Below are 57,671 nucleotides of genomic sequence, written 5' to 3' on the forward strand. Positions count from 1 at the left end.
ATCGAGACCGAACCAGCGTGCTCGCCCAGGCAACACACCTTCAGGATCAAGCGCCACGATCTCCAGATAGATCCGGCCCCCAAGCTGAAGCCTGTGGTTATGCGTGCCCATGTATTCGTGGCGGGTTCCGAACGGAACGTCGAGATCGAGGCACTCCCGAACATGCGAAACACCTTCGTTCAGCGTTGGTGCGATAACGGTGATGTGGTCGAGCTTGAGCACTTGCTGCGGTCTCCGGATGATGTCGAAACGCCGATTTGAGCCGACATCTTGTAAGAATCAACGATAGCTGCGGCTCGCAACGTACAACCGGCGAACGGTACAACCAAGCGGTCTTCAAAGGGAATGGGCTTCACGCATATTTGCCTTGCAGGTCACCGGCGCGCTGCAAATGATCTTCTCCCGCAATCCAAGAGGCTGACCGATGCGTGCGATCATTCTTTCGCTGTTTCTTTTCTTCATTCCCTTTGCAGCCGCAGCCTGCGGCACAAATACAAAGTGCGAAGTGGATGGCGGGTACTATCTGGCCGCGGAACCGGCAGATTGGGACCGCAAAACCCCGCTTCGTCTGGTTGTTTATTTTCACGGCTGGAACGGATCCCCTGAAGGCACATTCCGCAACCGGGCGATGGTCAATGGCGCAACGCAACGGGGAGCGCTCTTCGTGGCTCCATATGCCCAAACTGGCTACTGGCGCCAGATCGGTTCCGGTCGGGCCGAGCGCGGGCGCGATGAAGCGGCCTATATTCGCGCCATTCTGAAGGACGTTCGCCGGCGCTGGCCCATTGACGAGCAACAAACGCTCGCCTCTGGCTTTTCCCGCGGGGCGTCGATGGTGTGGAATGTCGCCTGCTATACAGGCGATCTGTTCAGAGCCTATGCTCCAATCGCAGGCGGTTTCTGGCGATCAAATCCGGAAACTTGCCCGGCCGGCCCGGTCAACCTGCGCCATATCCATGGACTGGAAGATCGTGTCGTCGCTTTTGACGAAATCGGCATCTACAATTCCATGCCGATCCCCGAGGGATTTGACATCCTCTCGCAGACAAACGGCGTTTCGGGACAAAGTCGAGAGGTGGAAAGCGGTGACCAGCGCCTCTCCTGCACACGATGGGACAAAAGCAATAGCGGACGCGTCCTCGAGCTTTGCCTGCACGAACACGGCCATTCCATTCCCGCCGAATGGGTTGGCCACGGGCTGGACTGGCTCGCGGAATTACCTGAAGGATCTTAGTGCATCCGTAAGTGATCAAACGACTGACGACCGCGCTGAACAAAGGAGTACTCCTACGTAGGTTACTCGAAAGTTCAGAAGCTCACGTAGCATCAATGCGTCAGCGTTTTTCGCAAATCTTTGCCGACGATAAAGACTACCGATGCGCACAACAAATGGCGACGCAGCCCGGAACTGCCGTTGTCTGCGCATCAAGGAAAGAGGACCTTTGCATTACATGAAACTGGCACAAATTTCGTTGTCTAGGGATTGTTGCTGCAAGCGTTCTACTCGATCCGTACGGAACGTCAGTTGATGGAACAACTGGATTCAACCTACTGTTCCGTTGGTTTGCCGGTCTCGGAATTCATAAACAGACCTGGAATGCGACAGTTTCCGAAAAGGGCCTGTTTTTCTGTTGTGCAGCTTATCCATGTCAAAGAATGATAATTCTTCAAACAATACTTGTTGTTGGTGCCTGCAACACGAAATAATATTATCTGTTTGTGAAGTGGGTCACAAAAGGTCAGAAACTGCCGGTCACGCAGCTCGCGACTTTCGCTGCAGCACCGCGCAAAGAACCGCGCCAATGGCCGATGTGAAGGCCAGGATGGTGACAACGCCTTCAAAACCGTGTTCAAGCGCCCGGCCCAATGCAGCCCTGAGCTGTGCGGCGTCATTATCGGTAAAGGCCTGCAACACCTTGGCGACGGCCGAGTTCGATCCGTGCACCAGATCATGGATGGCGCCGGTGCGGTCCACGGGCCCTGAAGACAGACCGGCGATTGTCGTCGTGACGGCAGTGTGCCGGATCGCCGCGACCGCGACGCCGCAGGCGGCGATGCCGAAGGTGAAGCCGACATAGAGGCAGACATTGATGACGCCGGAACCCTGCCCGGTATCACTGTCCGGGAGATCGCGCATGCCGACTCTCGGCAGCAACCCGAAGGTCAGACCGAGGCCGAGACCGATCAGGCCGAGTTTCCACCACATGTCGGCATAGGACACATCTGCTGACAAATCGCGCAGCAGCCAGAAACCGGCGGCCATCAGCACCATGCCCAGGGTTGTCGGCCAGCGCAGATCGGCGTCGGCGAGAAGGCGTGGCAGAGCGATCGAACCGACGAAGAACAGCATCGTGCAGGGCAGCAGTGCGGCACCGCTGGCCAGGGCGGAGTAGCGCAGCCCCTCGGGAGATTGCACGAACTGGTTGAAATAGTAGATCAGCCCGAACATGGCGAATCCGGAGATGAAGGTCCCCACCGCTGCTGCCACATAGCTCGACCGGCGAAAGAAGCGCAGGGCGAACATCGGTTTTTCGATTCGCATTTCGCGCCAGAAGAAGCCGGCGCCGGCAACCGCGGAGCCGATCAGCAGAGACACGATTTCCGGCGAACCCCAGCCGCTTTCCGTGCCGCGGCTGAGTGCCAGGGTGAGAGCGCCCAACGACGCCATCATGAACGCGGCGCCAGCATAGTCGGTTTCCGTTCGGGCCGCCGTTTCCTCGGATACAAGATGCGACCGGGCGACCACCAGGCAGGCGAGGAACCCCGCAGCCAACAGCACGATGTCGAAAGCGAAGATCGCCCGCCAGTCGAACAAATCGGTCAGCATGCCGCCGATCAACGGCCCTATTCCCAGGCCCAGCGCCACGGCCGCCGACCAGAGGCCGAGGGCAAGCGTCCGCAACCGCTCGGGCGTGGCCACCGTGAGTACCGCGACGCCGGTGCCGAAGATACCGGCACCGCCCACTGCCTGCACCGATCTGCCGGCGATGACCATGGCGCCGCTATCTGCAAACAGGCAGATTGCGGACCCGAGCGAAAACATGACCGCACCGATCATCAGCAGTCTGAGTCGTCCGAAGATGTCGGAGAAACCGCCCATCACCCCGACCAGCACGGTGGCGACCAGCATGTAGGAGATCATCACCCATTGCAGGGTGTTGCTGTCCAGATCGAGATCGATCTTCATGAACGGGGCCGCAGCCATTAAGGCACCGCTGTTATAGGCAGTTGCCAGACCGCACAGCAGCGTGGCGGTCCACGCCAGCACGGGCACGTGGCCGCCGTCCTCCCCGTCCTCCGTCATGAGTCACCTCCAGGCGCAAACCGTCCAAATAGGGCGGCACCTATCACGGGTTGAAACTGATTCCCCAACATCTCAGAATCATTGCAGGGATGGGGGCGATTGCCAACCTCATTCCGATGCCGCCGGTTAATTCCCAGATGCGAGCTTTCAGCAGGTTGTCCATTCGGCGAGCAAAAAGAGGGTAGAGGGGCAGTATGATGAACCGGAGACCCGCGGTTGCCTCCACATCTTCTAGCGGTTGGAAGAGGGTGAAAAAAGCGATCAGCCCGGAAAGAATAAAGCCTGACACCATCCACCAACCCAAGGCAAGTCCGCCGACCTGCGCGGTGACAGGAAGTAACAGCAGAGCAGCAGCAATACCCGCGGGCCAGGAATTCACGAAGATTGCCATTGCAGTGGAATTTCTTTTCCGGAAAACCAGTCGACCAGCATTTTGGTCATGACGACGTTGAAAATGACATCACCGGCACACGCCAACAGCCTGGACGCAACCAGTATCATGATCATGCCGAGTGCAACGACGCGCTTGTCACCCAAGCGGACAGCGATCGCTCCGCCGGGAATGGCAATGAACACTCCAGGTGCCAGATACAGTCCAACCAGCAGACCGATATCCGCAAGACTGGCCGAACAGGCGATTGCCTAACCTGACAGGGAATCCGTTGCCAAAAACTCATGCACGTCTCGACTGACGGTCAACACCGGCAGTCCAGGACATCGTCAGCCTCATTCGGGCAAACGAGTTCCTGGCGAGGAAATCCCATTCTATGCTGGCCAAGCTCAGCGAAAAATCCGCCATTGGCCCAGCACCATTTGCCTTCACCCAAAACGGTGTTCGACGCATCGCAGGATCGGCCCAGATAGAGCGTTTCCCTTTCGCGCGTTACCGAGGACCCAGCCCCTGCTTCATGGAAGCGGGTCACTGGATATTGTGACTGCAAGACGTAGCCGGACTTGTTGCAGCTCAGCGACCAGCTGTGATTGTCGCTGACGTAACCGTAGTCTTGCGCCACCACGACCGAGGAAATCATAGCCACTGAAACGATTGATGTTGCGAGGACTTTAAGTTCTGACACCATTTCGGAATCCTCGTTCTGAATTTCCGGTTGGAACGCTGATTCAATAATTCTGCCTGACGGTAGCGACAAACGCCAGTTCTCAGCACTCAGGCCGACATGGATCAGATGATCAGCGTTGCTCACCAAGCCTGGGTAAATGCAGTCAGGTTCTGTCACTCCCGGCTTGTCATACATGGATCGGCTGGGAACAGGCGCATGCGACCGCAAGCTATCCACTTGGCGGCTCCCTTCGGCTCAGCGTTCCAGTCTCGTCGCGTTGGCGACCTACAGCCCAGACGCCTGCTTGCGCTTCTTGGCAAAAGCTTCGCGCCGCTCACGGTCCTCGCCGACACGGAACGACATCTCAACGAAATCGAGATGATCACGCGCTGCAGCTTCGGCCTCCGCGGGGTTGCCTGCAAGGACGGCGGCAGCAATACGCAGGTGCTGTTCAAGCAGGCGTTCGCCGGATCCGTCAATCGTGCGCAGGTACCGGCGATTGTAAAAGACCCCTCGGCGCGTGAGGTCGTAGATCGAGCGCATCATGTGAATGAGCATGGCGTTGTGGCTGGCATTGACGATGACGCTGTGGAACCTGACGTCCGCCTCTTCCGACGCCTCAAGGTCGCCCTCTTCCTGAGCCCGTTGCAGCTCGGCAACAACGTCCTCGATCGCAGCCCGATCCGATGAAGTCGCCCGTTCGGCTGCCAGTCGTGCCGCAAAGGCTTCCTGTTCCTTGCGGTATTCCAGGTAATCGTAGAAGGCAACGCCGTGGCGGGCGTAAAGATCGATGAGAGCCGGGGTCATCGCCTGACCGGAGAGCTGGGCGACAAATGTCCCCTCCCCGTGGCGGACATGGAGCAGCCCCAGATCCTCCAACCGCTTGAGCGCATCGCGCACCTTCGGGCGAGATACGTCAAAACGTTCCGACAATTCTCTTTCGGATGGCAGGCGCGCTCCCTCAGGCAGGATACCCTGAACAATGAGGCTCTCCACCTGGTTGGCGACGAGATCCACCACCGACTCCGCGGCGATAGGTTCGAACAGGTTGTTCAGATCACTCATGCTGCACCTCCTCATTCAGTGGTAATCTTGCTTTACCTCATGAGCAAGTATTTTCCCTCATTATCGGCGATTTTCTTCCAGTTTCCCAATTTCTTAGCCTCCAAAATGCAGTCACTAGATTGTCCAAATTTCAACAAGAGGTAAACAAAATTGTTGACTGGCTATGGAGGTTAATTTTATTTACCTCTGGTTTTTCGTTGCTCAACGTCCCGCTCCGGGTCGCTGGCAACCACCCCTGGAGGAGAAGACATGACCAAATTTCTGACCGGCCTCGTGCTTGCCGCGGGCCTTGCCGCACAACCGGCTCTTGCCGCCGACAAGCTGATGCTGAAAGTGCCCGTTGCGTTCTCGACCGAACTGCCGAGCCTCGGCACGCCGATCCCGCGCGTTGCCGAGGAAGTCGAAGTGATGTCCGGCGGCACGCTTCGCATGAAGGTTTACGAGCCCGGCAAGCTGGTTCCGGCGTTCGAGATCCTCGACGCTGTGTCGTCGGGCAAGATCAATGCGGGCTACACCACTGCGGGTTACTGGGCCGGCAAGATCCCGGCCGCTCCGCTGTTTTCTGCAATTCCCTTTGGTCCGGAAGCCGGCGAGTACATGGCATGGATCTATTATGGCAACGGTCTTGAGCTGTACCAGCGCATGTATGATGAAGCCGGATACAACGTGAAAGTTCTGCCGTGTGCGGTGATAGCACCGGAAACCTCCGGCTGGTTTTCAAAGGAGATCAACACTGCCGATGATCTCAAGGGCCTGAAAATGCGTTTCTTCGGCCTTGGCGGAAAGGTCATGGAAAAGCTGGGCGTTGCAACGTCCCTTCTCCCTGGTGGTGAAATCTTCCCGGCCCTTGAAAAAGGCGCCATTGACGCAACCGAGTTCTCCATGCCGGCGATCGACCAGCGTCTGGGTTTCCACAAGGTAGCGAAATACAACTACTTCCCCGGCTGGCATCAGCAAGCCACGGTTTTCGAACTCCTGGTCAACAAGGACGTCTGGAACGAGGCTTCCGAGCAGCACCAGCACATCCTGGCCGAAGCCTGCAAGGCCTCGATGGCTGACAGCTTTGCGGAAGGTGAAGCCCTGCAGTTCGATGCGCTGAAGCGCAATGTTGAGGAAAACGGCGTCGAGATCCGCAAGTGGAGCCCTGAGATGCTGCAGCTCTTCCGGGATACCTGGGAGGAAGTTGCCGCGGAAGAAAGCGCCAATGATGCTTACTTCGCCGAAGTCTATGCAGACCTGAGCCAGTTCCGCTCCAACTACGACCTTTGGGAAGAAAACGCATTCCTGCCGCGCTTCTGACCCCAATGGAAACTGCCGTGTCCGCCCCCCCGGGCACGGCTTCCCGACTTTGTCAGCGCATCAGCGGCAGCCCTCGACGGGACCGCCGACAGGTGAGCTGCGGCCGTACTGAGGAGGACCGGCGCGATGACCATGAACACGGACTACGAAGGCGATCTGGCCGAGACCTATGAGGCGATCACCGAACACAAGGACCCGGACCGCTTCGGCGTCGCGGTCGCCATCGACAATGCAGTCAAGTTCACCGGCCATGCCGTCATGCTGGCCAATCTCGCGCTTATTGCGGCCATCGTAATCCAGGTCGTCCTGCGTTACGTTTTCAATATCAATTTTCCGAAGCTCGACGAGCTGCAGTGGCACATCTATGGCCTCGTCACCATGATCGGCGTTTCCTACGCGCTGACAACGGACAGCCATGTTCGCGTCGACCTGTTGCACATGCAATTGTCACGGCGTGCGCAGAGGGTCATTGAAATCCTCGGCATCCTATTCCTGCTTGCTCCTTTCATCTGGCTGATGATCGATCAGGGCTTCGACTACTTCCAGGAAAGCTATCGCGTGGACGAGCGCTCCTCCTCCGCAACGGGCCTGCCTTATCGTTGGGCCTTCAAGGCGATTATTCCGATCAGCTTCGTTCTTCTGGGCATCGCGGCACTTGCACGACTTCTGCATGACGTTCACGCGCTTGTCGTTGCCGACCCTTCGGAGCGCGAAGGCCGGGGTTTTGCGCGTCTGCTCGTTCTCATCGGTATCTTCGTGCTGGTGACAGCCGGACTTTCGACCCTGGTCGAAACGACCGAGGAAATGCTCGTCATCGCCATGTTCATGAGCTTCGTCGGCATGCTCTTCACAGGTTTCCCGGTGGCCTGGACGCTGGCTGGTACGGGCATGATCTTCTGTGGGCTCGCTTACCAGTTCGATATGGGCAACATGGCCTGGACCGGACTTGAAGACACGTTCACCGGCCTTGATTATCTGACGCTCGGAGCCGTTGTGAACCGGGTTTATGCCGTCATGTCCAATGCCGTCCTGGTGGCATTGCCGATGTTCATTTTCATGGGCCTGATGCTGGACGAAAGTGGTGTCGCCGAACGACTGATGACTTCGATGACCCGGCTGTTCGGCACCGTGCGTGGCGGCCTTGCCATCACCGTCACTCTGATCGGCATCATCCTCGCCGCCTCGACCGGTATCGTCGGCGCCTCCGTCGTGCTCCTCGGCGTGCTTTCCCTGCCGGCCATGATGCAGCACCGCTATTCCAAGACGCTGTCGACCGGTGTCGTTGCCGCTTCAGGCACGCTCGGCATCCTCATTCCGCCGTCGATCATGCTGGTGATCATGGCGGACCAGATGGCGCTTTCCGTCGGTGACCTGTTCATGGCGGCGGCCATTCCGGGAATGCTGCTGGGGGCGATCTATCTGCTCTATATCTTCGGTCTGGCGCTTCTCAATCCGAAAGCAGCTCCGGCCCCAGAAGGCGCCCGCGCACCGGACTGGGCAGCCATCAAGGATATCTTTGTCGCCCTGCTGCCTCCGCTGGCCCTGATCTTTGCGGTCCTCGGCTCGATCTTTGCGGGTATCTGTACTCCCACCGAGGCCTCGGGCATTGGCGCCATCGGTGCGACACTGCTGGCGCTCGCCTATCGCAAGCTGACTTTCACGAAGACATGGAACGTTCTGAAGGCCACCTTCAACACAACCGCCTACATCTTTGCCATTTTCCTGGGTGCGACGGTGTTCTCTTTTGTGCTTCGTGAACTCGGCGGCGACGAACTCATTGAAAATATGGTCATGTCGACCGGGCTTGGCCCGAGCGGAACCGTGATCTTCATCCTCGGCATCGTTTTCCTGCTCGGTTTTGTACTTGATTGGATCGAAATCACGCTGATCGTGCTGCCGCTGATGCGCCCGATCGTCAACGGGCTTGGTCTCGACATTCCAGGCTTCGGCGCAATGGATGAACCAGCCCTGGTGTGGTTCGTGATCCTGGTGGCGGTGACTTTGCAGACCTCGTTCCTGACGCCTCCCGTTGGCTTCTCGCTGTTCTACCTGAAAGGGGTTTGCCCCGACGGCGTCAAGTTGACGGACATCTACAAAGGGATCATTCCGTTCGTGCTGCTGCAGCTGCTTGGCCTGTCCCTGGTGTTCCTGTGGCCTGCGCTCGCCACCTGGCTGCCTTCGGTCGCATACTGAACCAACCAGCGGGCCGCTCGCTGCGGCCCGCCGTTCCTTCCAGGTACGAGGCCTGCCATGACCCGCGACATTCTCATCCGGAACCTGACAAAGATTGTCGGCAACCGTCATTGCCTGACGGATAAAGGCAAGACCGAACGCTACCGCAAAGGCTTCCGATCCGGAGAAGGCGAAGCGGTTGCGGTGGTTGTGCCAGGTACACTTGTCGAGATGTGGCGCGTTCTTGAAGCCGTTGTTGCGGCCGATTGCATCACCATCATGCAGGCAGCAAACACCGGACTGACGGAAGGCTCCACACCGAAAGGCAGCTATGATCGGGACGTGGTCATCATCTCAACGCTGCGCCTCGACAAACTCCATGTGCTCGACGAAGGCCACCAGATCGTCAGCCAACCAGGCGGAACGCTGTTCACCCTTGAGAAGCTCTTGAAACCTTACGGCCGTCAACCTCATTCGGTCATCGGCTCATCCTGCATCGGCGCGTCCATCATCGGCGGAGTGTGCAACAATTCAGGCGGCGCGCTCGTGCGACGTGGACCGGTCTACACCGAGCTGTCGCTTTTCGCGCAGATCAATGCCGCGGGCGAACTTGAACTCATCAACCACCTGGGAATCGACCTCGGGCAATCACCGGAAGAGATTCTCGGAAAACTCGACCGCAATGAAATCGATCCGACTCGCGTGATTGGTGACGCAGGCCGTGGCTCCGACGACAGCTACAGCGACCGCGTTCGAGATGTCGACGCCGCAACCCCTGCCCGGTTCAATGCCGATCCACGCGGGCTTCACGAGGCATCCGGCTCAGCTGGAAAAATCGCTGTCTTTGCCGTGCGCCTCGATACATTTCCCATCGAAACCGGTGAAAAGGTCTATTACATCGGCACCAATTCCCCAGCCGACCTGACGGCCTTGCGCCGACGACTGTTGACGGAACTGCCGGAACTACCCGTCAGCGGCGAATACCTGCACCGTGAGTGTTTCGACGTCGCGCACAAGTATGGCAAGGACACGGTGTTGATGATCGACTGGTTCGGCACTGACAGACTGCCATTGTTCTTCGCACTGAAAGGCGCCATGGACGCCCGGCTGAACAAAATCCCGTTCCTCCCGAAAAACCTGACCGACAGAGCGATGCAGTTCCTGTCCCGCCTGGCTCCCGAAGCACTGCCGCGCCGGATGCGAGATTTTCGCGACAGGTTCGAACATCATCTGATCCTGAAGGTTTCGGGTCCGAGCGCAGCGCAGACAGAAAGCATACTTGCCGACACGCTTGGCACCGACGGATGGTATCGCTGTGATGACAAAGAGGCCGGCAAAGCAATGTTGCATCGGTTTGCCGCCGCGGGAGCCGCGGTGCGCTACGGCGCTGTCCATGCCAACGAATGCGAGGACATTCTTGCGCTCGACATAGCCTTGCGCCGCAACGATGCCGACTGGTTTGAGAAACTGCCGGCAGACCTCGAAGAGCATATTGAGGCAAAGCTCTACTACGGCCACTTCCTCTGTCATGTCCTGCATCAGGACTATGTCGTGAAGAAAGGTTCAGATCCCAAGGCCCTGAAGGCCAGAATGCTGGAGCTCCTGGACAAGCGTGGAGCCGAATACCCGGCGGAGCACAATGTCGGACATCTTTATGAGGCCAAACCGGCACTCGCCGACCACTACAGGTCACTTGACCCGACCAACAGCTTCAATCCCGGCATCGGCAAGATGTCGCGTGAAAGGAACTACGGTCATTCCTGCTGCGCCAAGCACCACGAAAACGCGGCGGAGTAACCAATCTCGACGCCATCTGTTCAGCGTTTCAGGGGGGGGCATTGAAAGGTCCCCCAGCAACAGAACTCCAGAAACGTCTAAGCCAGTTCCGCTCAGACAAATCATTCCAGCTGACTGTTTGCAGGCAGTTTCCTCTGACTAAGCACCGGCACTGATGGGCGCTGCCACCTCTACGTTCTCAGTCTGCCCAATGGAACTAAGATCAAACGGCGTTGTCTGATACATGTCGTTGATCCAGTTACCAAACAGCAGATGCGCGTGACCGCGCCAGCTGTTTTCCGGTGGCAGCGAGGGATTGTCCTCCGGGAAATAGTTTTGAGGCAGCCTGCCGCCACCATCGCGAACGAATTCTTCGCCAAGCGTTTCGGTGTCATATTCCAAGTGATTGAACATCAGAAGCATGCGACGTGCCGGGTCCTCCAATAGGCAGAGACCGCTGTCGTCGTTCTCCGCCAGGACCTTCAATCCGCTCTCTGCCGGAATGTCCTCGTGCCTGTTCTCTGTCCAGCGGGAAACCGGCACTTCGAACTCATCGCAGAAGCCGCGCAGATAGGGAGACGTCGGAGCGAGATTTCGATGCTTGAACACGCCGAACCGCTTTTCAGGAAGCAGGTGTTTGGGCAAGCCGTGAAAATGATGAACAGCGGCCTGAGCGGCCCAGCAGATCATGAAACAGCGATGGACGTGGGTCTGTGTCCAGTTGAACACTTCCGAAAGCTCCGGCCAGTAGCGCACTTCCAGAAAGGGGCGCTTTTCCACCGGAGCACCGGTGATGATGAAACCGTCAAAGCGCTCGTCTCGAATGTCCGCCCAGGGCCGATAAAAGGCCTCCATGTGTTCCGCTGGCGTGTTCTGCGGAACATGATCCGTCATTCTCACAAGCGTCAACTCGACCTGCAAAGGGGTGGCCCCGAGCAGGCGTGCGATCTGTGTCTCCGTCTTGATCTTGTTCGGCATCAGATTGAGCAGACCAATCCGCAGCGGCCGAATATCCTGCCGCATGGCTTCAGCCTCACGCATCACGATCACACCTTCGGATTCCAGTGAGCGGCGGGCGGGAAGATTGTCGGAAATTTTAATTGGCACGTGCGTCGATCCCTTTTTGCTGAAACGACGCTAATGGCGAGATCCGCTTGGTTGCCGGTTCGGCCACATTCCCCTTTCGGAGCACCACCTTGCTCGGAGCAGCAGGTTGGCGTTGGGCGTCGCCCCAACTCGTAATGCGACGCTCTTTTTATGTTGCCGGATCACAATTGGCAACGGTGAATTATCACAAATCGTTCAAGTTGCTGACAAAACCCATTTGCCGACTCTCGTGTGAGTGACTTGTGCGGCCCAGTTTTATTCCCGCCAGTCGGTTCGCCTTGGCTTGCCAAATGCGGCACGGGCTTTCTGGATTTCTGACCGGATAAATTCACCTTTCGCGTCCGTATAGTCGGCGATGGTCGGGAGGTTCATTGCGGCGAGTTCTTTCTTAAGCGCCGCGTATTCTTGAACGACAGAGGGATGGCTGCATAACCAGTCGCGGAAAAGGCGTTCGTCCTTATCGGCCCATTGACACGCCGGAACGATATGAAGGTTGTACGCTTCACTCCCCTCATTCGCAGAACGCCCGAAAGACCTCCTGCGGCGGAAGCCACCGTCCAGCGGTTGATAACCTAGTTTCTTCAATTGAGGCAGGAATGCCTCCACCTCCTCCAGCAGAGTTGCCGATGCCATCAGGTCGATGACCGGCTTGGCAACCAGCCCCGGCACAGACGTGCTGCCGATGTGCTCGATCTCAAGAAACGGGCAATCGGGGCAGGACAGAAGCTGGTTTCTTTCGTTAAGAAAGCGGTCGGGCCATCTAGGGTCATAAGGCGCAATATGAATAACCTGAGTATCTCGAAACATGCGGACCTCAAAATTGTTGAACCGGCCTGAAAACAACAAATCCAGATGTTCTGCGCGGATGCGCCACAAGTCTTCTCACGGGTTTTCATCTATCCGGAACGCCGCACTATCGCAGGAAGGACAGCTGAAAGGATACTCGAATGTTGGTTCAGTTCAGTCAAAACCAAGCTGGACGCCAGCGACCGTAAACGGACAAATCTCAAACTCTCTGTTGATCGACCATTCCGAACTTTAGATTTCCGTCCTGCAGCATCGATAGTTTGACCTGCCGTCATATTCCTTCAGAGCCAGGCTTCTCCTCCGCCTTCCTTCTCTTCTCTTCAAGCCACGTCCGGCACATGCACGCCTGAAGTGTATGAAGACCGCTATCCATGTTAAAACCCCTCCACGGGCTGGAGCGGCATGAAAGTTGGCCAAGAAACGGACATGAAGCAGCGTACATTTCTGGTTACCGGCGCCAGCAATGGCATTGGCCGCGCGGTTTGCGAGCGGTTGAACCGTGACGGACAGACCGTCATTGGCCTGGCGCGCCACAGCGACCCAACCTTTCCAGGCGAGCTCATATCCGTTGACCTGACCGACGCTGACGCCACGGCCTCCGTTCTAACCGATATAGCATCACGACACCGGTTGTGCGGTGTCGTGAACAATGTCGGCATTGTTGAAACACAACCCCTTGAGGACGTATCGCTCGACAAACTCAGATTGGTTCTCGACCTGAACATACGCACCGCGGTTCAGGTTACGCAGGCCGCGCTGCCCCATATGCGCAATGAGCAATGGGGGCGGATCGTCAACATTGCCAGCCTTGTCGTGCTCGGGGGCCTGGAACGCACATCTTACGCCGGGGCCAAAGCTGCCCTGATCGGCATGACCCGGGACTGGGCGCTTGAGCTTGCCGCTGAAGGCATCACGGCCAACGTGGTGGCACCAGGTTCCACCGACACGAAGATGTTCCGCTCCTTTGCACCGCCTGGCAGTCCCGAGGAAGCTGCCTACACCAACATAATCCCGGTCAAGCGGCTTGGTGACCCAAACGAACTTGCCGCTGCAATCTGTTTTTTCCTGAGCGAAGAGGCCGGTTTCATCACCGGGCAGACACTTCATGTTGATGGCGGAGAGTCCATCGGCAAAGCCTCATTTTGAGGACTGTGACAATTGCCCCTGGCTGCAAGGACGGTTCCTGTCCACCATCGCTTGCGAAAGACGCCGGAGGGCGATGCAGAGAAAAAGCGTTAGGCCTCGCCTACCCTCGAGCTCTATGTGACCGACAGCTCCAGCTGCAACCAATTCAGATAATCCTGGATCACGGCTTCATTGCGTTTGCAGTAGGACCACTTCTGGTGCTTGCGGACGGTGATAAAACCCGCCTGCTTCAAGATTTCCAGATGCCTGCTGGCAGTTGGCTGGGCGACACCCAACGCCTCCGCGATCAACGTCATGCAGACGCCGAATTCCAATGGGTCCGCAGACCACTGGCCTGCAAAGTGTTTTTCCGGTTCAGCCAGAAGCTTCAGGACGGACATCCTGGCTTCACTGGCCATCGCCTTGACTTGGGTTGACCGATCCATACAGATCTTCATATAGTCATTTAGCTAATTGTCAATATGAGTAGAGTCATGCTGGAACTGCCAAGCAAGTCGATTGTTGAGGGCAATACGGTCAGGTGGGGCGTTGTCGGCGAAGGCCCTCCTCTCGTCGCCATCCACGGCACGCCGTTTTCTTCGCAAGTGTGGCGCAGGATCGTGCCCCACCTCGCAGACCGAAGAACGATCTATTACTTCGACCTTGTCGGTTACGGTCAATCGGAGATGCGCGATGATCAGGATGTTTCTCTGGCCGTGCAGAACAGGGTTCTGAAAGCCCTGTTCAGCGAATGGGAGCTCGACCGTCCGGACATTCTGGCACATGACTTCGGTGGCGCCACGGCGCTAAGGGCCTATTTCCTCGACGGGTTGCGCTACGCTTCAATGACGATCTTCGACGCTGTCGCGCTCGCGCCCTGGGGCTCTCCCTTTGTCCAGCACGTCAGGATGCATGAGGAAGCGTTTTCCAAGATGCCTGATTACATGCACCGGGCGCTCCTGGAGACGTATTTGCAGACCGCGGCGCACAATCCGTTGTCCGCGGAAGCCATGGAAATCTACTGCTCCCCATGGCTGGGAAAGGTCGGTCAGCCCGCGTTCTACCGGCAGATCGCGCAGATGGATCAGAAGTATACCGATGAGATCCAGGACAGATATCGCGTCCTTGATTGTCCCGTTACGGTGCTTTGGGGCAAAAACGACGAGTGGATCCCGTATGAGAAAGGCGCGTCACTCGCAGCCCGGATATCCGACCGACCGTGCATACCGGTCCAGAACTCCGGTCACCTGGTACAGGAGGACAGCCCGGAAGCCATCGTGGCTGCCGTTCTCAACCAGATTGCAGGCGAATGAGCGAAAGCATTGATCTGATCCCGGAGGTCGAATTTCAGGAACCGCGAAAGCCTTACGCAGATCGCCAGCCATTGGCGCACGGAAGCGCGACGGTCAGACGCCATGTGCCGTCACAGTTTCGCATGACATAGTGGCTGTCGATCTTTTCAAGCAACGTTCCGTCCGTTTTGAGTCTCTGGACATTGGAAACGTCAACAACTGCCAGTCCATTCCCGCACGAAACCGCACTGACAGGTCCTAGTGTCGTGTGGCTGAAACCCGACTTTTCCAGTTCGGATATCATCTCTTCGAAAAAGGCGAGGAGTACTTGCCGGTTCGGCAAAGTGACTGCTCCACTCGGAAGCACAAAGGTTGTCGGTTCGTCATAACAGGTAACCACCCCTTCCAGATCGCGCCGGTTCCAGCAATCCAGGTACCGGTCGAACAGGTCTTGTGCTTCTTTGCTTGCGTCGGTCATTGAGTTCTCTTAGCCCCGAACCAAAGATTAATAGCGGGACTCTAACCGATCGCAGACCGCATCGCCAGATCAGGAAACGGAAACAGGCACTTACGATGCCGGCACTTTCCGTTCAGACAGACATCATCCTTGAGAGTGCCTTTCGGGAAAGCAGACGGGTTGCGGCTTTACGCTCTCAGCCGCCGTCCCCTGTCGCTAAAAGCGGATACGCATACCGACCCGGCCCTCGCCCCGCGAATTGGTATCGGAACCAATTCCGGCTTCCGCACTGGCAAACCAGATAGAATTTCCGGAAAGCTTTCCGTTCATGTTCACTCCGGCAAACGCACCGATTGCCTCGTCGCCGTTTCCGGAAGCGAAACTGAAATCCTGCCCCAAAAGAACACCTGTCAGCGTGTCGTCCCCGAGGGACAGGCGCCCATCCACCCCCAGACGGGTTTCAAGGGTCAACTGCGTTCCTTGATAGGCCGGGACAGCAAGCTGAACCCGTCCGACGAGTTCATGCAGACTACGGTCATCGACAGTGAGATTGGCCGAAGACCCGCTCTCGGTATAGCCATCCAGCCACGCTCCGACGTAACGCACCGTCGCCGAAGGTCTGATCGCCCGGTTGAGCACCGAGAATTCCGCTGCTGCAGAGGCTTCGGGGGCAATGAACCAGCCGCCATAGCTTGCTGTCGCCGTTTCGGTGCCGCTGGAGGTGGTGTTGCTCTGAACGTCGCGTTCGCTGTCATAGTCAGAATAACCGCCGGTCACCGTGAACCCGAGTGCATAACGACCGACTTCATGAAGGCCGTAGAGGCCACCGTAATAGGACCCGTTGCTGACATCGTTGTCGCCATGGTCCGCATCGACACGCCCTGCGGAGGCGCCTGCGAACACACCGAGGCGTGTACCGGATGCGAGCATTCCGTCGATACCGGAGACGAACCCGCCATAGGCATGATCGCTGTCTCCGCCCGAACCGCTATCCTTCCAGCTGCTCGCACCGCCGAAGCCCGACAGCCAGATGCCCCGGCGCTTTTCCGGATGTCCGTGCGTTGCAACGACGACACCTGCAGGGAGGGTGTGGAAATCCGTTTCTTCCCAAAGGCGATCTGCAATGACGCCCGAAATGCTGCCGGTAAGGTCGACAAGGGCCCTGCCCTCGGAAAACAGTCCCGTCGTGTCGATCACTGCCACCTGATTGCCGCTCATGGCCACAATCGCGTCGTTTGCCTCCACCACTTCCGGCATGCCGATAAAGGTATAGGCAATGGACAGGTCGTCACCGACGGTGAGCGTATCGGAAGTGGTGCCGAGGTTGATCGTACCGATGATGACAGATCCCGCTTCCAGGGTCAGATGACCTGTTCCCCCGGATTGGAAATCAATTGCCGCGCCGTCCGGACCATTGGCATTCTGGATGAGACCCGAGTTGGTCAGGCTGGCCTTGCCGGTTGTGTCCTGATCGAACGAGACTGCAGCACCGTTCGTCCCCGTCAACGTGCCAGAGTTGATGACCGTACCGTGGTCGAGTGAGATAGCGTTGTTTTCACCTGAAATCCTGCCGGTGTTGGTCAGGCTTGTGATGCTGACAGCCTCAATGCCGTCATCTCCGCCGATGATCTCGCCCGCATTGTGAAAACTATCGGCGGTTCCCGCCCCCAGGCCGTTATCGATCAGGATAGCATCGTCGTTGCCGGTGATCCTGCCCGTATTGGAAAAGGTCTCGAATGAGCCAACCCGAACGCCCTCCTCGTCCTCACCGGTCAAAGTACCTTCGTTGATGAAAGTCTGAACGTCACCATCAACGAACACCGCATTGTCGCCGCCGGTTACTGATCCTGTGTTCCGGAAGTAACCGAGCCCGTTGCTGTCGACGGCCTCGTCATCAGCAACGATCGATCCGGAATTGATCAAAGTATCAATTGTCCCGATCGCGAGAATACCGTCGCCTTCCTCACTGATGAGCTCTCCGGAATTGCTGATCGTTCCGATGCTGCCGCCCCGAATGATGCTGCCACTCTCAGCGGAAATTGTTCCCGAGTTGGTCAACGTTTCGATGTGTCCACGCGCATATATCCCGTCGTCGCCGCCAAATATCGTTCCACTGTTGGAAATCACTGTGGCGTCGCCCGTATCGACAGCGTCGTCGAGACCGGAAATCGTGCCTGTATTTGTGAGCTCCAGTGTGGAGTTCTGGGTGCTAATGGCGTCGTACAAATCATCGGTTGTAGAAATACTGCCGTCGTTGATGATGGTGACTGTGGTCCCGTCAACTGCATCGATCACCGCATGAGCGGCGCCGTTCTCGATCGAGGCACCGGACTGCACCTCGAGTATCTTGCCATCGTCGATTGCGACCTGACTGGTGACATTCGGGCTGCCCGCAACCACGGTTCCATCGTTGATCACGTCACCAGCGAACACCACTTGCGGCATCGCAAGCGGCAGCAGCGCCGGCGCGCCCTTGAGAATGATACGAAGGCTCACGAGCGGTTTCCTGATTCTGTTTTCCGGATGCATTTGACTTGTGAAGCTGTTGGCCCGATTGAAGAAAAGATCTTCCCAGAGCTGTAGAACACAAAAAGGCCGGACCGGAGAAGGACCATAGCCGCCAACAAGCGGACTTTTCGCGCCAATCTTTCATGGCAGAATGAAGAGCATCGAATTTCGGCAGCCGATACGCGAAGCCGAACAAGCCAGGCTGGTAATCCCGCCAGTCAGGTTGAATGACGTTGAAGAACCAAAGTGAAAGCGGCAAAAATTGTCTGAAAGTCCTTAGACCGGACTACTGGACTTTCAAAAAAAATGTCAGCGAAAGCTCGTCTTAGGGTCGATCGACACGCAAAGGTGCCTCGGACAGTATTTCGTCTCTCAGCCAGTCGACAAACTGGGCTATGCGCAGGTCTTCCGTAATGGGATGAAGCGACATCAGTCTGTAACGCGCTTCGCTGGCGACTTCCAGGTCCAGCGCCGGCAGCAGTTCACCGGAGTCCAGATATTTTCTGACAAGCAGAGAGCGTCCCATCGCGACACCTCGCCCCAACAGGGCGGCACGCGTTGCGATATGCGTCAGATTGAAGAAATCACCCCTTTTTGCATCGACAGCCGCGCAACCGGCTCCGGACAGCCAGGTTTTCCACTCCACGGACGGATCGGCACCATCCCAAGGCTGCTCGTCATGAATGATATTGATGCGATTGAGATAGCTTTCAGCCGTTTCGTTTTCCCGTTTTCTCTCATAGTCGGGAGCACAAACCGGAATGTAAATCTCTCCCCGCAGATCTTCACAACAGAGATCGTCATAAGATTCCATATCGAATCGTATGGCCAGGTCGATCCCCTCGTCCAGCATGATGGATTGGTTGATCTTGTGCATTTCCGCCCGAATTCGGATATTCGGCCGTCCGGGTTGCCCGTACCAGGATCCCAATCTCGGGATCAGCCAGTCCATGGCCAATGACGGCAGGCAGCTGACCACAAGCTCACTGCTTCCAGCCTCCCGGCTAATTGCATTCAACTCCAGCTCCAGCTTGCCGAATGCATGATCCGCCGCATCAAACAGACGTTTACCTTCCTTCGTCAGAACGACCCGGCGCCCAACACGCTGAAACAGATCAATGCCAAGGCGCTCTTCGAGGCGTCGAATGCGCTGGCTCACTGCCCCTTGCGTAATGTTCAACCGTAGAGCCGCACCGGAGAAGCTTTGCTCCTGTCCAGCGGCTCGAAAGAACCAAAGATCCGATAATGCACTTCCGTCCAGCATCCGCTTTTATTAGCACTGCTAATCGATATTGACAAATAATATGGTTTGTCGGACAGCAGGTCCGCCCTTAGCATATCCCGGATATTGTCCTTTTCGCTGGCAGGTGACCGCCGCGAAAAAACCACCATGAGGTAGCCAGATTTGAAACCGTCCATCCTTGAAGCGGACGTCTTGAAAGACGTAAAGGCTGCGAAGCCGACCTTGTGGATCAACCCGAACCTGGATCGCTGGAAAGCGGGCGATCCAGACAGGCCATTTTCGGCGGAAGACGTGGTCGACGCGGGGGCAAACTGGCGCAGGTTCGCGCCGCTTCTCGCCAGGATCTTTCCTGAACTCGAAGTGACCGACGGAATCATTGAATCGCCGCTGACGGAGGTGCCCGGCGCTCGAAGGGAACTGGGATACGACACCCCGGACCATGGCCGCCTCCTGGTGAAAGCCGATCACGACCTGCCGGTCGCGGGTTCCATCAAAGCGCGCGGCGGCATCTATGAAGTGTTCATGTTTGCAGAGGCGCTGGCGCGTAAAACCGGGCTTTTGACGCCGGACGAGGCGCTAACCGCGCTTGCGGATGATCGAATGAAATCCGCGTTTTCTGCCTATACGATTGCGGTCGGTAGCACCGGAAATCTGGGATTGAGCGTCGGAATCGCTGCCAAAGCACTCGGTTTTCAGGTGGTCGTTCACATGTCGGTGGACGCCAAACCATGGAAAGTCGACCGCCTCACCCGCATTGGCGCCACGGTCGTTCAGCACGACACGGACTATACCAGCGCCGTCGAGGCTGCCCGCGACCAGGCCGACAGCGACGAGAAGATCTACTTCGTCGATGACGAACAGTCCAAACTACTGTTCCTGGGCTATAGCGCGGCCACCCTCAGGCTCGCGGCACAGCTTGAGGAGCAGGAGATTCCAGTAGATTCTGATCATCCGCTGTTCCTGTATCTGCCCTGCGGCATCGGCGGCGCACCGGGCGGCATCACCTTTGGAGCCAAATCGATCTTCGGCGACAATGTTCATTGCTTCTTTGTTGAACCGGTCCAGTCGCCCTGCGCTCTGGTCCAGCTCATGTCACGGGCGGCTCGCACCGTCTCGGTCTATGAATTCGGCCTGACCAACAAGACCGAAGCGGACGGCATGGCGGTTGCGAGTTTCTCAAAATTCCTGGCCGGCACGATCGGACCGATGGTTTCGGGCGTGCTGACGGTCAATGACGACGACCTGTTCCGCTGGCTATACATCCTCGATGAATGCGAAGGAATGCGCGTTGAGCCGTCCGGCACTTCCGGATGCGCCGGACCGAACGTCCTCACGAATACACCCATGGGACGAAACTACGTATCCCTGCAAGGCCTCCAGGGTAAAATGAAGAATGCGACCCATGTGATCTGGACCACAGGTGGCCGGTTCGTGCCCGACGACCAGTACAGGACCTTTCGGGAACGGGGCCGATCGATCGCACTGGCATCTGTCTGACCCCGTCGACTTCGGCGCAATGGCGCCCTCTGAAAGACATTTACAGGGCCTTTACCTGAAAGCCCGCGACCGACCGGTCGCGGGCTTTTTGCATCGGTGATGCATCAAAGTAATTCATTAGCTGCCCTTATAGATTTCGTTAGAAACTATGCTTTGTCCGAAGCGGTCGGCAGCAGTAGCGTTGAAACATGGCAACAGGCCAATGACCGGATCGCGCGAGGGAAGAAACCGAAATCCGCGCGACCTGTATCCCACTTCATTCTTTGCCCACCGGGAGGAGCAACCAGATGATCAATATTGCTAAGTCGACGCGACGGACGATCCTTTGCGCAGCATTATGCGGCGTTCTGGGCGCGGCAATGGGCACCAATGCTGCCCAGGCAGAAACCCGCCTTCGGATCGCAGGACAACATGCGCCGGATCACAATGCGACGCTGGTTCTGAAGGAGATCGAAAGGCAGCTCGAAGATGCAAATGTCGGACTGAAGGTTCAACTGTTTCCAGCCGGACAGCTGGGCACCGGTGAACAGGTTTTCGGCGATGTTCAAAAAGGCGCAATCGACATCGCCCATACGTTCATCTACAGCCACAACGACCCGCTCCTGGACATCAACTCGATCCCTTACCTCGTCTCCTCCTATGACGAGATGAAGACGGTGTTTTCGCCGGGTTCCAATTTCTACGAGGTCTATTCGGGACTGCTCGAGAAACAGGGGATCCGCCTGCTGGGCATTTTCGGCGAAGGCTTTATCGGTGTCGGCTCCTCGAAGGAACCGAAGGACGCCAAGGGTGTCGGAGACAAGGGACTGACGATACGCGTTTGGAGCGCCACCGTTGCCAAGGAAACGGCTGCCGACCTCGGCTTCAAATCGACCACGATCGACTGGGGTGACGTTTATCCCGCTCTTCAGCAAGGCGTCGTGGATGGCGTGATCGGCGGCACGCCCGAGGCGAACTACACGAATTTCCGTGACGCAATCAACTTCTTCGTGCCGTACAACACCTTTGTCGAGAATACCGCCTATTACATGAGCCAGGACACCTGGGACAAACTCGATGAAGCGCAGCAAAAGGCGGTAACCGACATTTTTGCCGCCGCTGCGGCCCGCTCCTTCGAAACGTCGGAGGCGACGGACAGGGAATACATGCAGAAGCTGTCCGACGACGGCATCAACGTCATCGCCCTGACAGATGAAGAACGGGCGGATATCGCCACCCATATCCGCAACAAGACCTGGCCGAAGCTGGAAGAGCTGTACGGCGCCGATCTCTTGACCAAACTGAAGGAGGACGTTCAGTAGGCGTATCTCCCTGCGCCTGCCAACGCGGCGGCCGGAGCATCCTTTTTCGGGCTCCAGCCGCCGTCCTTACCCGGAACGATAGGTCGAGTCATGTCCCTGGAAACCAACCTGCCGTCCAAAGTACAGCACACGGTCCGCATTTTGCTCCGAATTCAGAAAATCATTCTGTTCCTCTGCAGCATGCTTCTGGCCATCTCCTTTTTCCTGGTTGTCGTGCTGCGCTACATTTTCGAAGCCGACCTGTTTGCCTACGAGGAATGGGTGCTGGCGATCTCATTCTGGCTCTACTTCATCGGCGGTGCTCAAGGCAGCTATGAAGGCACTCACATCAAGGCCGACTTCGTCAATGCCTGGGTCGGGAGCATCCGGGTCAAATGGCTGATCGCCAACACCGCCCTGCTGCTTGAAATCGCGGTTGGGATCGTCCTGTCCTACTGGGCGTATCTGATGGTGATGGAAGATGCCACCAAGTATCCCGACTGGCCGGCAACCGTCGCCTGGAAAATCCCTTTCCTGCTGCCGAGACTGGGGATCTTTCTCGGGCTCGTCCTCATGACCTTTTACACCGCACTTCACTTCTGGGTCGCGATCAAGCTCGGCCCGTCGCACGAATGGGACGCTGAAGAAGCCGCGACCGGCGTTAGCGAGGGGGTCTGACCATCATGATTATCGGATTTACGCTGCTGATCCTTTGTGCAGCCCTCATCATCGGCATGCCGGTGCCGTTCGCCTTCGGCCTGACCATGATTTACATCACCTTTGCGGGTGGACACGACGTCACCACCCTGCTTCCCTCCGGACACTGGCGAATGAATGCCCTGGTTCTCCTGGCCATTCCCCTGTTCATCATGGCCGGTGGCATCATGGAACGCGGCAAGATCGCGGCTCCTCTGGTCGCGCTTGCCGAGTTGTTCGTCGGGCGTTTCAAGGGTGGACTGACTGCGGCCGCCATCGTCGCCAGTGCCGTCTTCGGCTCGATTTCGGGCAGCGCCTCGGCGACCCTGACCTGCATCGGCTCCATCATGTTGCCGCGCCTTCGCGCCGCCAACTATCCTCGTGGACTATCGGCCGCGATCATTGCTAACTCGGCGCCGCTCGGTCTGTTGATCCCGCCCAGCTCGATCCAGATCATCTACGCCTGGGTCACCAGGCAGTCGGTTCTGAAATGCTTTCTGGCAACCGTCGTCCCCGCCGTCATTCTGGTCACGCTGCTGATAATCGTGAACTTCTTCATGTTGAGGCGGGAAACCACGATCAAACGTGAAGCACCGCCAGAGGATTTCGTCCAGGAACTGGGCAGAAAAAGCAGGAGCGCCATTCCGGCAATGATGATGCCGGTCATCATTCTCGGTGGCATCTACGGCGGCATCATGACACCCACGGAAGCCGCGGGCATCGCGGTGATCTATGCGATCCCGGTCGGTTTCTGGATCTACAAGGGGTTGAACCGGGGCAATTTCATACCGACGATCATCGAGACTGCGACCACCACCGGAGTGGTGATGGTCATGTTCTTCATGGTGATGATTGTCAGCCGGCTGCTGATCTTCGAGGACATTCCCGGCATTGCCCAGGAGATTGTCTTTTCGATTTCGGAAAACCCGATCGTCCTCCTGCTGATGGTCAACGTCGTGCTGGTCCTTATCGGAATGCTCATGGACGATGTCAGCGGCATTCTGCTCGGCGCCCCGCTGCTGTTCCCGATTGTCACGGAACTTGGCATGGACCCGATCCAGTTTGCTGCCGTGATCGGCGTCAATCTCGGCATGGGCAACATTACGCCGCCGACAGCGCCCCTGCTCTATCTGGGAGCCAGGGTCGGCAAGAGCGAAGTCAATGCGATGATGCGCCCGACGCTCATCATGATCCTGTTCGCCTGGCTTCCAACGCTGGTGGTCACGACCTACTTCCCGGCGGTGTCACTGTGGCTGCCCGAGTTGCTGCTCGGCCGGTAGCCGCGCGTGCAAAGCGGCAGTTCGGCCGCAAAACGTACCGAACCGGAAGATCTCGCGCCGGTTTCGACTTGCCAGCAAGGGATCCTTGCCAGGCCATTTCGGTGACGCAACTGGGATTGCCCCGGATATGTCGCTTCTGTGAGCGGAAGGCCCGAGGTCGGGCTAGGTCCAACTAGCCTTCCGCTGCCTCTACGCCCGCCACATGCATGTTCGCCACCGCCTGATGTGCCAGTGACAGAAGCTTTTCGTAATGAGCGGCCCTGGAGTTGCCGTGACGCCAGACAAGATACATCGTTCGCTGCATCGGCACCCCTTCCACCTTCTTTAAAAGAAGGTCGGGTTCTTTTCTGAACTCCGAAGCGATGTAGGCGGCCGGAAAAAGCGCCAGCCCCATTCCGATCGAGGCCATCTGCCTCAAAGCATCAAGACTCGTTCCCTCATAGTCCTGCAGAAAGTCGGCACCTGCGGCCCGAGCCAAGGCCTGAACATCATTGTGCAGGCGGAACCCGGCGCTGAGCGACAGTAGTTTTTCGCCTCTCAGAAGCGAAACGGGAATGACTTCCAGTCCCGAAAGTGGATGAGACCTTGGAACGGCCAGCGAAACGCTCTCATGGCAAAGGACACGTTCTTCCAGTTGCCCCGAGGGTGCAACATCCGGGGTGATGATGCAGTCCAGGGCTCCGGCAGCCAGACCTTCTTCAAGAAGGTTGGGCCGGTCTTCGCGAATATAGAGTTCGAGATCGGGAAACTCACGCTTCAATATGGGCAGCAGGTAAGGCATGAAATACGGCCCGAATGTGGGAGACACGCCCAGACGGATTAATCCACCCAGATTTGCCTGTCCGGCCTGCGCTGCCGCCACAATTTCGTCCAAACTCTCAAGTGCCTGTCGCGCCAGAGGCAACAGACGCTCCCCCGCGGCGGTCAGGCTGATATCACCTGCCCCCCGCTCCAGCAGCGTGCAGCCCAACTGTTCTTCCAAGAGCTTGAATTGTGAGGACAAAGTCGGCTGCGAGACATGACATTTCTCTGCTGCCTTACCGAAATGCAATGTTTCGGCAAGGGCGATAAAATAGTCCAGTTGCCGAGGAGACGGACGAAAACGCATGTGAGTGACTCGACCTATTGACGTTTTCTATCAATATAATTCAAACAATGTATTTCTTCTATGTCACTTTTCTCCCCATATCTGGATTGTCAGCGCAACAGCCGAAATGATGAGGAGATAGGCGATGTACAACCGTTTGAAATCCTTGCGTAGTCAACACAATACCTTGGATTCTCTGATCCGTAGAGAGGAACTGCATCCCTATCCCGATACGCAACACATCCGCTCCTTGAAGAAGTTCAAGCTTCGACTGAGAGATGAGATCACCCGGATTGAGGGCGGTCTGAATTCCAACAGGCTGGCCTTCTGACCAGCCCACCCGAACACTTGAAACCAGGAAACAGGATATGAACCCGTTTTGGCCGTTCCTCCCCCTGCCTGCAATGCAGTCTCAGTTCACCCGCCGGACAAGACTGCAAGACCTCGACGCACGGATGTCGTCCTTCCTGTCCGAGAAGCAGGCGTCGAGCACCAGCTGCCCCAAGGTGCTCGACAATATCAAGGTCGCTAAGTCGACCGTCCAGCGCGAGATGGCCTTAGAAACATAAGCGCCGGCCCGAGTTTCCTTCCCACTGGAAACGGCGCGAACCATCATGCTGGATCAAGACCCGCCCGCGTGGACCCCGCGGGCGGGTTTTTTCTTGTGAGCGAATTACCAATTGCGCTCGCCCCGGGACCGTTCCTAAGATTGATGCAAACATCAAGGTCACCGCCTCCCTTGAAGACCGTGTGATCCAGGAACAACAGGAACGCATATGACGTCCCCGACCTATTTTGCTCCGAACGGCGGACACCCGCCGCAAACGCAGCTGCTCACGGACCGCGCCGTTTTCACGGAGGCTTATGCGGTCATTCCCAGAGGAACGATGCGGGACATCGTCACCAGCTATCTGCCGTTCTGGGACAAGACCAGGCTTTGGGTCCTGTCTCGCCCTCTCTCAGGCTTCGCGGAAACGTTTTCCCAGTACATCATGGAAGTTCAACCTGGCGGCGGCAGTCAACACCCTGAAACCGATCCTCAGGCCGAGGGCGTTCTTTTTGTGGTTGACGGCAGCGTGACGCTCGTGGTCGATGGCGACCTGCACCTGATGGAGACAGGTGGATATGCCTATCTGCCAGCCGGATGCCAGTGGACGCTGAAGAACGAAAGCAGCGCTCCGGTCCGCTTCCACTGGATCCGAAAGGCCTACGAGGCCGTGGAAGGTCTCTCCTCACCTGATGCCTTTGTCATAAACGAAAGCCAGATCGCTCCCATTGCCATGCCCGAGACCGACGGCAAATGGACGACAACCCGTTTCGCCGACCCCGATGACCTTCGCCACGACATGCACGTCAACATCGTCACGTTCGAACCCGGCGCGGTCATCCCGTTTGCCGAAACCCATGTAATGGAGCACGGCCTCTATGTTCTGGAAGGCAAGGCAGTTTACAGGCTCAACCAGGACTGGGTGGAAGTTGAGGCAGGTGACTACATGTGGCTGCGCGCCTTTTGTCCTCAGGCCTGCTACGCAGGCGGTCCGGGCAGGTTCCGCTACCTGCTCTACAAGGACGTCAATCGGCACATGAAGCTTCGCAGAACTTGAAAGCTCTGCAACAGGATTGAATTGAGAAATTGAGTCCGGATATTGCGGTAACAAGCTGAATTTAAAAGAGTAACTACAAGCCATTGCGCAATGTTTCTCGAAAGGCGTCTTGCGCGCGCCTCCAGAGCAAGTGTAGCTCACCCGAGGGCGTTGGTGCGCCGCTCAATTCAGAGAAATGACCAAAAGGGTTTCTTAAATTTGAGACGGCGCGTGCGCCGCCTCGATATTTCGAATTGATGCAGTTATTGCGCGGGAACAGGTTCCGCTTCAACAGGCGCTGTCTTACCGGTCTCGGCTTCGCTCTTCTTCGTCGGACGAATTCTGAAGAACAAGGCATAAAGGACCGGAGCTGCGATCAGAGTCAGAACCGTCGCGAAGGCCAGACCGCCCATGATCGTGACCGCCATTCCCCGGAAGAAGGCATCCGACAGAAGTGGTGCCATGCCGAGAATGGTGGTAATTGCCGCCAGCATCACCGGGCGCATACGGGACACGCTGGCTTCGACGATTGCCGCATACTTTTCCTTGCCTTCCCTGATCAGAAGATCGATCTCTTCCAGAAGGACAATCGCGTTCTTGATCAGCATGCCGGAAAGCGAGAGGAAGCCCAGCAATGACATGAAGCCAAACGGCGTATCCGTCGCCAACAGAGCGATGGCGACACCGTTGATCGACATCGGCACCATCAGCCAGATGATCAGCGGTTGACGGATCGAGCCGAACAGCAGGATCGAGATGATCAGCATCACCAGGAAGCCGAGCGGCAGCTGAGCCCCGAGAGATTCCTGGGCATCGTTGGTGCTTTCATATTCGCCGCCCCACTCCAGCCTGTAACCGGGCGGAAGTTCCATGGCTTCGATCTGCGGTCTGACCCGCGCAAGTGCGGCTGTCGCCGTTTCACCTGCGGTCGTTTCGGCCTTCACCGTGAGTGTGCGGACACGATCACGGCGATGGATCAGGGTATCCTGCGGCTCCATTATAAACTCGCGCACGACCTGATCGATCGGGACATACCGTCGTTGGCTGGCGCTCCAGATCAGGGAATCCGAAATACTCTCGTTGACAGAAATTCCATCAGGCCCCGCCTTGCGGGCAACAATCGGAATGCTCTCGTCCACGTCCCGATAAGCACCGACCCGGACGCCTTCGGTTGCAAACTGCAGAGCAAGAGAAAGCTCTTCTCGGGTAACACCCGAGATCCGCGCCCGGTTTTCATCGAAGATCGGACGAACGACCAATTCACGTTGACGCCAGTCCGTATTCACATCGGCAAGCTTGTTTTCCGACAGGGAGAAAATGGCCTGTGCCTCATCTCCCAAACGCTTCAGGACGTTCTCGTTCGGACCTGAGAAGCGCGCTTCGATCTTGGCCCCTCCACCGGGACCAAACACCAGGCGTTTGGTGACAACCTGAGCGGACGGGAAGCGTTCTGAAAACTCTTCACGCAAGTCAAGCGCCAGCATATCGATGTCGTCGCGGCTCTTTGTGCGAATGATCATGTGACCATAGGCCGGGTTTGCGTCTTCCGGAGCATAGGTCAACATGAAGCGCGTCGCTCCACCGCCGGCGAAGCTCGTGACGGTTTCGACACGTTCATCGTTCAGAACGATCTCTTCCATTTCCTTAAGGTCGGCTTCCGTGGAGCGGATGTCCGTGCCCTGCGGCTGCCAATAGTGAACATAGAAGATCGGCGTGTTGCTGTCCGGGAAGAATGCCTGCTTCACATTACCGAAGGCCATAACGCAGGCTACCGTGATGCCAACCAGGGCAGCCACCGTCAGCAGACGGACATGCAGTGTGCCGACCAGAAGCTTCCGGTAGATCGTGTAAAGGATGCCCTTGTAGGGATCGTGATCTTCCAGATTGCCGGTTGCTGTCCGGAAAAAGTACTTGCCGAAGAGCGGTGTGACGGTAATTGCGAAGACCCAGGACAGCAGCAGGGAAATTCCGATCACCGCAAAGAGCGAGAACAGGAATTCACCGGTTGCATCCGGCGACAGACCGATGCCGGAAAAGGCCATGATCCCAATCACAGTCGCTCCCAGCAACGGCCACATCGTCTGCTTGACCACCTTGCTGGCCGCGTCGATGGCCTTCATGCCGCGCTGCATGTTGATCATCATGCCTTCGGCAACCACGATGGCGTTGTCCACCAGCATGCCCATGGCGATGATCAGCGCTCCCAGCGAAATGCGTTCCATTTCAATGGCGAAGATGCGCATGAACAGGACGGTCGCCATCACAGTCAGCAACAGAACCGTGCCGACCACGATCGCAGCGCGCCAGCCCATGAACAGAGCCAGGACACCGATCACGATCACCACCGATGCTGCCAGGTTCAAGATGAAGCCGTTCACCGATTCATCAACGACAACATTCTGTTCGTAGATTGGATGGATTTCCATTCCAACCGGAAGCTGAGCCTCGATTTCGGCCAGTTTTTCAACCACGCGCGCGCCGACATCTACGATATTCGTGCCATCGACCTGGGAAACTCCGATGGTCACGGCGTTGTGGCCGCCATGGCTGATCAGCCGGTTTGGTCTTTCCGGCTCACCGAGTTCGAGTGTCGCTATATCCGACAGTCGGATCATGGCAGTCGATCCCGGCCTGCCAATCACCAGGTCCTGAATACCGCTGTAATCATCGAAGGCCGAAGCTGTCATCAGGCGAATGCGCTTTTGCCCGGAAACACCGGACCCGTTGGTCTGGATGCGGTTCTCCGCATCAAGAACATTGGTGATGTCGGTCATCGAGATACCAAGACCTGCCATCTTGTCCTGATCGACATTGAGATAGATGACGTCTTCAGGCTCGCCAGCCACTTCGACCTTGCCGACGCCGGTCACCGTCAACAGTTCCCGGCGGATGCGCTTGACCGTGTCGCGGATATCCCTGTTTGAGTATCCGTCAGCGGTGAAAGCATAGAAAAGTCCGTACACATCGCCGAAGTCGTCATAGACAAGGGGTGTCCCCACGCCTGCGGGCAGGTTGCGAACCTCGTCGTTCACCTTGCGGCGGAGTTCGTCCCAAACCTGCGGCAACTCACTGCCGTCGTAGGTGGGTTTGATTTCAACGCCGATACGCGAAAGACCGGGCTCCGATACCGACTTGATCAGGTCCAGCTGAGGCATCTGCTGGATCGCGGTCTCGAGTTTTTCGGTGACCTCGTTTTCAACTTCGGCCGCTGTCGCGCCCGGATAAGAGGTGATGACCTGGGCTTCCTTGATGGTAAAAGCCGGGTCTTCCAGCCGGCCGACAGTCGTCAGGCCCCACAACCCTCCCAGAAGCGCCATGACGACGATCATCCAAGTGTTGACCGGTTTCTGAATGGAGTAACGTGCAATATCCACGGGTACTGATCCTTTGTTCTGCTTCCGGGATCAGCGCAGCGGGCGCACGATCTGACCGTCGCTCAGATAAGCGACGCCAGCCGACACGATTTCCTCGCCGGGCTGCAGGCCCTCGCGAACGGGGATGAAGTCCCCCATGATCGTGCCGATCTCCACCGGGTTCTTGGAAACCGCACCGGTCTCCTCGGCAAATTTCCAGACAAAGGCATTGCCATCTCCGTCTACCGCGACGGCACTTGAAGGCACCAACAGCTGTTCGCCAAGTTCCAGACCTTCCGGCTGCAGCTTTATAAAGACCGACGCGGTCATACCGGGATTGAGCTGCTCTGCCCCTTCCCGCGGCATGGCAAGCGTCACGCGATAGGTCTGCGCCACCTCATCCACCTGGCTTGAATGCTCCCGATAGACAAGCGGGAACAGTTTGTCGCCATAGGCCGAAAACGTCGCTTCGACGGATTCGACATCGGATTCCGTAACCCGGCCGAAAAGCGCTTCGGCGACGTTGATGTCGACCTGAACTTCTGAAACGTCGTGTATGCGAACGATGGGTGTGCCTACGCTGACCGTTGTAAAGTTGTCGACCAGGCGAACCGACACGATGCCGTCAAACGGAGCGCGCAAGGTCGTATAGGCAAGATTCTGGCGTGCTTCCTTCGATCTCTCGACGGCAAGGTCATAGACGTTTTTCTGTTCGTCGTAAGCAGACTGGGAGATCACCGAACGGTCGCGAAGGGTTTCCAGCCGGTCCAGCTCACGCTTGGCCTGTTCCACGCTGATGGTCGCTTCGCGCACCGCACGATCATAGTCGGTCGTTTCTAGCTTCGCGATCACGTCACCTTTCTTGACTGGCTGGCTTTCGCGCACGGGCAGTTCAATCAGCTTTCCCGCAACCTGAAAAGAAAGATCGACCGTTTGAACGGCAGCGACCCGACCAGCGAAATGTCTTTCGACAAATCCGATCTGATTGGTGACCGTGAAAATCTTTGCAGGTCTTGGAGCCGCATGCAGCTTTGCTTCTGCCTCGGCGACCGGATCCACCACATTGTCCTGACATGCAGCCAGAAGTCCTGCCGCAAACAGGAAACCCGCCCAGCGGCCTATCGGTGCTTTGCGTCGTGCCAACATTTGGTTTTTCGTCCTAGTTTTAAAGTTCTTCCACGCTGCGGCGGAGTTCCTTGAACGCCGCTGCGAGATCTTCTTCCGTAAATACCGAGGCGCAATGAGCGTCTGAAAAGTGCATACCTTCCAGACTCGACCAGATGACCCACGCTTTGCCGCGCTTGTCCGTTTCCGCCTCTACTGCTTTTTTCAACGCCGTCGTGACATCCTTGAACGGCTCGCTCAGGTCAGGCTTGTCAGCCTTGGTTGCCAGCATGGCGCGCGCCACGTCCTGCCGCTCCCGCAACCATTTTTCTGTCACGTCAATCATGGCACTTAGGGTCGGGCATTTCGAAGCCAAGTGCTCGGCTCTCGCCGTTTCGACCTCGCCATGAAACTGTTTGGCGAGGTATTCCACCATTCCCGTGATGAGCGCGTCTTTTGTCGAGAAATTGTAAAGCACGCCGCCCTTTGAAAATCCGCTTTCTTCCGCGACTGCATCGATCGTCAATGCAGGAGCTCCCGAACGCCTGATGACTTCGAGTGCCGACTTCAAAATCTCTGATTTGGAATCCTGCGCGTTTCTTGAAGAACGAGCCATGCTTTTTATACCGTCCAGTCAGTACAGTTGCCGGGTTAGATATACCGTCCAGCCGGTACAGACAAGGGGTCAGGTGCATCGTAGCCATGCATTGAATGCAAGACACTGCAGCCTTCAAACTACATTCAGGCGAAATTATTACGCAGTAACAGAGAGTTACCTGAAGGATACGAAATCAGGCTGCCGCGTCGGCCATTGCGGCTTCGGAAGCGGCTTGTTCGGCGGCAGCAGCTTCAGCTGCCAGGCGCGCACGCTCCCTGGCCTCTTCTTCCGTGCGCTCGGCAAATTCGATGAATTCATCTGCGGGCATTGGCTTTGCGAAATAATAGCCCTGTGCAGCTGTCACACCCAACTCGAGCAACCGTTCGATCTGTTCTTCCTGCTCGACACCTTCGGCAATGATGCCCATGCCCAGGTTGTCCGCCAGTTCCACCATAGAATCGACAATGGTAGTGGAGCTGTCATCGGAGCTTATGGAGTCGATGAACATCTTGTCGATCTTGATGATATCGACCCCAAGCTTCTGCAGATACGCCATGCCGCCGTGACCTGTACCCACGTCGTCAAGCGCGACACGAACGCCGAGCGCCTGAAGTTCTGCAATGATCTTGCGGGCAAGTTCCATATCCTCCAGCGGGTGACGTTCCGTCACCTCCACGACGATCTGCTGGAACGAGATATCGGACTTCTCGAAAATCGACTTGATGTCGGCAATAACCTCACGATCCAGGAAGTGACCGGCGAAGAGGTTGATGGACAATTTCAGATCCGGGTTTTCGCCATAGAGCTCGCCGACTTCTTCAGAAGAGACTTTCATCATGTGGCGGGTCATATCGAAGATATGGCCGTTGTTTTCGGCATAAGCCATGAACTGGCCCGGCGACACGATCATGCCGTTTGGACGTCGCCAGCGCATCAACACCTCACAGCCACGCAGACGTTGGCTCTCGATATCCATGACCGGCTGATAGAACGGAATGAATTCACCATTGCGAATCGCAGCAACGAACTCATCGTTGGCTTCGCTTTCCGGCCGCCAGGACAGCCAGACACCAATCGCAACAAAAAGTACCGCGATCCCAGCGCAAGCAGCAGTCGCAACAACTTTCAGGTCCTGCACCGCGTGCTTTGCAGCTGAAATGGGTGCAGTCACCTTTGCGACCAACGGATACAATTCGGAACTGACTTCAGCCGTCAGCATTTCCTCGGGATCGGATCCTTCGGAATTGTAGCCGCCCACATTGTACCAAAGCAGGTTATTACCGAGTCGAAGTTCCGTTCTGCGATATGATCGCAAATATTCCGGCCCCGGATCCAGCGCGATCACCGCCGGCGTCACTTCAGCGAACAATCTGGTCTGATCCTTCAGATCCCAGCTGATAACAGCAGCGCGTGCCCCGAGGAAGTCACGATCAAGCATGCCGATGCCAACCAGCGGACCGTCCTGGCGCACAGGAGGCAAAATTATTTTTCCGGCAAGCTCCCGATCGGGAATAATGCACATGCGCTGTCCCGACGCGTCGGCCAGACCGATTGCATCAACCATGCCGTGTTCGACAATCTGCTGCTCAAATATGACGCGATCTTCCGCACTGCAGGTCTGAACATCGTCACGGTCCAGACGCTGCAAGAGAGATACGGTCGTGCTGATCGCTTCTTCCGCACGGCGGATGGATACCTGCCCCATCGCTTCCATCTCGACGACAGCGCGGCGCTCGGCATACTGATTCAAGATGATATTGATTGCGAACAAAGGAGTGATCGCCAGGACAAGGGCAATCAAAACCGTCTTCACAAAACCAATATACCGGAAGGACAAAACGCAGACCTGTTCGTGAATAACCTCTTCCTGAAAATGGAGGATCTGGGTAAACAAGGACTGAATATTCAGGCGTTTCATCCAGATCAAAGCTGGGACCAGCATCCGCGTGTTTATCTGCGGACAAAATGCAAGAACCGATTGATGGAGGTTTACATGCAGGCATTGTTTATCGGTCAGGCCTATATCGACGTCACTTTTCTGACTGACCGCCTGCCGACCGGTGACGAGAAGGCAATTGCCAAGGATTATGCCATCAGCTTTGGCGGCAATGCCGTCACTGCAGCTTTTTGTTGTGCGAAGCTAGGCGGCAAGCCGGAACTGTTGTGCTCGCAGGCCGACGACTGGCTGGCCCGTATGTTCCTTGATATGGCCTCAGCTTATGGCATTTCAATTCATGGCAGAAAGGTTCACGAATCGTCGCTTTCCTTCATCATGCCGAAGGGAGGCAAGCGTGCGATCGTCCGCTGCCGTGACAATGACTTCCTGCATCCCTTCCCACCGCTCACACTCACGGGCATGAGGGCATTGCATCTTGACGGGCACATGCCCGATGCCGCGCTTTACTACGCGCAAACCTGCAAAAACCTTGGGGTACTGACCTCTCTGGACGGTGGTGCGGTCCGAGAGAACACGGACGAGTTGCTGCAACATATCGACATTGCCGTCGTCTCAGAACGGTTCTGCGAACAGCTTGGCAAGTCGACCGGCGACACGCTGGAATATCTGCGTTCAAAGGACTGCCCGGTCGGCGCAGTCACCCTGGGGGACCAGGGGATGGTCTGGTACGAAGCAGGCGGGCCGGACAAGATCTTGCCGGCATTGGATGTTCCGCTTGAAAAGGTCGTGGATTCCAACGGCGCGGGTGACGTGTTCCATGGTGCCTATATCGCTTCCTACCTGCGTTGGCCGGAAAACAGCTGGGACCAGCATTTTAGATTTGCCCGCGGCGCATCAACCCACGCCATTCAACATCTGGGCAATGAAGCAAGTCTGCCAACGCTGGAAGATGTCGAAAACGCGACCTTAACCTTCCAGGAAAAAGCAGCGGCATAAAGCCTTTACCAACTCACCGGCTTTCGCCTTGCCTCTCACTGGAACATGAAGCAGAGTGGGCGCGACTTTCCATGATGGAGTTTTAAATGATGTTTTCCCGCGCCCCGGGGTTTGCGGCAGGCCTGACAGCAGCCGTGAGCCTGATTGCCCTTCAAACCAGCCCCGCTCTTGCGTTTGACCCGTCCGGAAACGAGATCGCGGACGCGTTTCTGACACTGCTCGATTCGGAAGAAGGCACAGTTGAAAGTTATGGATCAGTCGACGCTTCAGGAAATACGGTGACGATCAGTGATCTTCTCATCACCAACGAAGACGAGAAAGATGCCAAGGTCACCATCGCTTCAACTGTGCTGACGGGGGGCGACATTCAGGCCAATGGCCGGCTGAAGCTGGAAAACCTGACCTTGGAAAAACTCGAGCTTGCTGCCGAGGACGGCGGCATGACCCTGGAAACCGTCAGCGTCTCGGCACTCGTACTGCCCTCGGCTGACGAGGCGAAGTCCAAGGATACACCCATTGGACCCGGATACGAGTCGTTCGAGGCAAGCTCCATCCAAATCCGGGATGAAGACGGCAAGGTTGCCGATATCGAAAAAGTATCTTCGTCCATCGACTCCATGGACGGTGACTTGCCGACATCAGGTCAGTTTTCCATTACTGGCGCAATGATCGATGTGAAGCAGATTGAAGCTGAAGAGGCCAGATCCCTCACGGATCTGGGCTACGAAACGCTGTCTATTGACGTTTCAGGGTCGGGCAAATGGGACCCTGATGCTGCGACGGTCGAGGTTCCCGGACTTAACATCAATGCCAAGGACGCAGCCAGTCTGACAATTTCCTTCTCCCTCGGTGGGGTGACTCGAGATGTCGTCACCGGGTTGAACGAAGCGTCGGACAATTCCGAAGAAACAATGGCGCTTTTGCAGAACATCACGATTGCAAACGCCAAAGTCCGTCTAGATGACGAATCCCTGACAGGACGCATTCTTGATCAGGAAGCTCAAAAGGCCGGTGTTGAGGTGCCTGTCTATGTTTCACAACTCACTGGTGCATTGCCTGTCATGCTCGGTGTGTTGCAGAACAAGGAACTGGAAGCACAAGTGAACGAAGCCGTTACCGAGTTTCTGACCACACCCGGCTCACTGGAAATCGCGGCGAGCCCTGCAGCACCGGTTCCAGTCGCGCAGATCATGGGAACGGTGATGTTTGCCCCCCAAATGATCCCGCAGATACTGTCCGTCGGCATTACCGCAAATCAATAGTCGACGGTATTCCAAATAATGAAGCCCGGAAATTTTCCGGGCTTTTTGTTTATTCAGCGGCTTGGTTGCGTTTCTGAAACTGCAGCTCGCAGAGCCTCCTGTAGGTACCATCGTGCTCAAACAGCTCATCATGCGTACCGTTTTCGATAACACGGCCCTGGTCCATGACGTAGATCTGATCAGCATGACGCACAGTACTCAGCCTATGGGCAATCACCAGTGTGGTTCGGCCAGCCATCAGCGTTTCAAGCGCCGTCTGGATCTTTGCTTCCGATTCGGCGTCCAGAGCGGAAGTTGCTTCGTCCAGAAGCAATATCGGTGCATCGCGCAACATGGCCCGGGCAATTGAAATGCGTTGTCGCTGACCACCTGAAAGGTTGTTCCCGCCTTCACCGGCTCTGGTGTCATATCCTTCAGGTAGTTGCATTATGAAGTCATGGGCATTCGCAGACTTTGCCGCGGCCTCGATTTCCTCTTGCGAAGCGTCCGGCTTACCAACCGAGATGTTGTCCCTGATGCTGATATTGAACAGGAAAGCATCCTGACCGACATAGGCAATGTTCTCCCGCAAGGACGCTAGCTTGCAGGAAGGAATCGCGTGTCCCTCGATCAGGACCTCCCCGCTTTCGGGATCGTAAAAACGCTCGATCAGTGAAAACACCGTCGATTTGCCTGCCCCGGAAGCACCGACAAGTGCAGTCATCTTTCCAGGTTGCGCGACAAAACTCGTACCGTTGAGCGCTGCGCTTTCCCCGTAGGAAAAGACAACGTCGCGAAACTCGACTTTTCCTTCTTTCACTTTCAGGTCAATGGCGTCTTCAGCGTCCTGCATCGCAGGTTCGCGATCAACCAGTTCGTACATGAGGCGAAGGCCGATAATCTGCTTGCCAAGATTCACATTCAGTCGCGCGAGGCGACGAGCCGGATCATATGCCAGCAGCAGAGCGGTGATAAAGGAAAACAGTGCTCCCGGGTCCTGTCCGAGCTCGATTACGGAGTATCCTCCGTAGAAGATGACCATCGCAATAGCGAACCCGCCAAGCGTATCCATCAATGGAGACGTACGAGCGGTCAATGAAGCAATCTTGTTCGACTGCTTCTGCACTTCCCGGACTCCGACATCCATGCGCTTGCGCATAGTCGGTTCCATGCCAAAGGCCTTGACAATGCGTACGCCCAGAACGGTTTCCTGCATGGTCGAACCGATCTTTGCGCTCGAGACGACCTGCCGCTTGACATACTGTTTCACACGACGCACCAAAAAGGCGACACCGATTACGGCGGGCGGCATGATGACAAAGGCGAACACGCTCAAGAGTGGGTTCTGGTAAACCATCACGAACACAAGCCCGATCAACGTCAGCACATCGCGGCCGAGCGTCAGGATGATAAGTTCAAGCGTGGTTTTCGTTGCACCGACACCCTGACCGACACGAACGTTGATTTCCGCCAATGACATCTTGTCAAAGTAGGTCTGATCCTGTCGTATGAGATGGTCAAACATCCGCCTGCGCAGATCGGCGACGATCTCATTACCAACGCGCGACAGAACGATCATCTGGCCATAGGTCGATGCACCTTTCAGGGTAAAGATTACCAGAACCGCAAGCCCGATCAGGTACACCATTGTCGAGTCTTTGTTTACAAAGACTTCATTGACCACATCGCGCATGATCCAGGCGCTGGCAGCCGTTGTCGCGGCGATCATCGCCATGAAGACGAATGCCAGCAGATATTTCGGAATGTACTTCCGGAAGTTTTCGCTAAACAAGCGCTTGATCAGTTGAACCGTGCTGTTCGGATCAGACCAGGCCTTGGACTTGAACGGATTTCGCACGAAGCGTCACCTTTCTGACGGTTTTACAACCCGACACGAATGAGGCCAGCAAAGCCGGCCTCACGCCCCTTTCAGGAGAGGGGTACTCCTATTTGATAGCGTCCTGCAAGAGCGTCTTTCTCATGCCTCAGGCAGATTCAACCGCAAGTGCAGATCGCGCAGTTGGGCCGCCGTCGGCTCGTTCGGGGCACCCATCATCAGATCTTCCGCTTTCTGGTTCATCGGGAAGAGCATGACTTCGCGGATATTCGCCTCGTCGGCAAGCAACATCACCATGCGGTCGATACCGGCTGCACAGCCGCCGTGCGGGGGAGCGCCATACTGGAAAGCGTTGACCATGCCGCCGAAGCGCTTGTCGACCTCTTCTGCCGGATAACCGGCAATTTCAAAGGCCTTGTACATGATTTCCGGCTTGTGGTTACGGATAGCACCCGACACAAGCTCATGACCGTTACAGGCCAGGTCGTATTGCCAGCCCTTGACGTCAAGCGGATCACCCTCCAACGCTTCCATGCCACCTTGAGGCATGGAGAACGGGTTGTGCTCGAAATCGATCTCACCGGTTTCCTCGTCCCGCTCGTAGATCGGGAAGTCGACGATCCAGGCGAATTCGAACCGGTCCTTGTCCGCGTGACCCAGTTCTTCACCGATGATGACGCGCGCTTTTGCCGCGACCGGCTCAAACTGCTTCGGTTTGCCGCCAAGGAAGAAGGCGGCATCGCCGACTTCCAGACCCAGCTGAACACGGATCGCCTCGGTACGCTCAGGACCGATGTTCTTCGCAAGCGGGCCGGCAGCTTCCATGGAACCGTCTTCGCCCTTGCGCCAGAAGATGTAACCCATACCCGGCAGACCTTCGCCCTGCGCGAATTTGTTCATGCGGTCACAGAACTTGCGGCTGCCACCCTTTGGCGCCGGAATGGCACGAATCTGTGTGCCTGGCTGCTCCAGAAGGTTTGCAAAGATCGCAAATCCCGAACCTGCAAAATGCTCGGAGACGATCTGCATTTTGATCGGGTTTCTGAGGTCCGGCTTGTCGGTGCCGTACCACAGCGCTGCATCCTTATAGGAGATCTGCGGCCAGTCGCGGTTGACCGGACGACCGTTTCCGAACTTCTCGAAACAGCCGGCAATGACCGGTTCGATCGTGTCGAAGACATCCTGCTGAGTGACGAAGGACATCTCCATGTCGAGCTGGTAGAAGTCCGTCGGAGAACGGTCGGCACGCGGATCTTCGTCGCGGAAACACGGCGCGATCTGGAAGTACTTGTCGAAGCCGGAAACCATCAGGAGCTGCTTGAACTGCTGAGGCGCCTGCGGCAAGGCGTAGAACCTGCCCGGATGCAAGCGGGAGGGCACCAGGAAGTCGCGGGCCCCTTCCGGCGACGATGCCGTGATGATCGGGGTCTGAAACTCGTTAAAGCCGATTTCCCACATACGGTCACGCAGATCGCGCACGACGTTCGAGCGCAGAATCATGTTCTGGTGCAGCTTCTCGCGGCGCAGATCCAGGAATCGGTACTTCAGCCGAACCTCTTCAGGATACTCCAGGTCACCAAAGACCGGCAGCGGCAGCTCCTGGGCAGAACCCAGAACTTCCATTTCGCGGATGAATATTTCGATTTCACCGGTCGGCAATTCCGGATTGATGGTTTCGTCCGTCCGCTTCTTCACGTTGCCGTCGATGCGGATGCACCATTCGGACCGTACGGTTTCGGCAAGACCAAATGCAGCGGAATCCGGATCGACCACGCACTGCGTAACGCCATAGTGGTCGCGCAGATCGATGAACAGCACCCCGCCATGATCTCGGACCCGATGGACCCAGCCGGAAAGACGGATGGTCTGGCCTTCGTCGGACAGACGGAGATCACCGCATGTATGGCTACGGTAGGGATGCATTCTCGTTCCTCGACAATTCTGGAATTCCATAGAAAATCGTTACGGCCCACCGAAGGCAGGCCGTGTGGGGCTGCACAAGCCACGTTGCGGGACGAAAGTCAAGGGATAGGCTTGCCCGATGCTTGCTGATCCCCGCGAGATGTTCATCTTCAGCTCGCAACAATCACGAGTGCTCGCAAAGGCAAATGTGCTCTCAATGTCTAACGACAGTCCCAAGGTCACTCCCGAAACAAGTGATTGGGCGTTCAATAGCTGCTGGCTTTGAGGATGCCGCGTAGCGGACGCACTTCGAATTCAAATTCTCACAAGCCGACCATCATTCCCGGTCAGAATGCGGTGGGCCAAGTTCCATACTCAGCTCCTCCAAAAGCAACTCGAGAAAACACTCACGCTCGGTGAGCAAGTCCCGCCCTTCGGACTGCAGCACGCTGCATTCATAGAAGACGGACGGTTCGAACGGCCGCTTGTCCATTTCTGCGAGATCTTTCGCATGTGCCGTTTTGTTGCCGGGTGCGAAGCCGACGAGATCGGAATAGAGGGCCGTTGCGATGACGGAGGCAAACAGATTGCATTCGGCAACGCGCTTCGGATCGGTGCCGGCCGCACGAAACGCTTCAAGCAGCTTCTGGGTGGAGTGCAGATCTTCACTCAATGTCACCAACTGAAAATTCTGCAGGTCTACCGGTGTGACGGTTTTCCTGGAGGCCAGTGGATGGCCTGCACGAAACACGCAGTGCAAAGGACTACGGAAGGTCACTCCATCTCCCTTGCCTTCGTGGAATGGCGCATCCACCACTCCGAAGTCCACGACCTGATGCGAAATCAGCTCAACCGTATGAGGAGAGGTTCGCGCCTGCACGGAAACCTGACAGTCCGGAAACTCCTTCCGGAACTTTGCAACGACGCGCGGCACGGTCTGTAGTGTTGTACCCGGAGAAACAGAAACCCGGATCTGCCCCAACGGGTTCCGGCGCAGCATCTGCCCGACTTCACGGGCAGCATCAAATGACGAAATTGCCCGTTCCGCCGCCTGTAGAAAGAAGCGTCCGTGCGGAGTTGGCGAAACTTGCCCCTGCCGCCGGTTGAAGAGCGCGAACCCCAGTTCTTCTTCCAGCGCGGTCAGCATCTGACTGACCGCCGGCGCGGAAACATTCATCATCCTTGCCGCTTGTACGAGCGTTCCGGTCTCCAGTGCAAGCTTATAGGCTCTGAGTTGTCTCTCGTTCATGATTCTTGATTCTAGAAAACAGTTTTTCTTATTACTTCAAAGAACATTCGATTTTGATCTGCATTGTTCTTGTGAGAATTTAAACCGGAAATTTCTCAGACGCCACATTCAGGACGGCGTGAGAATAAAAAGTTTTGCTTACCCTAGAGATAGCAATTTCCAATAACCGCAATGGGCAAGTCTTGTACGATCACCTGACCAAAACCCGAAAAGCCTCGATTTCGAAAACTGCCCGAAACGACAACAGCTGCGGCTGGATTGAGACACTGCCGGCTCGAACTGACTTCCCACAACTCCAGCAAGTCAAAAAAGCGGATTGGGTAGTCGTCGGCGGTGGGTTTTCAGGCCTTGCTGCAGCACGGCGTCTGGCCGAGCTCTATCCGGAAACCAGTATTGCCCTGATTGATGCTCAGCGCGTCGGCGAATGCTCTGCCGGACGGAATTCGGGATTTGTGGTGGACACGTCTCCCGGCAGGGTGGGTGACGACGAAGCCATGAAATCCAAGGCTTTGGCCAATTACCTGATCAACAAGGCTGGACTGGACTACCTTCGTGAAACGGTCCGACGTCACGTCATCGAATGCGATTGGGATGACAATGGAAAGTTTCATTGTGCAGCGGAACCCCGGCATGCCAAAGATCTCAACAATTTCGAGAAAGTCCTCCAGGAACTGGGCGTCCCCTACGAGTGGATGAAGGGTGGCCAACTCGAACAGCGCCTCGGGATACCGTATTACCACACAGGGCTCTGGACCAAGCAGGCGGCACTGGTTCAACCCGCAGCTCTTGCACGAGGACTCCTTCAAACGTTGCCAGAAAATGTTTCGATCTACGAAAACACTCGCGTCAGGCAGATCGATTACGGGCAACCGGTTCACCTTTTGACCGAACATGGCACTCTGACCGCCACCAATGTCGTTGTCGCGACCAATGGCCTGCTGGGTGAATTCGGTCTTTTCAAAGGCCGTCTGATGCACCTGACACTGACGGCAAGCCTGACCCGCCCGCTCACCACCGACGAAAGAGCCACGATCGGCGACCCTGCCCCATGGGGGATCCTGTCGGCGCATCGCATGGGAGCCACAATCCGATACACGAACGACCATCGCATCATGATGCGCAACACTGCTGAATTCTGGCCCAAACTGGCTATGAACGAAGCTGACCTGGCCAAACGGCGTGCGCGACATATGCAGGCGATCCGGACGCGCTGGCCAATGCTTCCCGATCTTGGAATTGAGCACACCTGGTCCGGTGTCGTCGCGGTCAGCCGGAATTTCTCTTCCGTGTTTGCACAACCTCTTCCCAATGTGCTGGCAGTCGGCGGTTTCAATGCCGGAGGTATTGCTCGTGGAACCGGCCTGGCGAAACTCCTGATCGATCAATATGCAGGGGTACCGTCCGCTGCCCTGAGCGAAGCGCAGAAGCTGGCTCCCCCTTCCGTTTTGCCACCGCGCCCGCTCTTGGATATTGGCGCAGGTCTCAACATTGCCCGGATGGGGCTCGGGCGCGGCAAAGAGTAGTCTCGTTTCATACGCAAACTTCAACAAGGAAGCGAGACAGGAAACCCGGAACAGTTGAAAATTGCCGAACCACGACCCCTGCTATAGGCTCTTGTTCGTCAAGCCAACGTTTTGGGGGACTGAAAGTGATTTCCTTATTGTTTGCCTTAATGACCATCGCAATCCTGCTGGCCTGGCGGGATCATTGGCGTCTTTCCTTCGTCGTTTTTGCAGTGACCTTGGCGATGAGCGTTTACTGGCTCGATTTTCATGCCACCACACCCCTGACAATCAGATTGTAGGAGCGCCTGTCATGATCATTCTTGCTCCGCATCCCTCGCGCACTCTCAATGCAATTGGCCTGCTGGTCGTCTCCGGCATCCTGATTGCCGCCTACGCCTTCCAGTTCGCACTTGACGAGTTGCCCTGCCCGCTTTGCCTGCTTCAGCGGGTTGCCCTGGTCGGCGTCGGCTACGGCCTGTGTCTCAACCTGATCTACGGCGCCAAGCCACACCACTACGGCATCATGCTGCTCTCCGCCGTTTACGGCGGCAGCGTGTCTGTAAGACAAATTCTTCTACATATCGTGCCTGGTACCGGCAGTTACGGCTCGCCGGTTCTTGGGCTGCATTATTACACGTGGGCCGGTCTTTGCTTTTTGCTGGTAATCCTCGGCACCGCAATCATGCTTCTGTTCGAAGGACAGTACCGAAAGCCCCTTGTTGACAAGCCCGAGCATGGCCGCTTCGGGGGACAGACGCTCGCAAAGTTTGCGTTTCTTGTCATGGTTTTTCTGGCTGTGGCAAATACCGTGACGACATTTCTGGAATGTGGCCCGGGAATTTGTGCCGATCCGCCAACCGATTACAAGGTAATCGAAGAACTCAAATCGGACGGTTAATAACACCAAAAAACGCCGGTCAACCGACCGGCGTTTTTTCTGGCACCTGCGTCAAGACATTGATTCAGGCAATTACACTTTTCGCGTTTCAGCAATCCACTGCCTGCAGCAATGGATGCCACTGTCCCCGGATCTCGTAAGCGCTTGCATCTGAATAATCGAAAACTCCGGAACCGGCGGCAGCGTGTCGCGCATAAAGCACCCTGTCCGATATCCGGCAAAGCAGCGGATAGCCTTTCTTTGACAAAGTCTGTTCCAGATCCGAAACCTGAGTCGAACGTCGATTGATCCGATTGGCAACGACGTGAACGTCTGCCTTTCCTTTTCGGACCCTTTTGATATCGGAAATCCCGTCCAGAAACTTCAGCGTTGCATTCCAGTCGAAGGCGGAAGCAAGAACCGGCACAACAATGTCCGAGGCTTCCGCGATCAGATTTTTGGCAAGTTCTGATCGCAGTCCTCCCGGCCCGTCAATGATGATGGCATCCAGCCCCTTGTTCCTGTCGCCGATGGCTCCATCCTTGGTCCAGTTGAGTGCTTCGATTTTCACCAACCTCTTGGACCGCCGCTTTACCCAGGAAAGGCTGGATTTCTGTTTGTCGGCGTCCGCCAGTCCGACGTCTTCTCCCCGGGCAGCAAGAGCGACTGCAAGGTTTGTGGCGATAGTGGTTTTGCCGCATCCCCCCTTGGAATTCACCACCAATATCTTGCGCATGCACTCTCTCCCATTCGGGCTTGCCAGCGGTTCTTTTCAGCCTCAAGTTAGGCGCACTTTTTGCGCCTTTTCAAGTATCTAACTACTGAAAATTACCATTTCGTGGCGACAAAGCGGCAGAACTCGGGTATAGCTTTCGATCACCATGCATGTGATTACAAAAACAAAAGACCTCGCCGCTGCCTGTCAGCGCCTAGCAGCTCATGACTATGTAACAGTGGACACGGAATTTCTCCGTGAAACCACGTTTTGGCCCAAACTCTGCGTGATCCAGATGGCCGGGCCGGACATGGCGTTCATTGTCGATGCCCTGTCTGAAGGCCTTGACCTTCAACCCTTTTTCGATCTGATGCGCGACGATAGTGTGACAAAGGTTTTTCATGCGGCGCGCCAGGACATTGAAATCATTTATCACCTGGGTGAACTGATTCCCGCTCCTCTGTTCGACACGCAAGTCGCTGCAATGGTGTGCGGATTCGGCGATTCTATCTCCTACGATCAGCTGATCTACAAGGTGACCGGCGCCCGGATCGACAAGTCCTCTCGCTTCACTGATTGGGCGAGACGACCGCTGACCCACAAGCAGCTCGATTATGCGCTGGCGGACGTCACCCATCTGCGCGATGCCTACCAGTTCTTAAGAGCCAATCTGGCAGAACAGAATCGCAGTCACTGGGTCCAGGACGAGATGGAAGTGCTGACATCCGTCACCACTTACCGGACTGACCCGGATCAGGCATGGAAGCGGCTCAAACTGCGGGTGCGCAAACCCGTTGAACTGGCTGTCATGATGGAAGTGGCAGCCTGGCGTGAAAAAGAAGCACAGACAAGAAATGTTCCGCGCAGCCGCGTGATCAAGGACGATGCCATCTATGAACTCGCGGCCCAACAGCCACAGGATGCCGAAGCCCTCGGTCGTCTCAGAACGATCCCACGCGGTTTCGAGCGCTCTAGATCTGCGGACGAGATTCTGAAATCCGTCAAGCGCGCTCTGAACGTGCCCAAGGACAAGCTGCCAAAGTTGCCAAAGGGACGGCAGGCACCGGACGGATCAGCTGCAGCTGTTGACCTCCTGAAGGTCCTTCTCAAGCTGGTCAGCGAAGCCAATGGTGTTGCGGCAAAGGTGATCGCAACTGTTGATGATCTAGAGAAAATTGCCGCCGATGATGCAGCGGACGTTGCCGCCCTGAAAGGATGGCGGCTCGAACTGTTCGGTGAAACCGCGCTGAAACTGAAGCGAGGTGAGGTCGCCCTTGCCTTCCAGAATCGGCAGATCGTGGCGCTACAGCAATCACAACAGACAAGCGCGAATCCCCAGGCTGCCGAATAACAGCCTGGTCCCCTCTTCTAGCCGACCTTCATCTGCACATCTGTCTCGATCACCTTGGCAAGCTGAGCGACCCTCTTGCGCAAACGCTCACCATCGAGATCTGCAATATCCTTGTCCAGAACGATCGCAAGACCCGTATCGGTTTTTTCAATCCCGACTTTCGGCAACAGGCCTGCCATGGACGCGCTCAACAGTGACGCAACCCGCAGGATTGCGCCGAGAACCTTGGCGCGGATCCGCAAACGGTTTGTGAAGAGCTGCCGGATGACAGGAGACAGTGCCCCTTCTCGCAATCCCTGATGACGGTAGAAGACCGCAGCGGCCAGGTAAGCGCGGCTGGCATGATCCAGACCGACAAAGGAAGCATTTGAAATGATGTTCAAACTTTGCTCGCCGCGGTAATCGGGATGCGCTCTCCAACCGATATCGGCAAGCAGGCAGGCAGCATGGCGCAAGCGGGTCTCGTTTGCGGTCTCCTCGATTTCCAGCTCATCAAAAACCCGATCCGTCCAGTCGATCAGTTCCAATGCATGGTCGGGAGACCGTGCCCGCAGGGTGCACAGTTCGCGAGCCGCTTCGATGACCGGATCCTCGGCCTGCATCTCCGGTGACAGTTTTTCGTGCAGAAGTCCTTCGCGCACGCCTGTTGCGGAAAACACAAGCCTTTCGGCCTTCATCGAGATCAGAACTTGCTCAAGAACGACAGCGCCAATCGGCACAAGCGGCCGCCGCTGCTTGGAGACAACTTCCGACATTTCAATGCCTTCCAGATTCGGCACTGCAATCTTCCGGCAGAATTCGATCGCTTCTTCCGCACTGATTTCGTAATTGTGCATCACGTGCAGCGGATAGTTGTTTTGCATCAGGTGGAGACGGCCAAGCGACCGCCAGGTTCCGCCAACCGCGTAGAATGTGCGTTCGCCGGGAGCAAGGTTCGGCCAGTCATACCCTTTCAGCGCAGCCTCGGTAATCTTCCGGGCATTGGCGATCTTGCCCCCCGCTTCCTCCGAAAGACGAAGCCCTCCCAATGGAAATGTAAATCCTTTGCCCGGTTTGTTGTCGGCAATCTCAACCAATTCCAGACTGCCGCCACCCATGTCACCGACAATTCCTCGCGGCTGCCAAAATCCCGCGATCACACCCAAAGCCGAATAATAGGCTTCTTCGGAACCATCCAGTATCCGAACCGGCGTCTCCAGAAATTCTTCAACCTGGCGAACGAACTCCGGACCGTTCTCAGCGTCACGCGCGGCGGCCGTGGCAACAATGAACAGGTCCTTGCAGCCCGTGTGTTCGATCAACGCCTTGAAACGCGTCAACTCGCCCAGCGCCATGTCGACCGACTCTTCCGCAAGACGGCCTGTTGCCGCAACGCCTCTCCCCAAGCCTGCCAACAGCTTTTCATTGAAAAGCATTGTCGGTGTCCGGGCTTTGCGTTCGTAAACAACCAACCGCACCGAGTTTGAGCCGATGTCGATGACCGCTACCGGTCCGGCACCGTTGAGCCGACCGCGAGCCGGCTTGAACTGCGCTGTCATGTTATCCTCGTTTTTGCCGCTTGAGGAACGGCTTCGGACGATCGCTCTTCAGTGACTTGCCCCTGCCCGAAAGAGACGGGTTGGTCATGAAATACTGATGGGCATTGAACGGCTCTTCATTCACGCCGGGCTCAATCCTTTCGTGGCTGCCATCGGGAAGAATGCGCCAGCTTTGCTGATTGTCCTTCAGATTTGCCACCATGATCTGATCAAGAACCTGTTCATGCACGGTCGGTGTCATCAGCGGTGTCAAAACTTCCACGCGGCGGTCGATATTGCGCGGCATCAGGTCGGCCGAGCCGATATAGACGTGCGCCTCTGGTGATGGCAGTCCGTATCCGTTGCCGAAACAGAATATCCGTGAATGTTCCAGGAAACGTCCGACAATGGACTTCACCCGGATGTTTTCAGACAGCCCATCAATTCCAGGCCGCAAACAGCAAATGCCGCGAATGACCAGATCGATCTGCACTCCTGCCTGACTTGCCCGGTAGAGCGAGTCGATGACTTCCGGGTCGACCAGGGAATTCATCTTCATCCAGATCTGCGCCGGACGGCCCGCTTTGGCGTGCTCTATCTCGGCTTCGGTCATTTCCAGCATGCGACTTCGCAGGTTCACCGGAGAAACCATCAGGTGATTGAGCTCAGCCGGCTCCGCATAGCCGGTGATGAAGTTGAAGACACGGGCCGCGTCTTCCGCAATGCCGGGATCGTCGGTAAAAAACGACAAGTCTTCGTATATGCGAGCAGTGATTGGGTGATAGTTGCCCGTGCCGATGTGACAATACGTTTTCAGCTGTTCATGTTCACGGCGAATGACCATGGAAAGCTTGGAATGGGTCTTGAGCTCAATGAAGCCGAAGACGACCTGCACTCCGGCCCTTTCAAGATCCCGCGCCCACTTGATGTTGGCGGCTTCGTCAAACCGCGCCTTCAGCTCCACTAGCGCGGTCACCGATTTGCCTGCCTCGGCAGCCTCCGCCAGCGCTTTCACGATCGGAGAATTGTTGGACGTGCGGTAAAGGGTCTGCTTGATCGCAACAACATCCGGGTCTCTTGCTGCCTGACGCAGATACTGGACGACAACATCGAAGGATTCATACGGGTGATGGACGATGATGTCCTTCTGGTGAATGGCTGCAAGACAATCCCCACCATGTTCGCGAATGCGTTCCGGAAAGCGCGCCGTATACGGCTTGAATTTCAGGTCGGGCCGCTCCAGATCCACGATCTGCGACAGATTGTTGAGAGCTAGCAAGCCATTTGCCAGAAAGATTTCGCGTTTACCGACATTCAGTGCTTCCGCAACGAACTCCTGCAAAGCCGGTGGTGTCGTTTCCTGAATTTCCAGGCGGATCACGGACCCGCGGCGCCGGCGCTTCAAGGCACTTTCAAACAGCCGGACGAGATCTTCCGCTTCTTCTTCGATTTCAAGATCGCTGTCCCGAATAACTCGGAATGCCCCCTTGCCGCGAATTTCGTAGCCTGGAAACAGCCTGCCGATGAACATGCTGACGACTTTTTCGATGGCGAGAAAGCGAGCTGCACCGTCTTCCCCGTCGGGCAGTTTCACGAAACGCTCGACCTGGTTGGGAATCCTGAGCAATGCGATCATGCCGCGCCCACCGGATATTGGCGCAAGTTCAAAGACGATCGAAAATCCAAGATTGGGAATAAAGGGGAATGGGTGCGCCGGATCGATGGCCAGCGGTGTCAGGACAGGAAAAATATAGGCCAGGAAGTAGTCCTGCAGCCACTCTTTGTCAGCGTCGCTGACTTTCTCCCGATCGAGAATTTCAATGCCTTTTTCGGCAATCTCCTTGCGGAGCTCACCCCAGATCTCCTGCTGCTGCGCCTGCAGTTCGCGCACGGCGTCACTGATCTTCTGCAATTGTTCTGACGGTGTCAGCCCGTCATCGGAAAGATAGGTGACATCGGCCCGTTGCTGCCCGCGCAAGCCCGCCACACGTACCATGAAGAATTCGTCGAGATTGTTTGCCGAAATCGACAGGAACCGGACCCGCTCCAACAGAGGGTGGTTCTGGTTTCTGGCTTCTTCCAGAACGCGCAAGTTGAATTGCAGCCATGATAGTTCCCGGTTCATGAACCGTGATGGGGAATCTGCAAGAATGCTTGCCGGAACCGGGTCAGCTTGTGTGGACTCGAACTCCGGGCTTTCAACAGAAGGAGATGAGACCGCAGCAAGATCAGTGGTTTCGTTCATGGCACCTTCCCCTTTAGCTACAGATCGGCCGTCTCAAGCGCCAATCCGCCAACGTGCCTAGCATGGACCGGTAACCGGACAAATTACACCCCTTTGGTCAAGTTGCCGGTTGTCAGCCTTTATGCACATTTTCGAGAACCCGGCCAACGAGAGGTTTGGTGATCTTGACACGTCCGGCCAAGGCCTCCTGATCAATGGCTTCGACGGCCCGCATCGCCACTTCCAGGGAGCGCTCCATCCTCACGACAAGGTAATCAACCACGGATATGTCGATACCGATCTGCCGGTCAGCGAACAGTTTCACCAGGACCCGGCGCAACAGGTCGTCGTCCGGCTCCAGTATTTCCACCGGCGTTGCAGCCCGTAAACGCGACATGAGGTCCGGAAGTGTGATTTTCCAGCTTGCCGGCCAGGTTCGGCTGGTGATCAAAACCGTCTTTCCAGCCTGCCTGGAAGCGTTGAGGAGATGAAACAGGGCGGTGTTGTCAACGCCAAGATGCGCATCCTCGACAATGGTAGACGGCGCGGTCACGAGTTCGGCAACCGCTGCCTCGGTCAAGTCCGGTGCCGAAATGACGGCTGCCCCGGTCTCGTCACAGAAGGCCTGAACGAGGTGGCTTTTTCCCGAACCGACCGGCCCGGCAAGCACCACGACCGGCGCAGGCCAGTCAGGCCAGCGTTCAAGCAGCTCAAAAGCGGCCCGGTTGGAGCCGCCGACCAGATAATCGTCGCGACTGAGAGCCGCTTCGTGCGGCAATACTAACGGCAGTTGGCGCGGAGTTTCCGCCATAATCCTGACACTTACTCTTCCATGGCCGAAGTCGAACGGCCGGTACCCTTGTAAACTGGGCTTGCTAGGTACTGCTTAAGTCCGAAACGTGCAAGCACGCCGATCATTGCAGCAGCCGGAACAGCTACCAACATCCCCACAAATCCAAAGAGATATCCAAAGGCAAAAAGGGCGAACATCAGCGTCACCGGATGCAGGCCGGTGCTGTCTCCAACCAGCTTCGGCTGAAGCACATTTCCTTCCAGAAACTGACCCACTGCAAAAATTGCTCCGACCACCAGTATCCAGGGCCATTCAGGCCAGAATTGAACAAGCGCGACGCCGATTGAAACAATGAAGCCAAGCCCGGCGCCGACAAATGGGATGAAGCTGATAAGCCCTGCGCCCATTCCGATCAGCAGTCCGAAATTCAGTCCGACCAGAGCAAGCGAGACGGCATAAAAGCAACCGAGGATCACACAGACAGACACCTGACCACGAACAAATCCCGCAACCGCCAGGTCCATTTCCTTGGCAAGCCCGCGAATTTCTCCCAGGTGATCGCGTGGCAGCCAGCTGTCGATGCGCTCGACCATATGATCCCAGTCGAGCAGCAGGTAGAACGCAACGACCGGTGTGATGACAAACAGGGACAGAATGGAAAGCAGCGCCTGCCCTCCACTCCAGATGGACTGCGCCAGCTTTCCGACAAAGGCCGCCCCCTGGCCTATCAGGTTGGACATGGAAGCTTGCAGATCTTCCGGAGCCAGCCCGGCCATGGTTGCCAGATTTGCCGGGAAGTATTCCGACAGCAGGGATTGCAGCCTGCGGACGAGATCCGGAAAATTTTCCAGAAAGAGCGCCAGCTGATTGCCCAGAACCGGCAACAACAAGATGAAGAAAAGGACCAGGATCAAAATGAAGGCCAACAGGATCGTCAGTGTCGCCCACATCCTGCCCATTCCAAGACCCTCGAGCCTGTCGCACACCGGATCCAGCAGATAGGCAACGGCCATACCCGCTACGAACGGCAGCAACACACCGGAAAAGACGTAAAGAAAGGCACAGAATACGGCCAGGGAAATCAGCCAGAATTGAACCTGACGGCGTAAAGTCATGAAACTCCTCCCTGACGGGATTTCTCAAATTCGACCCCGAATGGACCCGATCTGCAAAAACGGCCGTTTGACCGGAACGTAACTCACATTGGACTTAGGTGTTCCTGCCATACCGGGTCAAGGGCCCGATTTCGCGGTGATGATGGTCCGCCAGCTCTTGTGAAAATGTCCACAAGGCTGTATGCGCGGCAGGGATCCTTTGAACGCGCTGATGTTTCGCGCGAAAGAAACCTGTTTTGGAGCCGTCATGAGCCAATCCACGCCTCCCACCTCCAATGGTCTGACCTACGCCGATGCCGGTGTCGACATCGACGCCGGAAACGAACTGGTGAACCGCATCAAACCGCTGGTCAAAGCCACTTCCCGGCCTGGCGCGGACAGTGATATTGGCGGATTTGGCGGCTTGTTTGATCTCAAGGGAGCCGGCTTCAAGGACCCGGTCCTCGTCGCCGCAAATGATGGCGTCGGCACCAAGCTGAAAATTGCCATCGAGACAGGGCAACACCGCACCGTCGGCATCGACCTTGTGGCCATGTGCGTGAACGACCTGGTCGTTCAGGGCGCAGAACCTCTGTTTTTCCTCGACTATTTTGCAACCGGAGCACTTGATGTTGAAACGGCAACCGATGTCGTCGCAGGCATAGCCGACGGCTGCAAGCTCTCCGGCGCCGCGCTGATCGGCGGAGAGACAGCCGAGATGCCGGGCATGTATGCCGCGGGCGATTACGACCTGGCAGGTTTCTCGGTCGGGGCGGTCGAACGCGGTGAAATTCTGCCGCGCAAGGACGTCGCCGCAGGCGATGTGCTGCTTGGACTTGCATCCTCCGGGGTTCATTCCAATGGTTACTCGATGGTGCGCAAAATCATCGAACTCGCCGGAATGACATGGACCGACAAGGCGCCTTTCGACACCTCGAAATCGCTTGGCGAAGCCTTGATGGAGCCGACCAGAATCTACGTCAAACCACTGCTGGCGGCGCTCCGCGAGACGTCGGGCGTCAAGGCACTGGCACATATTACCGGCGGCGGATTGCCGGAAAACCTGCCGCGTGTCCTTCCGGATAATGCCTCCGCGCGGATTGATCTTTCGAGCATTACAGCCCCGGACGTCTTTGGCTGGCTTGCCAAAACCGGTGGTGTAGCCGAAGCTGAGATGCTGCGGACCTTCAACTGCGGAGTGGGCATGGTTGTCGTTGCTGCCGAAGACGAGGCAGAAGCTGTAACCGAAGTGCTGACCGAAGCAGGCGAAAAGGTCTCGCGGATCGGCCGGATCGAAGCAGCTGGCGATGCTCCGGTTCTGTTTGACAGCAGCCTGGATCTTTCTGCATGAGCCGCAAGCGCACAGCTATCCTGATTTCCGGACGCGGCACCAATATGGGAGCCCTGATTTCCGCGGCGATGGATCCGTCCTATCCTGCGGAAATTGCGCTGGTTCTTTCCAACCGGCCGGATGCCAAGGGCCTCGAACGAGCCCAGGATTTCGGCATTCCGACAGCTGTCGTCGATCACAGGGACTTTTCCGGCGACCGGCAAGCTTTCGAGAAAGCCGTCAATGACGTCTTGAAGGAACTCAAGATCGAGCTTGTCGCACTTGCCGGTTTCATGCGCATCCTGACCCCCTATCTGGTCAATTCCTGGAACGGACGGATGATCAACATCCACCCCGCCCTTCTGCCGGCATTCAAAGGTCTGGCGACCCACGAGCGTGCGCTCGAAGAAGGTGTAAAACTCCACGGCGCGACCGTTCACTACGTGTCGGCGGAAATGGACGACGGCCCGATCATCATTCAAGGGGCCGTTCCGGTTCTCGATGAAGATACGCCCGACACTTTGGCAGCACGTGTCCTGGAAGTGGAACACAAGATCTATCCCAAGGCACTTGAACTGGTGGCCTGCGGCAAGGCCAAGGTGAAAGGCTCGCGCGTTTGCTGCGGTGGACAAGACGAAGCCCCCACCGACCTCATCTGGCCTTGAAACAGGAAACTCGCACTCAGCTCTCGCGAAGCGCCGCTCTCATTCGACGCGGCACTTCACCGAACCGCTTCCGGAACGCCGTGGCGAAAGCTGCCGGCGATGCATATCCGGCAACTAATGATGCGTCCGAGACACTGATGTGATCGCGCAACAGGGCTTCTCGCGCTCGCTCCAAGCGAGCATTCCGGACGAATTCGAAGACGGTCTCTCCGTAGAAGTCCTTGAACTTGCGCTGCAATGAGCGGACGCTCGTACCAGTCTGGCGCGCGATGTCTTCGATGTGAAAGTCCTCATGGAGGTTGTCCATGATGAAGTCCCTCACCCGCTCCATTTGTGAGGCTGAAGTGCGCGAGTGTACAGGTACTTGGTTTTCACCTTCACCACTCAACTTCCGGCACACCGAAATCATCAAATCGAAACCACGTGCGGTCCGATAAAGAGGCAGCATGTCATTGCCGAGCCACCTCGGCGGAGCGGAGACCTGTTCGGCAAGCGCCACGACTTCGGGGCCCGGTTCCCACACAAGATGGTTCAGATGACCGCTCATGAAGTCGACGATGCTTGCTGAACGGGATGTCCCGGATATTTCCATTTCGTCCATCCATCCGATCGGCGACGTGATCGAGACCTTGTTCAAGGGACTGCTGGTTCCCCTGAGCAACCGGATTTCCGTGTTCCGTTTCAGGGCGAAGGTCAGTGCTTTCGGTCGGCGATTGGATCCATGACCGGCATCGACATGAAAAAACTTCTCGTCCAGCCAAAAGCTCTGTTCGCCTTCCAGAAAGACAAATGTCTGAAATTTCTCGCGAACGAAGGACGTCAAAACCGTATCGATGGTGGTTCTCGGCCAGATGGCGCTGTCAACGCGAACGATCTGACCATTCCTGAGTTTTCGGGGCGGATTGACGTCTGTCATGAACAAAACTTCTTGCATGTTGCTGTGCCCGATCCGTTTTGGCGCATCGGAGAAGACTTTTGGCATTTACGCACAAGCTGTCGGATGGACTCATTTACCCAGTCCTTCTAATACCTGAGTTATAAAGTCAAGTTTAAGCGCTCACCGGATGCGAACAAAAGCACCGGAGACCGCTCACTCCGAACAGGTATGAAATGCATCGCCTCCCTTCCCGATTTGCTGCCGCGAACCTGGCAGCGACAGTCAGCATTCTGGCCATCTCAACAGCCACCGCACAAAACGCCACGCCAATCGATCTGGAGAAGATCGAAATTCATGAGTCACAAGAGACAGCGGATGGTCCGGTGGAAGGATATGTGGCCAATCGAAGCCGGGCGGGCACAAAAACCGATACGCCGCTGATCAAGACTCCTCAGGCGGTGAGTGTCGTTCCAAGCCAGCAGATTGAAGATCAGGACGCCAGATCGGTGTCCCAGGCCTTACGCTACACCGCTGGCGTTGCGACCGAATATCGTGGCTCGTCCAATCTTCGCGACGAAATGTACATTCGCGGCTTCGGGTACGTTCCGCGTTATGTCAACGGACTTGAATTCGGCTGGAGCTCCCTGGGGCAAATCAATCCCTACGTGCTGGAGCGAATTGAAGTTCTGAAAGGTCCGGCGTCCATTCTCTACGGTCAGGCCAATCCCGGCGGGATCGTCAATCTTGTCACAAAAAAACCTACCGGCGAAACGCGCAGGGAAATCGAGCTGACAACGGGAATTGACGCAAGAATAGGCGGCGCTTTTGACTTTCAAGGCACATTCGACAAGGACGGCGTCTGGAGCTATCGCGTTGCGGGTATCGCTGAAAGGTTCGACCTGGAGGAAGACGGGCTCAGTCAGGAAGGCATAACCCTCGCTCCGAGCATCCGGTGGGCGCCGACAGACGACACGTCGCTGACAGTGACGTCATTGATCAGCCACGAACCCAAGGCCGGGTTCCGAAATTTCAGGGAAGCGAACGGGACCCTTTACTCGACCTCTCACGGCTTCATTCCGAACGACTTCAACATCACCGATCCGGATTTCGAAGAGTTCAGACGGACGCAGGTCCAGATCGGCTACGAGTTCGAGCACAGGTTCAACGAGACATTCCAGTTCCGGCAAAAAGCCGCCTACAACATATTCGACACCTATCACCAAACCCTCACATGGGGCTCGCTCGACGATGCAACAGGAAACATCAGCCGCAGACCGAGCGGTGGATCGACCGACCTCAACCAGTTTGTGATCGACAATCAGCTGCAAAGCGACTTCCAGACCGGTTCTCTCAACCACACGCTTTTGACCGGCCTCGACTTCAAGCATTCGAAACGCAATTATCAATGGGGTTTTGGAGACACGACCGGGCTCGACGTCAACTGGATGAACCCCAGCTACGGCAACCTGCCCGACATTACCCTGGACATGTGGACGAGCGATGAAGTCACGACCGCCTGGCAGTTGGGTCTGTATATGCAAGACCAGATCGAATTCGAGAATCTGACCGTCAGTCTGGGTGGCCGCTATGACTGGGCCGGTACGGAAGTCGATCAATACTCCGGAGACGGTTCTTCCTATTATGACGGTGCGTTTTCGGGCCGCATCGGGGCAATCTACAATTTCGACAGCGGAATATCGCCCTACGCAAGTTATTCCACCTCGTTCGAACCATCTCTGGAAGCCGACCACAACAACAACGCTTTGGACCCGGTGACGGCACAGCAGTGGGAGGCCGGTGTCAAATACGCAACGGCTGACGGCAGATTTCAGGTTTACGCCGCAGCCTTCCATATCATGCAGCAAAATAATTCCTCTACGGATCCGATCACCAGAGAAGTCTATCAGACCGGTGAAATCCGCAGTCAGGGTTTCGAAGTCGAAGGGCACGCGCAGATCTCCGACAACTTCTCTCTTGTCGGCTCCTACACATACGTGAACGCGGAAATCACGAATGACGAAGATCCCAGCATGGTCGGACTGACGGTCGATCGCCTGCCTGAGCATCTTGCAAATCTTTGGGGTCGATACGAATTCACGGAAGGCAGGCTCAACGGCTTCGGACTTGGCCTGGGTGTGCGATACATCGGTCGCAGCACGGACCGGACAAACGAGATCACAGTGCCTTCCGCGACGCTACTAGACGCCATGGCGAGCTACGATTTCGGGGCAGTTTCCAACACGCTCGAAGGGGTCAGATTACAGGTCAATGCCAGCAACCTACTGGACAAACGCTACACTGCCAGCTGCGCCTCCCGATATGCCTGCTGGTACGGCCCGGGCCGTACGGTGACCGCCAAGCTCAAATACACGTGGTGATGCCATGCGCCGGTCACGGACAAACCGTTTCCTGAGTATGGTCATGACGCTTTCAGTGTTGGTGGTACCTGAAAGGGTGGTTCAGGCAGCTGAAAACGCCCCCTCGTCCAGCGAAGCGGCTGGAGCTCGGACCATCGAACCAACCCAGCGAAACAGGAATACGCATTGGCAGGATACGCTCAATCCAGAAGGCGCAGCTCAACGGCTGCGTCTTGACTTTGAGCCCGGAACCTATGTCGCGGGCAAATTGTCGGTCATTGGAAACCCGCTCCATCTGGACCTCGTTTCCGAAACCGGTGACCACATCAGGCGTCTGGTAGACGCTGACGGCTACATCGACGGCTTTCACTTCATTGTTCCGCCAGATACCACCTATCTGAAGGTGCATTCACCTGAAAAGCCAGGCGATCGCCAGACCGGCTTTCATATTGAATTCAATAAAGTTTCTCAGCCACTCACAGAGCAAAAGGAACAGGATGCCGCCGCAAATCCTTTAAGCCCCGCGCTGCACCGACTCATGGCTGGAAGTCTCACGAAACAGACGATCGATGAATTCTGGTCTGAGCTTGAAAGCAAGGGGACGCCGCTTATTGAACCGGTTGACGACGGCACTTCAATCGTCACCTTCTTCTATCGCGGTGCCAAGTCCGGTGTGCACATTCTGGGGTCTCCGTCTGCCGATCATGACCCGATGTACCGACTGGAGAGTACTGACATATGGTACCGCAGCTACCGGCTCCCGACTTCAACCCGCCTCTCCTACCGGCTTGCCCCCGATGTTCCGAACATTCCGGGCACCTATTGGGAACGCCGCGTGGCGATCCTTGCAACCGCGCAAGCCGATCCCCTGAACAAATCCCCCTGGCCACTGTCCGCGGCGGATCCCTACAATCAGAAATCGGTCGTCGAACTTCCAGGTGCACCGAAGCAGCCGTTTGCCGGTTTCCAGAACGCTGTTCAGGGGACAGTGGAACACTTCTCGTTCACCAGCAAAGTCCTGGAGAACACCCGGCGCATCAGCCTTTACACGCCACCGGGTTTTGATCCGGACGATCCCGAAACCGTTCTGCTGGTGCTTTTCGACGGTGCTGCCTATCAGTCACTCGTGTCGGTACCGACAATACTGGACAACATGCACGCGGCACGAACCGGTCCGCAGACAGCTGCGGTTCTCATCTCGAATCCAAATATGGAAACGCGCAGCCGCGAGTTGCCCGGAGACAGCGGTTTTGCCAACATGGTCGCAAGAGAGATCATACCGCTTGCACAAGGGAAACTTGGCCGCTCCATATCGCCTGAACGGACGGTCGTCGCCGGTTCCAGTTTCGGCGGCCTGGCAGCGACCAGACTGGCTCTCGAGTTCCCGAATGTCTTTGGAAACGTGATTTCGATGTCTGGCTCCTTCTGGTGGTCTCCAGACAGCACACCGGGCGAAGAGAGGGAATACACCGCAAACCGCGTTGCCGCGCTCGATACGGTGGATGTCCGTTTTTTTCTCACTGCAGGACTGTACGAGACAGGACGTGCCGGCG

49 protein-coding genes, 1 pseudogene and 1 riboswitch (2 of these 51 only partly in view) are annotated in these 57,671 nt (G+C 56.6%); of the genes and pseudogenes, 25 read left to right on the forward strand and 25 right to left on the reverse strand.

The features are described from left to right. Positions 1-222: the beginning of a VOC family protein gene (locus ABLQ08_RS00815; RefSeq protein ID WP_352938311.1), read on the reverse strand. It extends 417 nt beyond the left edge of the window; the window shows 222 of its 639 coding nt (coding positions 1-222); its start codon is at positions 220-222; its stop codon lies off the left edge, out of view. A 202-nt stretch (positions 223-424) separates the two neighbouring features. Here ABLQ08_RS00815 and ABLQ08_RS00820 point away from each other — a divergent pair, with 202 nt between their 5' ends. Continuing rightward, positions 425-1,234 carry an alpha/beta hydrolase family esterase gene (locus tag ABLQ08_RS00820; protein ID WP_352938314.1) on the forward strand — a complete coding sequence of 270 codons (810 nt, stop codon included), beginning with the start codon at positions 425-427 and terminating at the stop codon, positions 1,232-1,234. A gap of 249 nt (positions 1,235-1,483) precedes the next feature. After that, positions 1,484-1,617, forward strand: a pseudogene (locus ABLQ08_RS00825) (transposase); the annotation flags it as partial. A gap of 136 nt (positions 1,618-1,753) precedes the next feature. On the opposite strand, the gene ABLQ08_RS00830 reads toward ABLQ08_RS00825, so the two are convergent. Then, positions 1,754-3,304, reverse strand: a complete 1,551-nt coding sequence (locus tag ABLQ08_RS00830) for an MFS transporter (RefSeq protein WP_352938316.1) — start codon at positions 3,302-3,304, stop codon at positions 1,754-1,756. Positions 3,305-3,347: 43 nt separating this feature from the next. Then, a complete protein-coding gene (locus ABLQ08_RS00835; protein WP_352938319.1) occupies positions 3,348-3,695 on the reverse strand; it encodes a hypothetical protein in 348 nt (115 codons plus the stop codon). A gap of 48 nt (positions 3,696-3,743) precedes the next feature. Between ABLQ08_RS00835 and ABLQ08_RS00840 the strand changes: the two genes are divergently transcribed. Further along, positions 3,744-3,950: a hypothetical protein gene (locus tag ABLQ08_RS00840; RefSeq protein ID WP_352938322.1), complete on the forward strand. Its 207-nt coding sequence runs from the start codon at positions 3,744-3,746 to the stop codon at positions 3,948-3,950. A gap of 49 nt (positions 3,951-3,999) precedes the next feature. Here ABLQ08_RS00840 and ABLQ08_RS00845 read toward each other — a convergent pair whose 3' ends face one another. Next, the gene (locus tag ABLQ08_RS00845; RefSeq protein WP_352938325.1) at positions 4,000-4,383 is read right to left on the reverse strand and encodes a hypothetical protein; all 384 of its coding nucleotides are present in this window, start codon (positions 4,381-4,383) and stop codon (positions 4,000-4,002) included. 264 nt (positions 4,384-4,647) lie between these two features. Beyond that, positions 4,648-5,427: a FadR/GntR family transcriptional regulator gene (locus ABLQ08_RS00850; RefSeq protein WP_352938328.1), complete on the reverse strand. Its 780-nt coding sequence runs from the start codon at positions 5,425-5,427 to the stop codon at positions 4,648-4,650. A 249-nt stretch (positions 5,428-5,676) separates the two neighbouring features. On the opposite strand from ABLQ08_RS00850, the gene ABLQ08_RS00855 reads away from it, so the two are divergent. The 3 genes from ABLQ08_RS00855 to dld all read left to right on the forward strand — a co-directional run bounded on the left by ABLQ08_RS00855 (position 5,677) and on the right by dld (position 10,695). Then, positions 5,677-6,726 carry a TRAP transporter substrate-binding protein gene (locus ABLQ08_RS00855; RefSeq protein WP_352938330.1) on the forward strand — a complete coding sequence of 350 codons (1,050 nt, stop codon included), beginning with the start codon at positions 5,677-5,679 and terminating at the stop codon, positions 6,724-6,726. 126 nt (positions 6,727-6,852) lie between these two features. Next, complete coding sequence (locus tag ABLQ08_RS00860) at positions 6,853-8,919, forward strand: TRAP transporter large permease subunit (protein ID WP_352938333.1); 2,067 nt, start codon at positions 6,853-6,855, stop codon at positions 8,917-8,919. A gap of 57 nt (positions 8,920-8,976) precedes the next feature. Further along, on the forward strand, positions 8,977-10,695 hold the full coding sequence (gene dld, locus ABLQ08_RS00865) for a D-lactate dehydrogenase (RefSeq protein WP_352938336.1): 1,719 nt from the start codon (positions 8,977-8,979) through the stop codon (positions 10,693-10,695). A 138-nt stretch (positions 10,696-10,833) separates the two neighbouring features. Here dld and ABLQ08_RS00870 read toward each other — a convergent pair whose 3' ends face one another. Together ABLQ08_RS00870 and ABLQ08_RS00875 are read right to left on the reverse strand one after the other, a co-directional pair. Next, on the reverse strand, positions 10,834-11,781 hold the full coding sequence (locus tag ABLQ08_RS00870) for a homoserine O-succinyltransferase (RefSeq protein WP_352938338.1): 948 nt from the start codon (positions 11,779-11,781) through the stop codon (positions 10,834-10,836). Between the two features lie 37 nt (positions 11,782-11,818). Beyond that, positions 11,819-11,924, reverse strand: a riboswitch (SAM-I-IV-variant riboswitch). 112 nt (positions 11,925-12,036) lie between these two features. Next, positions 12,037-12,657, reverse strand: coding sequence for a GrpB family protein (locus ABLQ08_RS00875; protein ID WP_352938340.1), 621 nt, complete (start codon positions 12,655-12,657; stop codon positions 12,037-12,039). A 357-nt stretch (positions 12,658-13,014) separates the two neighbouring features. On the opposite strand from ABLQ08_RS00875, the gene ABLQ08_RS00880 reads away from it, so the two are divergent. Beyond that, a complete protein-coding gene (locus ABLQ08_RS00880) occupies positions 13,015-13,734 on the forward strand; it encodes an SDR family oxidoreductase (RefSeq protein ID WP_352938343.1) in 720 nt (239 codons plus the stop codon). Between the two features lie 113 nt (positions 13,735-13,847). Here ABLQ08_RS00880 and ABLQ08_RS00885 read toward each other — a convergent pair whose 3' ends face one another. Then, complete coding sequence (locus ABLQ08_RS00885; protein ID WP_352938345.1) at positions 13,848-14,159, reverse strand: ArsR/SmtB family transcription factor; 312 nt, start codon at positions 14,157-14,159, stop codon at positions 13,848-13,850. Positions 14,160-14,207: 48 nt separating this feature from the next. On the opposite strand from ABLQ08_RS00885, the gene ABLQ08_RS00890 reads away from it, so the two are divergent. Beyond that, positions 14,208-15,026 (forward strand): alpha/beta fold hydrolase, encoded by an 819-nt coding sequence (locus tag ABLQ08_RS00890; protein ID WP_352938348.1) that lies wholly within the window; start codon positions 14,208-14,210, stop codon positions 15,024-15,026. A 52-nt stretch (positions 15,027-15,078) separates the two neighbouring features. On the opposite strand, the gene ABLQ08_RS00895 is transcribed toward ABLQ08_RS00890, so the two are convergent. The 3 genes from ABLQ08_RS00895 to ABLQ08_RS00905 form a co-directional block, all read right to left on the reverse strand. Next, a complete protein-coding gene (locus tag ABLQ08_RS00895; protein WP_352938350.1) occupies positions 15,079-15,483 on the reverse strand; it encodes a nuclear transport factor 2 family protein in 405 nt (134 codons plus the stop codon). A gap of 195 nt (positions 15,484-15,678) precedes the next feature. After that, positions 15,679-17,958 carry an autotransporter domain-containing protein gene (locus ABLQ08_RS00900; RefSeq protein WP_352938353.1) on the reverse strand — a complete coding sequence of 760 codons (2,280 nt, stop codon included), beginning with the start codon at positions 17,956-17,958 and terminating at the stop codon, positions 15,679-15,681. 337 nt (positions 17,959-18,295) lie between these two features. Continuing rightward, positions 18,296-19,234, reverse strand: coding sequence for a LysR family transcriptional regulator (locus tag ABLQ08_RS00905; protein ID WP_352938355.1), 939 nt, complete (start codon positions 19,232-19,234; stop codon positions 18,296-18,298). 141 nt (positions 19,235-19,375) lie between these two features. Here ABLQ08_RS00905 and ABLQ08_RS00910 point away from each other — a divergent pair, with 141 nt between their 5' ends. The 4 genes from ABLQ08_RS00910 (at position 19,376) to ABLQ08_RS00925 (ending at position 23,966) form a co-directional block, all read left to right on the forward strand. Beyond that, a complete protein-coding gene (locus tag ABLQ08_RS00910; RefSeq protein ID WP_352938357.1) occupies positions 19,376-20,710 on the forward strand; it encodes a D-serine ammonia-lyase in 1,335 nt (444 codons plus the stop codon). A 287-nt stretch (positions 20,711-20,997) separates the two neighbouring features. Further along, positions 20,998-22,011 (forward strand): TRAP transporter substrate-binding protein DctP, encoded by a 1,014-nt coding sequence (gene dctP, locus ABLQ08_RS00915; RefSeq protein WP_352938359.1) that lies wholly within the window; start codon positions 20,998-21,000, stop codon positions 22,009-22,011. Positions 22,012-22,101: 90 nt separating this feature from the next. Then, positions 22,102-22,668 carry a TRAP transporter small permease gene (locus ABLQ08_RS00920; protein WP_352938362.1) on the forward strand — a complete coding sequence of 189 codons (567 nt, stop codon included), beginning with the start codon at positions 22,102-22,104 and terminating at the stop codon, positions 22,666-22,668. Between the two features lie 5 nt (positions 22,669-22,673). Beyond that, positions 22,674-23,966 carry a TRAP transporter large permease gene (locus ABLQ08_RS00925; RefSeq protein ID WP_352938365.1) on the forward strand — a complete coding sequence of 431 codons (1,293 nt, stop codon included), beginning with the start codon at positions 22,674-22,676 and terminating at the stop codon, positions 23,964-23,966. Between the two features lie 172 nt (positions 23,967-24,138). Here the strand turns inward: ABLQ08_RS00925 and ABLQ08_RS00930 are convergent, their stop codons facing one another. Further along, on the reverse strand, positions 24,139-25,074 hold the full coding sequence (locus tag ABLQ08_RS00930) for a LysR substrate-binding domain-containing protein (RefSeq protein ID WP_352938367.1): 936 nt from the start codon (positions 25,072-25,074) through the stop codon (positions 24,139-24,141). A gap of 124 nt (positions 25,075-25,198) precedes the next feature. Here ABLQ08_RS00930 and ABLQ08_RS00935 point away from each other — a divergent pair, with 124 nt between their 5' ends. From ABLQ08_RS00935 to ABLQ08_RS00945, 3 genes are all read left to right on the forward strand, one after another. Next, on the forward strand, positions 25,199-25,384 hold the full coding sequence (locus ABLQ08_RS00935) for a YdcH family protein (RefSeq protein WP_352938370.1): 186 nt from the start codon (positions 25,199-25,201) through the stop codon (positions 25,382-25,384). Positions 25,385-25,421: 37 nt separating this feature from the next. Beyond that, positions 25,422-25,622 (forward strand): hypothetical protein, encoded by a 201-nt coding sequence (locus ABLQ08_RS00940; protein ID WP_352938372.1) that lies wholly within the window; start codon positions 25,422-25,424, stop codon positions 25,620-25,622. A 207-nt stretch (positions 25,623-25,829) separates the two neighbouring features. Then, a complete protein-coding gene (locus tag ABLQ08_RS00945; protein ID WP_352938374.1) occupies positions 25,830-26,657 on the forward strand; it encodes a bifunctional allantoicase/(S)-ureidoglycine aminohydrolase in 828 nt (275 codons plus the stop codon). Between the two features lie 242 nt (positions 26,658-26,899). Here ABLQ08_RS00945 and ABLQ08_RS00950 read toward each other — a convergent pair whose 3' ends face one another. The 4 genes from ABLQ08_RS00950 to ABLQ08_RS00965 all read right to left on the reverse strand — a co-directional run bounded on the left by ABLQ08_RS00950 (position 26,900) and on the right by ABLQ08_RS00965 (position 33,633). Then, the gene (locus ABLQ08_RS00950; RefSeq protein WP_352938376.1) at positions 26,900-30,010 is read right to left on the reverse strand and encodes an efflux RND transporter permease subunit; all 3,111 of its coding nucleotides are present in this window, start codon (positions 30,008-30,010) and stop codon (positions 26,900-26,902) included. 30 nt (positions 30,011-30,040) lie between these two features. Continuing rightward, entirely contained in the window at positions 30,041-31,135 is a 1,095-nt protein-coding gene (locus ABLQ08_RS00955) for an efflux RND transporter periplasmic adaptor subunit (RefSeq protein ID WP_352938378.1), read from the reverse strand. A 19-nt stretch (positions 31,136-31,154) separates the two neighbouring features. Beyond that, positions 31,155-31,709 carry a TetR/AcrR family transcriptional regulator gene (locus ABLQ08_RS00960; protein ID WP_352938380.1) on the reverse strand — a complete coding sequence of 185 codons (555 nt, stop codon included), beginning with the start codon at positions 31,707-31,709 and terminating at the stop codon, positions 31,155-31,157. A gap of 175 nt (positions 31,710-31,884) precedes the next feature. Next, positions 31,885-33,633: an EAL domain-containing protein gene (locus tag ABLQ08_RS00965; RefSeq protein WP_352938381.1), complete on the reverse strand. Its 1,749-nt coding sequence runs from the start codon at positions 33,631-33,633 to the stop codon at positions 31,885-31,887. 51 nt (positions 33,634-33,684) lie between these two features. Between ABLQ08_RS00965 and ABLQ08_RS00970 the strand changes: the two genes are divergently transcribed. Both ABLQ08_RS00970 and ABLQ08_RS00975 read left to right on the forward strand, forming a co-directional pair. Beyond that, the gene (locus ABLQ08_RS00970; protein WP_352938384.1) at positions 33,685-34,584 is read left to right on the forward strand and encodes a sugar kinase; all 900 of its coding nucleotides are present in this window, start codon (positions 33,685-33,687) and stop codon (positions 34,582-34,584) included. A gap of 86 nt (positions 34,585-34,670) precedes the next feature. Then, entirely contained in the window at positions 34,671-35,846 is a 1,176-nt protein-coding gene (locus ABLQ08_RS00975) for a hypothetical protein (protein WP_352938387.1), read from the forward strand. A gap of 49 nt (positions 35,847-35,895) precedes the next feature. Here the strand turns inward: ABLQ08_RS00975 and ABLQ08_RS00980 are convergent, their stop codons facing one another. The 3 genes from ABLQ08_RS00980 to ABLQ08_RS00990 all read right to left on the reverse strand — a co-directional run bounded on the left by ABLQ08_RS00980 (position 35,896) and on the right by ABLQ08_RS00990 (position 40,813). Next, a complete protein-coding gene (locus ABLQ08_RS00980) occupies positions 35,896-37,683 on the reverse strand; it encodes an ABC transporter ATP-binding protein (protein ID WP_352938389.1) in 1,788 nt (595 codons plus the stop codon). Positions 37,684-37,803: 120 nt separating this feature from the next. Next, positions 37,804-39,585 (reverse strand): aspartate--tRNA ligase, encoded by a 1,782-nt coding sequence (gene aspS / locus ABLQ08_RS00985; RefSeq protein ID WP_352938392.1) that lies wholly within the window; start codon positions 39,583-39,585, stop codon positions 37,804-37,806. 316 nt (positions 39,586-39,901) lie between these two features. After that, positions 39,902-40,813, reverse strand: a complete 912-nt coding sequence (locus ABLQ08_RS00990; protein ID WP_352938394.1) for a LysR family transcriptional regulator — start codon at positions 40,811-40,813, stop codon at positions 39,902-39,904. A gap of 182 nt (positions 40,814-40,995) precedes the next feature. Here ABLQ08_RS00990 and ABLQ08_RS00995 point away from each other — a divergent pair, with 182 nt between their 5' ends. The 3 genes from ABLQ08_RS00995 (at position 40,996) to ABLQ08_RS01005 (ending at position 43,216) form a co-directional block, all read left to right on the forward strand. Continuing rightward, the gene (locus ABLQ08_RS00995; RefSeq protein WP_352938397.1) at positions 40,996-42,336 is read left to right on the forward strand and encodes an NAD(P)/FAD-dependent oxidoreductase; all 1,341 of its coding nucleotides are present in this window, start codon (positions 40,996-40,998) and stop codon (positions 42,334-42,336) included. 125 nt (positions 42,337-42,461) lie between these two features. Continuing rightward, on the forward strand, positions 42,462-42,617 hold the full coding sequence (locus tag ABLQ08_RS01000; RefSeq protein WP_352938400.1) for a DUF5993 family protein: 156 nt from the start codon (positions 42,462-42,464) through the stop codon (positions 42,615-42,617). An 11-nt stretch (positions 42,618-42,628) separates the two neighbouring features. Further along, positions 42,629-43,216 (forward strand): disulfide bond formation protein B, encoded by a 588-nt coding sequence (locus ABLQ08_RS01005; protein WP_352938403.1) that lies wholly within the window; start codon positions 42,629-42,631, stop codon positions 43,214-43,216. Positions 43,217-43,304: 88 nt separating this feature from the next. On the opposite strand, the gene ABLQ08_RS01010 is transcribed toward ABLQ08_RS01005, so the two are convergent. Beyond that, the gene (locus ABLQ08_RS01010) at positions 43,305-43,931 is read right to left on the reverse strand and encodes a ParA family protein (RefSeq protein ID WP_352938406.1); all 627 of its coding nucleotides are present in this window, start codon (positions 43,929-43,931) and stop codon (positions 43,305-43,307) included. Between the two features lie 145 nt (positions 43,932-44,076). Between ABLQ08_RS01010 and rnd the strand changes: the two genes are divergently transcribed. Further along, positions 44,077-45,261 (forward strand): ribonuclease D, encoded by a 1,185-nt coding sequence (gene rnd / locus ABLQ08_RS01015; protein ID WP_352938409.1) that lies wholly within the window; start codon positions 44,077-44,079, stop codon positions 45,259-45,261. Positions 45,262-45,278: 17 nt separating this feature from the next. Here rnd and ABLQ08_RS01020 read toward each other — a convergent pair whose 3' ends face one another. The 4 genes from ABLQ08_RS01020 to ABLQ08_RS01035 form a co-directional block, all read right to left on the reverse strand. Beyond that, positions 45,279-46,799 carry a Ppx/GppA phosphatase family protein gene (locus tag ABLQ08_RS01020; RefSeq protein WP_352938412.1) on the reverse strand — a complete coding sequence of 507 codons (1,521 nt, stop codon included), beginning with the start codon at positions 46,797-46,799 and terminating at the stop codon, positions 45,279-45,281. A gap of 1 nt (position 46,800) precedes the next feature. Continuing rightward, positions 46,801-49,023, reverse strand: a complete 2,223-nt coding sequence (locus ABLQ08_RS01025; RefSeq protein WP_352938415.1) for an RNA degradosome polyphosphate kinase — start codon at positions 49,021-49,023, stop codon at positions 46,801-46,803. A gap of 112 nt (positions 49,024-49,135) precedes the next feature. Continuing rightward, a complete protein-coding gene (locus ABLQ08_RS01030; RefSeq protein WP_352938418.1) occupies positions 49,136-49,813 on the reverse strand; it encodes an AAA family ATPase in 678 nt (225 codons plus the stop codon). An 11-nt stretch (positions 49,814-49,824) separates the two neighbouring features. Then, a complete protein-coding gene (locus ABLQ08_RS01035; protein WP_352938420.1) occupies positions 49,825-50,910 on the reverse strand; it encodes an AI-2E family transporter in 1,086 nt (361 codons plus the stop codon). Between the two features lie 247 nt (positions 50,911-51,157). Here ABLQ08_RS01035 and purM point away from each other — a divergent pair, with 247 nt between their 5' ends. Together purM and purN are read left to right on the forward strand one after the other, a co-directional pair. Continuing rightward, complete coding sequence (purM, locus tag ABLQ08_RS01040) at positions 51,158-52,240, forward strand: phosphoribosylformylglycinamidine cyclo-ligase (RefSeq protein ID WP_352938423.1); 1,083 nt, start codon at positions 51,158-51,160, stop codon at positions 52,238-52,240. Continuing rightward, a complete protein-coding gene (gene purN / locus ABLQ08_RS01045; protein ID WP_352938425.1) occupies positions 52,237-52,884 on the forward strand; it encodes a phosphoribosylglycinamide formyltransferase in 648 nt (215 codons plus the stop codon). The genes purM and purN overlap by 4 nt, the downstream gene beginning before the upstream one ends. Positions 52,885-52,900: 16 nt before the next feature. On the opposite strand, the gene ABLQ08_RS01050 is transcribed toward purN, so the two are convergent. Next, positions 52,901-53,800, reverse strand: a complete 900-nt coding sequence (locus tag ABLQ08_RS01050; protein WP_352938428.1) for an AraC family transcriptional regulator — start codon at positions 53,798-53,800, stop codon at positions 52,901-52,903. A 194-nt stretch (positions 53,801-53,994) separates the two neighbouring features. On the opposite strand from ABLQ08_RS01050, the gene ABLQ08_RS01055 reads away from it, so the two are divergent. Together ABLQ08_RS01055 and ABLQ08_RS01060 are read left to right on the forward strand one after the other, a co-directional pair. Beyond that, positions 53,995-56,139, forward strand: a complete 2,145-nt coding sequence (locus tag ABLQ08_RS01055) for a TonB-dependent siderophore receptor (protein WP_352938431.1) — start codon at positions 53,995-53,997, stop codon at positions 56,137-56,139. 43 nt (positions 56,140-56,182) lie between these two features. After that, a protein-coding gene (locus tag ABLQ08_RS01060) for an enterochelin esterase domain-containing protein (protein WP_352938433.1) crosses the window boundary here: on the forward strand, positions 56,183-57,671 show its 5' portion. 176 nt of this gene lie beyond the right edge of the window; the window shows 1,489 of its 1,665 coding nt (coding positions 1-1,489); its start codon is at positions 56,183-56,185; its stop codon lies off the right edge, out of view.

The organism is Roseibium sp. SCP14 (assembly GCF_040329475.1).
In the GTDB taxonomy this organism is placed as follows: Bacteria; Pseudomonadota; Alphaproteobacteria; order Rhizobiales; family Stappiaceae; genus Roseibium.

Excerpts from the sequence above, each read along its gene's own strand:
- ABLQ08_RS00820 (WP_352938314.1), top strand. The coding sequence starts at position 425 with ATGCGTGCGATCATTCTTTCGCTGTTTCTTTTCTTCATTCCCTTTGCA.
- ABLQ08_RS00830 (WP_352938316.1), bottom strand. The coding sequence starts at position 3,304 with ATGACGGAGGACGGGGAGGACGGCGGCCACGTGCCCGTGCTGGCGTGG.
- ABLQ08_RS00835 (WP_352938319.1), bottom strand. The coding sequence starts at position 3,695 with ATGGCAATCTTCGTGAATTCCTGGCCCGCGGGTATTGCTGCTGCTCTG.
- ABLQ08_RS00840 (WP_352938322.1), top strand. The coding sequence starts at position 3,744 with ATGACGACGTTGAAAATGACATCACCGGCACACGCCAACAGCCTGGAC.
- ABLQ08_RS00845 (WP_352938325.1), bottom strand. The coding sequence starts at position 4,383 with ATGGTGTCAGAACTTAAAGTCCTCGCAACATCAATCGTTTCAGTGGCT.
- ABLQ08_RS00850 (WP_352938328.1), bottom strand. The coding sequence starts at position 5,427 with ATGAGTGATCTGAACAACCTGTTCGAACCTATCGCCGCGGAGTCGGTG.
- ABLQ08_RS00855 (WP_352938330.1), top strand. The coding sequence starts at position 5,677 with ATGACCAAATTTCTGACCGGCCTCGTGCTTGCCGCGGGCCTTGCCGCA.
- ABLQ08_RS00860 (WP_352938333.1), top strand. The coding sequence starts at position 6,853 with ATGACCATGAACACGGACTACGAAGGCGATCTGGCCGAGACCTATGAG.
- dld (WP_352938336.1), top strand. The coding sequence starts at position 8,977 with ATGACCCGCGACATTCTCATCCGGAACCTGACAAAGATTGTCGGCAAC.
- ABLQ08_RS00880 (WP_352938343.1), top strand. The coding sequence starts at position 13,015 with ATGAAGCAGCGTACATTTCTGGTTACCGGCGCCAGCAATGGCATTGGC.
- ABLQ08_RS00885 (WP_352938345.1), bottom strand. The coding sequence starts at position 14,159 with ATGGATCGGTCAACCCAAGTCAAGGCGATGGCCAGTGAAGCCAGGATG.
- ABLQ08_RS00890 (WP_352938348.1), top strand. The coding sequence starts at position 14,208 with ATGCTGGAACTGCCAAGCAAGTCGATTGTTGAGGGCAATACGGTCAGG.
- ABLQ08_RS00895 (WP_352938350.1), bottom strand. The coding sequence starts at position 15,483 with ATGACCGACGCAAGCAAAGAAGCACAAGACCTGTTCGACCGGTACCTG.
- ABLQ08_RS00905 (WP_352938355.1), bottom strand. The coding sequence starts at position 19,234 with ATGCTGGACGGAAGTGCATTATCGGATCTTTGGTTCTTTCGAGCCGCT.
- dctP (WP_352938359.1), top strand. The coding sequence starts at position 20,998 with ATGATCAATATTGCTAAGTCGACGCGACGGACGATCCTTTGCGCAGCA.
- ABLQ08_RS00920 (WP_352938362.1), top strand. The coding sequence starts at position 22,102 with ATGTCCCTGGAAACCAACCTGCCGTCCAAAGTACAGCACACGGTCCGC.
- ABLQ08_RS00925 (WP_352938365.1), top strand. The coding sequence starts at position 22,674 with ATGATTATCGGATTTACGCTGCTGATCCTTTGTGCAGCCCTCATCATC.
- ABLQ08_RS00930 (WP_352938367.1), bottom strand. The coding sequence starts at position 25,074 with ATGCGTTTTCGTCCGTCTCCTCGGCAACTGGACTATTTTATCGCCCTT.
- ABLQ08_RS00935 (WP_352938370.1), top strand. The coding sequence starts at position 25,199 with ATGTACAACCGTTTGAAATCCTTGCGTAGTCAACACAATACCTTGGAT.
- ABLQ08_RS00940 (WP_352938372.1), top strand. The coding sequence starts at position 25,422 with ATGAACCCGTTTTGGCCGTTCCTCCCCCTGCCTGCAATGCAGTCTCAG.
- ABLQ08_RS00945 (WP_352938374.1), top strand. The coding sequence starts at position 25,830 with ATGACGTCCCCGACCTATTTTGCTCCGAACGGCGGACACCCGCCGCAA.
- ABLQ08_RS00955 (WP_352938378.1), bottom strand. The coding sequence starts at position 31,135 with ATGTTGGCACGACGCAAAGCACCGATAGGCCGCTGGGCGGGTTTCCTG.
- ABLQ08_RS00960 (WP_352938380.1), bottom strand. The coding sequence starts at position 31,709 with ATGGCTCGTTCTTCAAGAAACGCGCAGGATTCCAAATCAGAGATTTTG.
- ABLQ08_RS00965 (WP_352938381.1), bottom strand. The coding sequence starts at position 33,633 with ATGCTGGTCCCAGCTTTGATCTGGATGAAACGCCTGAATATTCAGTCC.
- ABLQ08_RS00970 (WP_352938384.1), top strand. The coding sequence starts at position 33,685 with ATGCAGGCATTGTTTATCGGTCAGGCCTATATCGACGTCACTTTTCTG.
- ABLQ08_RS00975 (WP_352938387.1), top strand. The coding sequence starts at position 34,671 with ATGATGTTTTCCCGCGCCCCGGGGTTTGCGGCAGGCCTGACAGCAGCC.
- aspS (WP_352938392.1), bottom strand. The coding sequence starts at position 39,585 with ATGCATCCCTACCGTAGCCATACATGCGGTGATCTCCGTCTGTCCGAC.
- ABLQ08_RS00990 (WP_352938394.1), bottom strand. The coding sequence starts at position 40,813 with ATGAACGAGAGACAACTCAGAGCCTATAAGCTTGCACTGGAGACCGGA.
- ABLQ08_RS01005 (WP_352938403.1), top strand. The coding sequence starts at position 42,629 with ATGATCATTCTTGCTCCGCATCCCTCGCGCACTCTCAATGCAATTGGC.
- ABLQ08_RS01010 (WP_352938406.1), bottom strand. The coding sequence starts at position 43,931 with ATGCGCAAGATATTGGTGGTGAATTCCAAGGGGGGATGCGGCAAAACC.
- rnd (WP_352938409.1), top strand. The coding sequence starts at position 44,077 with ATGCATGTGATTACAAAAACAAAAGACCTCGCCGCTGCCTGTCAGCGC.
- ABLQ08_RS01020 (WP_352938412.1), bottom strand. The coding sequence starts at position 46,799 with ATGACAGCGCAGTTCAAGCCGGCTCGCGGTCGGCTCAACGGTGCCGGA.
- ABLQ08_RS01025 (WP_352938415.1), bottom strand. The coding sequence starts at position 49,023 with ATGAACGAAACCACTGATCTTGCTGCGGTCTCATCTCCTTCTGTTGAA.
- ABLQ08_RS01030 (WP_352938418.1), bottom strand. The coding sequence starts at position 49,813 with ATGGCGGAAACTCCGCGCCAACTGCCGTTAGTATTGCCGCACGAAGCG.
- ABLQ08_RS01035 (WP_352938420.1), bottom strand. The coding sequence starts at position 50,910 with ATGACTTTACGCCGTCAGGTTCAATTCTGGCTGATTTCCCTGGCCGTA.
- purM (WP_352938423.1), top strand. The coding sequence starts at position 51,158 with ATGAGCCAATCCACGCCTCCCACCTCCAATGGTCTGACCTACGCCGAT.
- purN (WP_352938425.1), top strand. The coding sequence starts at position 52,237 with ATGAGCCGCAAGCGCACAGCTATCCTGATTTCCGGACGCGGCACCAAT.
- ABLQ08_RS01050 (WP_352938428.1), bottom strand. The coding sequence starts at position 53,800 with ATGACAGACGTCAATCCGCCCCGAAAACTCAGGAATGGTCAGATCGTT.
- ABLQ08_RS01055 (WP_352938431.1), top strand. The coding sequence starts at position 53,995 with ATGCATCGCCTCCCTTCCCGATTTGCTGCCGCGAACCTGGCAGCGACA.